Source organism: Nonomuraea candida, from assembly GCF_000725485.1.
Classification (GTDB): Bacteria; Actinomycetota; Actinomycetes; order Streptosporangiales; family Streptosporangiaceae; genus Nonomuraea; species Nonomuraea candida.
The window spans coordinates 1-56,480 of the sequence record NZ_JOAG01000031.1 but is presented as its reverse complement, the minus strand read 5'-3'; the positions used below and the strand labels follow the sequence as shown (position 1 = coordinate 56,480).

General features: G+C 72.4%; 51 protein-coding genes and 1 pseudogene (1 of these 52 running past the window's edge). 33 read left to right on the top strand and 19 right to left on the bottom strand.

The features are described 5' to 3' along the window. Together IO39_RS28775 and IO39_RS28770 are read left to right on the top strand one after the other, a co-directional pair. On the top strand, positions 1–912 hold the 3' portion of the coding sequence (locus tag IO39_RS28775) for an immune inhibitor A domain-containing protein (RefSeq protein ID WP_245642312.1). The gene continues 1,821 nt to the left of window position 1, outside the view; only the last 912 of its 2,733 coding nucleotides appear in the window; the start codon falls outside the window, past its left edge; it ends in the stop codon at positions 910–912. Positions 913–1,032: 120 nt separating this feature from the next. After that, on the top strand, positions 1,033–1,971 hold the full coding sequence (locus tag IO39_RS28770; RefSeq protein ID WP_052423507.1) for a diacylglycerol/lipid kinase family protein: 939 nt from the start codon (positions 1,033–1,035) through the stop codon (positions 1,969–1,971). Positions 1,972–2,098: 127 nt separating this feature from the next. Here IO39_RS28770 and IO39_RS28765 read toward each other — a convergent pair whose 3' ends face one another. Beyond that, entirely contained in the window at positions 2,099–2,863 is a 765-nt protein-coding gene (locus IO39_RS28765; protein WP_043629395.1) for an SWIM zinc finger family protein, read from the bottom strand. A gap of 4 nt (positions 2,864–2,867) precedes the next feature. After that, a complete protein-coding gene (locus IO39_RS28760) occupies positions 2,868–5,861 on the bottom strand; it encodes a DEAD/DEAH box helicase (protein ID WP_052423506.1) in 2,994 nt (997 codons plus the stop codon). Between the two features lie 331 nt (positions 5,862–6,192). On the opposite strand from IO39_RS28760, the gene IO39_RS28755 reads away from it, so the two are divergent. The 5 genes from IO39_RS28755 (at position 6,193) to IO39_RS28740 (ending at position 8,886) form a co-directional block, all read left to right on the top strand. Continuing rightward, entirely contained in the window at positions 6,193–6,969 is a 777-nt protein-coding gene (locus IO39_RS28755; protein ID WP_052423505.1) for a class I SAM-dependent methyltransferase, read from the top strand. A 10-nt stretch (positions 6,970–6,979) separates the two neighbouring features. Next, complete coding sequence (locus tag IO39_RS54930) at positions 6,980–7,147, top strand: hypothetical protein (RefSeq protein ID WP_157549013.1); 168 nt, start codon at positions 6,980–6,982, stop codon at positions 7,145–7,147. A 79-nt stretch (positions 7,148–7,226) separates the two neighbouring features. Further along, positions 7,227–7,607 carry a phage holin family protein gene (locus tag IO39_RS28750; RefSeq protein WP_043629393.1) on the top strand — a complete coding sequence of 127 codons (381 nt, stop codon included), beginning with the start codon at positions 7,227–7,229 and terminating at the stop codon, positions 7,605–7,607. Further along, the gene (locus tag IO39_RS51080) at positions 7,604–8,389 is read left to right on the top strand and encodes a DUF3618 domain-containing protein (protein WP_052423504.1); all 786 of its coding nucleotides are present in this window, start codon (positions 7,604–7,606) and stop codon (positions 8,387–8,389) included. Before IO39_RS28750 ends, IO39_RS51080 begins: the two co-directional genes overlap by 4 nt. 50 nt (positions 8,390–8,439) lie before the next feature. Next, a complete protein-coding gene (locus IO39_RS28740) occupies positions 8,440–8,886 on the top strand; it encodes a protease inhibitor I42 family protein (RefSeq protein ID WP_043629560.1) in 447 nt (148 codons plus the stop codon). 44 nt (positions 8,887–8,930) lie between these two features. On the opposite strand, the gene IO39_RS56160 is transcribed toward IO39_RS28740, so the two are convergent. Beyond that, positions 8,931–9,161, bottom strand: coding sequence for a hypothetical protein (locus tag IO39_RS56160; protein WP_169789136.1), 231 nt, complete (start codon positions 9,159–9,161; stop codon positions 8,931–8,933). A gap of 142 nt (positions 9,162–9,303) precedes the next feature. Continuing rightward, a complete protein-coding gene (locus tag IO39_RS28735) occupies positions 9,304–9,948 on the bottom strand; it encodes a Panacea domain-containing protein (protein WP_169789135.1) in 645 nt (214 codons plus the stop codon). A 245-nt stretch (positions 9,949–10,193) separates the two neighbouring features. Between IO39_RS28735 and IO39_RS28730 the strand changes: the two genes are divergently transcribed. The 6 genes from IO39_RS28730 (at position 10,194) to IO39_RS28705 (ending at position 15,487) form a co-directional block, all read left to right on the top strand. Next, complete coding sequence (locus IO39_RS28730; protein WP_052423503.1) at positions 10,194–10,934, top strand: DUF1838 family protein; 741 nt, start codon at positions 10,194–10,196, stop codon at positions 10,932–10,934. Between the two features lie 109 nt (positions 10,935–11,043). After that, complete coding sequence (locus tag IO39_RS28725; protein WP_043629389.1) at positions 11,044–11,448, top strand: HIT family protein; 405 nt, start codon at positions 11,044–11,046, stop codon at positions 11,446–11,448. 16 nt (positions 11,449–11,464) lie between these two features. After that, a complete protein-coding gene (locus IO39_RS28720) occupies positions 11,465–12,646 on the top strand; it encodes a histidine kinase (protein ID WP_043629386.1) in 1,182 nt (393 codons plus the stop codon). 33 nt (positions 12,647–12,679) lie between these two features. After that, complete coding sequence (locus IO39_RS28715) at positions 12,680–13,429, top strand: LytR/AlgR family response regulator transcription factor (RefSeq protein ID WP_043629384.1); 750 nt, start codon at positions 12,680–12,682, stop codon at positions 13,427–13,429. Next, positions 13,426–13,878: a hypothetical protein gene (locus IO39_RS28710; protein ID WP_245642311.1), complete on the top strand. Its 453-nt coding sequence runs from the start codon at positions 13,426–13,428 to the stop codon at positions 13,876–13,878. The genes IO39_RS28715 and IO39_RS28710 overlap by 4 nt, the downstream gene beginning before the upstream one ends. 88 nt (positions 13,879–13,966) lie before the next feature. Then, positions 13,967–15,487, top strand: a complete 1,521-nt coding sequence (locus tag IO39_RS28705) for a sodium/solute symporter (RefSeq protein ID WP_439331488.1) — start codon at positions 13,967–13,969, stop codon at positions 15,485–15,487. Positions 15,488–15,924: 437 nt separating this feature from the next. Here IO39_RS28705 and IO39_RS54925 read toward each other — a convergent pair whose 3' ends face one another. Both IO39_RS54925 and IO39_RS28695 read right to left on the bottom strand, forming a co-directional pair. Then, positions 15,925–17,241, bottom strand: a complete 1,317-nt coding sequence (locus IO39_RS54925; protein WP_157549009.1) for a TrbL/VirB6 family protein — start codon at positions 17,239–17,241, stop codon at positions 15,925–15,927. 156 nt (positions 17,242–17,397) lie between these two features. After that, a complete protein-coding gene (locus IO39_RS28695; RefSeq protein ID WP_063765362.1) occupies positions 17,398–18,462 on the bottom strand; it encodes a LacI family DNA-binding transcriptional regulator in 1,065 nt (354 codons plus the stop codon). Positions 18,463–18,473: 11 nt separating this feature from the next. On the opposite strand from IO39_RS28695, the gene IO39_RS28690 reads away from it, so the two are divergent. From IO39_RS28690 to IO39_RS28625, 15 genes are all read left to right on the top strand, one after another. Continuing rightward, complete coding sequence (locus IO39_RS28690) at positions 18,474–19,631, top strand: trans-sulfuration enzyme family protein (protein WP_052423502.1); 1,158 nt, start codon at positions 18,474–18,476, stop codon at positions 19,629–19,631. Positions 19,632–19,681: 50 nt separating this feature from the next. Next, complete coding sequence (locus IO39_RS59095) at positions 19,682–19,810, top strand: hypothetical protein (RefSeq protein WP_281200172.1); 129 nt, start codon at positions 19,682–19,684, stop codon at positions 19,808–19,810. 165 nt (positions 19,811–19,975) lie between these two features. Next, the gene (locus IO39_RS28685; protein ID WP_043629378.1) at positions 19,976–20,305 is read left to right on the top strand and encodes a DUF485 domain-containing protein; all 330 of its coding nucleotides are present in this window, start codon (positions 19,976–19,978) and stop codon (positions 20,303–20,305) included. After that, positions 20,302–21,921, top strand: coding sequence for a monocarboxylic acid transporter (locus tag IO39_RS28680; RefSeq protein ID WP_043629377.1), 1,620 nt, complete (start codon positions 20,302–20,304; stop codon positions 21,919–21,921). The genes IO39_RS28685 and IO39_RS28680 overlap by 4 nt, the downstream gene beginning before the upstream one ends. Before the next feature lie 257 nt (positions 21,922–22,178). Continuing rightward, entirely contained in the window at positions 22,179–23,570 is a 1,392-nt protein-coding gene (locus IO39_RS28675) for an ABC transporter substrate-binding protein (protein WP_043629375.1), read from the top strand. A 43-nt stretch (positions 23,571–23,613) separates the two neighbouring features. Next, on the top strand, positions 23,614–24,516 hold the full coding sequence (locus IO39_RS28670; RefSeq protein ID WP_043629371.1) for a carbohydrate ABC transporter permease: 903 nt from the start codon (positions 23,614–23,616) through the stop codon (positions 24,514–24,516). Beyond that, on the top strand, positions 24,513–25,337 hold the full coding sequence (locus IO39_RS28665; RefSeq protein WP_043629369.1) for a carbohydrate ABC transporter permease: 825 nt from the start codon (positions 24,513–24,515) through the stop codon (positions 25,335–25,337). Before IO39_RS28670 ends, IO39_RS28665 begins: the two co-directional genes overlap by 4 nt. Positions 25,338–25,375: 38 nt before the next feature. Then, positions 25,376–27,088, top strand: a complete 1,713-nt coding sequence (locus IO39_RS28660; protein WP_052423501.1) for an alpha-amylase family protein — start codon at positions 25,376–25,378, stop codon at positions 27,086–27,088. 182 nt (positions 27,089–27,270) lie between these two features. After that, the gene (locus IO39_RS28655) at positions 27,271–29,118 is read left to right on the top strand and encodes an MBL fold metallo-hydrolase (RefSeq protein ID WP_211267207.1); all 1,848 of its coding nucleotides are present in this window, start codon (positions 27,271–27,273) and stop codon (positions 29,116–29,118) included. Next, positions 29,115–30,155 (top strand): LacI family DNA-binding transcriptional regulator, encoded by a 1,041-nt coding sequence (locus IO39_RS28650; protein ID WP_043629363.1) that lies wholly within the window; start codon positions 29,115–29,117, stop codon positions 30,153–30,155. Before IO39_RS28655 ends, IO39_RS28650 begins: the two co-directional genes overlap by 4 nt. A 113-nt stretch (positions 30,156–30,268) precedes the next feature. Then, on the top strand, positions 30,269–31,228 hold the full coding sequence (locus IO39_RS28645; RefSeq protein ID WP_043629360.1) for an ROK family protein: 960 nt from the start codon (positions 30,269–30,271) through the stop codon (positions 31,226–31,228). Between the two features lie 86 nt (positions 31,229–31,314). After that, positions 31,315–31,926 carry a D-sedoheptulose-7-phosphate isomerase gene (locus IO39_RS28640; protein ID WP_211267206.1) on the top strand — a complete coding sequence of 204 codons (612 nt, stop codon included), beginning with the start codon at positions 31,315–31,317 and terminating at the stop codon, positions 31,924–31,926. Between the two features lie 206 nt (positions 31,927–32,132). Further along, complete coding sequence (locus IO39_RS28635; protein ID WP_211267205.1) at positions 32,133–34,679, top strand: alpha-mannosidase; 2,547 nt, start codon at positions 32,133–32,135, stop codon at positions 34,677–34,679. A 156-nt stretch (positions 34,680–34,835) separates the two neighbouring features. Then, on the top strand, positions 34,836–35,732 hold the full coding sequence (locus IO39_RS28630; RefSeq protein ID WP_052423500.1) for a HipA domain-containing protein: 897 nt from the start codon (positions 34,836–34,838) through the stop codon (positions 35,730–35,732). Then, positions 35,722–36,486, top strand: coding sequence for a hypothetical protein (locus IO39_RS28625; RefSeq protein ID WP_157549007.1), 765 nt, complete (start codon positions 35,722–35,724; stop codon positions 36,484–36,486). The genes IO39_RS28630 and IO39_RS28625 overlap by 11 nt, the downstream gene beginning before the upstream one ends. A gap of 13 nt (positions 36,487–36,499) precedes the next feature. Here the strand turns inward: IO39_RS28625 and IO39_RS28620 are convergent, their stop codons facing one another. Beyond that, positions 36,500–37,747, bottom strand: a complete 1,248-nt coding sequence (locus tag IO39_RS28620) for an erythromycin esterase family protein (protein ID WP_043629358.1) — start codon at positions 37,745–37,747, stop codon at positions 36,500–36,502. Positions 37,748–37,874: 127 nt separating this feature from the next. Between IO39_RS28620 and IO39_RS28615 the strand changes: the two genes are divergently transcribed. Then, positions 37,875–38,690, top strand: coding sequence for a TioE family transcriptional regulator (locus IO39_RS28615; RefSeq protein ID WP_043629355.1), 816 nt, complete (start codon positions 37,875–37,877; stop codon positions 38,688–38,690). Between the two features lie 73 nt (positions 38,691–38,763). Here IO39_RS28615 and IO39_RS28610 read toward each other — a convergent pair whose 3' ends face one another. The 4 genes from IO39_RS28610 to IO39_RS28595 are packed head-to-tail and all read right to left on the bottom strand — an operon-like array spanning position 38,764 to position 42,575. Further along, positions 38,764–39,351: a GTP-binding protein gene (locus tag IO39_RS28610; RefSeq protein ID WP_043629352.1), complete on the bottom strand. Its 588-nt coding sequence runs from the start codon at positions 39,349–39,351 to the stop codon at positions 38,764–38,766. Continuing rightward, on the bottom strand, positions 39,332–39,709 hold the full coding sequence (locus tag IO39_RS28605) for a DUF742 domain-containing protein (RefSeq protein WP_043629349.1): 378 nt from the start codon (positions 39,707–39,709) through the stop codon (positions 39,332–39,334). The genes IO39_RS28610 and IO39_RS28605 overlap by 20 nt, the downstream gene beginning before the upstream one ends. After that, entirely contained in the window at positions 39,706–40,125 is a 420-nt protein-coding gene (locus tag IO39_RS28600) for a roadblock/LC7 domain-containing protein (RefSeq protein WP_043629347.1), read from the bottom strand. The genes IO39_RS28605 and IO39_RS28600 overlap by 4 nt, the downstream gene beginning before the upstream one ends. Beyond that, positions 40,122–42,575 (bottom strand): nitrate- and nitrite sensing domain-containing protein, encoded by a 2,454-nt coding sequence (locus IO39_RS28595; protein ID WP_043629344.1) that lies wholly within the window; start codon positions 42,573–42,575, stop codon positions 40,122–40,124. Before IO39_RS28595 ends, IO39_RS28600 begins: the two co-directional genes overlap by 4 nt. A gap of 188 nt (positions 42,576–42,763) precedes the next feature. Here IO39_RS28595 and IO39_RS28590 point away from each other — a divergent pair, with 188 nt between their 5' ends. Continuing rightward, a complete protein-coding gene (locus tag IO39_RS28590; protein WP_043629342.1) occupies positions 42,764–43,873 on the top strand; it encodes a terpene synthase family protein in 1,110 nt (369 codons plus the stop codon). Positions 43,874–43,947: 74 nt separating this feature from the next. Here the strand turns inward: IO39_RS28590 and IO39_RS28585 are convergent, their stop codons facing one another. Both IO39_RS28585 and IO39_RS28580 read right to left on the bottom strand, forming a co-directional pair. Then, the gene (locus IO39_RS28585) at positions 43,948–45,495 is read right to left on the bottom strand and encodes a prenyltransferase/squalene oxidase repeat-containing protein (RefSeq protein ID WP_052423498.1); all 1,548 of its coding nucleotides are present in this window, start codon (positions 45,493–45,495) and stop codon (positions 43,948–43,950) included. After that, positions 45,492–46,763 (bottom strand): cytochrome P450, encoded by a 1,272-nt coding sequence (locus tag IO39_RS28580; RefSeq protein ID WP_052423497.1) that lies wholly within the window; start codon positions 46,761–46,763, stop codon positions 45,492–45,494. The genes IO39_RS28585 and IO39_RS28580 overlap by 4 nt, the downstream gene beginning before the upstream one ends. 500 nt (positions 46,764–47,263) lie before the next feature. Here IO39_RS28580 and IO39_RS28575 point away from each other — a divergent pair, with 500 nt between their 5' ends. Beyond that, a complete protein-coding gene (locus tag IO39_RS28575; protein WP_043629339.1) occupies positions 47,264–48,310 on the top strand; it encodes a polyprenyl synthetase family protein in 1,047 nt (348 codons plus the stop codon). A gap of 6 nt (positions 48,311–48,316) precedes the next feature. Here the strand turns inward: IO39_RS28575 and IO39_RS28570 are convergent, their stop codons facing one another. Further along, positions 48,317–49,291: an alpha/beta hydrolase gene (locus tag IO39_RS28570; RefSeq protein ID WP_043629336.1), complete on the bottom strand. Its 975-nt coding sequence runs from the start codon at positions 49,289–49,291 to the stop codon at positions 48,317–48,319. 36 nt (positions 49,292–49,327) lie between these two features. Between IO39_RS28570 and IO39_RS28565 the strand changes: the two genes are divergently transcribed. Beyond that, positions 49,328–50,257 carry an aldo/keto reductase gene (locus IO39_RS28565; protein WP_043629333.1) on the top strand — a complete coding sequence of 310 codons (930 nt, stop codon included), beginning with the start codon at positions 49,328–49,330 and terminating at the stop codon, positions 50,255–50,257. A 133-nt stretch (positions 50,258–50,390) separates the two neighbouring features. Here IO39_RS28565 and IO39_RS28560 read toward each other — a convergent pair. Then, a pseudogene (locus IO39_RS28560) lies at positions 50,391–50,723 on the bottom strand (STAS domain-containing protein); the annotation flags it as partial. 143 nt (positions 50,724–50,866) lie between these two features. Between IO39_RS28560 and IO39_RS28555 the strand changes: the two are divergent. Then, entirely contained in the window at positions 50,867–51,301 is a 435-nt protein-coding gene (locus IO39_RS28555) for a helix-turn-helix domain-containing protein (RefSeq protein WP_043629330.1), read from the top strand. 6 nt (positions 51,302–51,307) lie between these two features. Here IO39_RS28555 and IO39_RS28550 read toward each other — a convergent pair whose 3' ends face one another. The 4 genes from IO39_RS28550 to IO39_RS28535 all read right to left on the bottom strand — a co-directional run bounded on the left by IO39_RS28550 (position 51,308) and on the right by IO39_RS28535 (position 56,331). Beyond that, entirely contained in the window at positions 51,308–52,825 is a 1,518-nt protein-coding gene (locus tag IO39_RS28550; protein WP_043629325.1) for an MFS transporter, read from the bottom strand. Continuing rightward, on the bottom strand, positions 52,822–53,448 hold the full coding sequence (locus tag IO39_RS28545; protein WP_063765358.1) for a TetR/AcrR family transcriptional regulator: 627 nt from the start codon (positions 53,446–53,448) through the stop codon (positions 52,822–52,824). Before IO39_RS28545 ends, IO39_RS28550 begins: the two co-directional genes overlap by 4 nt. Positions 53,449–53,556: 108 nt before the next feature. After that, positions 53,557–55,029, bottom strand: a complete 1,473-nt coding sequence (locus IO39_RS28540; protein ID WP_043629322.1) for a WS/DGAT/MGAT family O-acyltransferase — start codon at positions 55,027–55,029, stop codon at positions 53,557–53,559. A gap of 255 nt (positions 55,030–55,284) precedes the next feature. After that, positions 55,285–56,331 (bottom strand): sulfite oxidase, encoded by a 1,047-nt coding sequence (locus IO39_RS28535; RefSeq protein ID WP_052423495.1) that lies wholly within the window; start codon positions 56,329–56,331, stop codon positions 55,285–55,287. Between the last annotated feature and the right edge of the window lie 149 nt (positions 56,332–56,480).

Sequence of the window (56,480 nt, the reverse complement as noted above, 5' to 3'; positions counted from 1 at the left end):
GACGCCGCCTACCAGATGCGCGGCTGGCACGTCGACGACTTCGAGCTCACCAACGGCGGCACGGCCGTGTGGAGCGACGACGTCGAGAGCGACACCGGCTGGCGGCCCGTCCACGGCACCTTCACCAACACCAGCGGCCAGGGCTGGACCCGCAACAACGGCGAGCGCGAGATCTCCCGCTTCTACCTGGCCGAGTGGCGCAACTTCGACGGCTTCGACAAGGGCCTGGCCTACACCTACGACACCGACTACATGCGCGATGGCGCGTGGAAGGTGCAGAAGCTGAAGTACAACGCCCCGGGCCTGCTCGTCTGGTACCGCGACTCGACCTTCATCAACAACAACATCGGCGACACCCTGCGGCAGGCGCCGAGCCTCGGCCCGAAGGGCAGCCTGCTGGTCGTGGACTCCCACTTCGAGCCGCTGCGCAGGACCGGCGTCGCGGCCGAGAAGGACACGACCCTGCAGAAGAACCTGCAAGGGCGCGTGCAGACCTCCAACGCCGCGTTCGGGTTCGGCAGGACCTACCCGTTCAAGGAGTGCCTGGAGGCGCCGGACGAGCCGTTCAGCGAGTACTGCACGGACTTCCCGGCCCAGAAGGGCGTGTCGGCCTTCACCGACGCGAAGACGTGGTACCCGGGTCTTGAGGTGATCGACGGCGGGCTCTACTTCCGCGACTCCGACGCCTCGGTGGTCGTGCCGGCCAAGGACGACCAGACCTACACCACCCGCGTGGTGAACCAGGACGGCACCCCGGCCACGGAGCTGTACGGCCAGGTGGCCGCCGGCTCGGTGCTCGGCACCGGCAACCCCGGCGACGAGGGCAAGGCGCTGGGCGTGCAGTTCAAGCTGGTCAGCCCGCTCCCGGGCAACCTCGGTGCCATCGTGCACGTGGTCCCGCCCAAGAAGTGAACCCCGGGGGACGCCGCGATGACCTCCCGGCGTCCCCTGCCCAACGCTTGGAACTCCTGAGATCGGTCGCGTCCGGCGATCGATCTCAGGCCGTGTCTTTTACGCCTACGATTGATGACCATGAGCGAACTGCGCACCAAGGACGAGCACACCGAGGCGATCCGGAGGGATCGCCGGGTGGCGGTGGTGGTGAACACTCGCTCGCGTCGCGGCCGCCGCCATTACTTCGAGGTGATCGAGCAGATCCACAACCTCGGGTTCGAGCCGCTCGCGGAGCTGTCGGTCTACAACCCCAAGAGGCTGCGCGACCTGCTCGACACGGCTCTGGCCACCGACCCCGACCTGCTCATCGTCGGCGGCGGCGACGGCACGCTGTCCTCGGCCGTGCGCCACGTGGCCCACCGCGACGTCGCGCTCGGCGTGCTGCCGCTCGGCACCACCAACAACTTCGCGCGCAGTCTGGGCCTGCCGCTCGACCTGGCGGGGGCGATCAGGGTGTTCGCCACCGGCAAGGTGGCCGACATCGACCTCGGCATGGCCGACGACCGGCCGTTCGCCAACCTGGCCAGCTTCGGGGTGTCCGTCGAGGTGGCGGGCAAGGTCAAGCCGTGGCTCAAGCGGGTCGTGGGCCGCCCGGCCTACCCGCTCACCGCGCTGACGATCCTGCCGAACCATCGGGCGTTCCGCGCGTACATCACGGTGGGGGGAGAGCGGCACGAGCTGCTCACCCACCAGCTCAACATCGCCAACGGCCGCTTCCACGGCGGCTGGCAGGTGGCCAGGGACATCAGCATCGACAACGGCATGCTCGTGGCCTACCAGCTCGGCTCGGGCAAGAAGCTGCGCCTGCTCGGGGAGACCCTGATCAGGGCGACGACCGGCCGCTGGCGCAGCCTGGCGGGCGGGCCGTTCGTGATGGGCCGGGAGATGCTGCTGGAGACCGACCCGCCGATGGCCGCCGACGTGGACGGCGAAGTACGGCTGCGCACCCCGATCAGGCTCCGCGTGGTCCCGAACGGGGTGCGCGTCATGGTGCCCGCGGCCTTCGAGGACCGCTGACGTCAGCGGCTCACGTCCAGGAGAATCCCATGGCCCCGCCTCTCCCTGTGTTACGGCTACTCCCTACTCAACGTAACCGAGCGAACGCGTATCGTCACGGGCAGGCGGAGTGCGGGAGGGGCGTGCGTCAGGCGTCCGCCAGTCCTCTGTAGGCCGGGGTGAGCGCCCGCCCCAGGTCGCAGGGCGGCGGGAAGACCCGCAGGAGCAGGTCGGGAGCGACCGCGGCGGGGCGGCGCTCCGGCCGGTGCGCCGTGGCGCCGGGGGCGTAGAAGTCGGCCAGCCGGTCGGCGAACGGCACGTCGGCCACCCGCAGCGGGTCCTCGGCGGGCTCGTCGGCCAGCGACCCCAGCAACTGCTCCCGGGTGCGCCCGCGCCAGGCCAGCACCAGGAACGGATCGTCGTCGAACGACTCGGCCAGCAGGTAGAGCACCGCCGACAGGTGCTTGCAGGGGAAGCCCCAGTCGGGGCACGAGCAGTCCATGTCCAGGTCGCGCGGGAACAGGTCGAGCCCCATCGCGGCGAACAGCTCCTCGATCTCCGTCGGCATCTCGCCCGCCAGCAGCCTGGCCCGGTAGACGGCCTGCGCCGCGATCGACTCCTCGACGGCCGTCCAGCGGGCCTCGTCGTACGCCTCGATCCTGATGACGACCTCGTACGGGTCGGGCCGCGACCCCTGCACGGCGGCCCTGACCTCGCCCGCGGCCAGGTCGATGGAGAGCACCTGGCCCTGGCGGGCGTAGGCCCGGCCGCGCGAGAGCCGGCCCTTGTCGCAGACGCGCTCCAGGAGGTCGATGAAGCGCCGCGACCACCAGGTGGAGCCGATGCTGCCGCGCCGCGTGCGGGCCTTGATGCCGCCCTGCGCCTTGATCGGGCCGTCGTACCAGCTCGGCATCGCCTCAGCCCACCCTCTCGGCGGTCAGCGCGAACACCTCGCGCAGCTCTTCGGTGGACAGGTCGGTCAGCCAGTCCTCGCCGGTGCCCACCACGCGCTCGGCCAGCGCCTTCTTGCGCTCGATCATCTCGTCCACGCGCTCTTCCAGCGTGCCGGCGCAGATGAGCTTGCGCACCTGGACGTTCTTGCGCTGCCCGATGCGGAACGCGCGGTCGGTGGCCTGGTCCTCGACGGCCGGGTTCCACCAGCGGTCCACGTGGATGACGTGGCTGGCCGCCGTCAGATTGAGCCCGACGCCCGCGGCCTTGAGCGAGAGCACGAACAGGGTCGGCTCGGGGTCGTGCTGGAACCGGTCCACCAGGCGGTCGCGGGTCTTCTTCGGCAGGCCGCCGTGCAGCCACAGCACCGGACGGTCGAGGCGCTGGGCGAGGTAGGGCTGGAGCATGGTGCCGAACTCGGCGTACTGGGTGAACAGCAGGGCCTTCTCGCCCTCGGCCAGGATCTCCTCCGCGAGCTGCTCCAGCCGGGCCAGCTTGCCGGACCTGCCCGCCAGCCGCGAGCCGTCCTTCAGCAGGTGGGCGGGGTGGTTGCAGACCTGCTTGAGCTTGGCCATGGCCGACAGCACCAGGCCGCGCCGCTCGATGCCCTCGCTGTCGTCGATCTTGTGCAGCATGTCGTCCACGACCGCCTGGTAGAGCGTGGCCTGCTCGGTGGTGAGCGGGCACCACTCCTTGACCTCCAGCTTCTCCGGCAGGTCGGAGATGATGGACTTGTCGGTCTTGAGGCGGCGCAGGATGAACGGGCCCGTCGCCCGCTTCAGCGCCCGCGTGGCCTGCTCGTCCTGCCGGGCCTCGATCGGCTCCTGGAAGCGGGTCCTGAACCGCGAACGCGGCCCCAGCAGGCCCGGGTTCGCGAACTCCATGATCGACCAGAGCTCGGCCAGGTGGTTCTCGACCGGGGTGCCGGTCAGCGCCAGCCTGGTGCCGGTCGGGATCGAGCGTACGGCCTTGGCCTGCAGCGTGCCGCTGTTCTTGATGGCCTGCGCCTCGTCGCAGACGACCCTGCGCCATTCGTGCTGCCTGAGGATCTCCAGGTCGCGCTGGGCGGTGCCGTACGTGGTGATCACCAGGTCGGCCCCCTCGATCCCGGCGGCGTCGCGGGCGCTGCCGTGGTGCACGTAGACGCGCAGCCCCGGCGCGAACCTGGCCGCCTCCCGCTGCCAGTTCCCGACCAGCGACATGGGGCACACCAGCAACGTGGGCGCCGGCGCCGGCGCCGGTGCTGCGGTCTGTGTCGCCGTCTGTGTCGCCGTCTGTGTCGCCGTCTGTGTCGCGGCGCGCTCGTGGACGAGCAGCGCCAGCGTGGTGATCGTCTTGCCCAGCCCCATGTCGTCGGCCAGCACGCCGCCCAGCCTCAGCTCCGACAGGAAGCTCAGCCACGCCAGCCCCCGCTCCTGGTACGGCCGGAGCGTGGCGTCCAGGCCCGGCGGGGTCGCCAGCGGGGCCAGCCGCCGCTCGGCCTGCCCGGACAGCAGGTCGCCCAGCACGCCGTCGGCGTCGATCTCCAGCAGCGGCAGCTCCTCGTCGTCGCTCTGCACGACCTGGCGCAGGAGGTCGGCGGCGCTGGCCTCGCCCGCGCGGACGCCCTCCACCGCCCTGAGCGCCGCCTTGAGCTGCCTGTCGTCCAGCTCCACCCACTGGCCGCGCACCCGCACCAGCGGCACCTTGAGCCGGGCCAGCTCGGCCAGCTCCGCCTCGCTGATCGTCTCGTCGCCCACCGCCAGGTCCACCCGGAAGTCGACCAGCTCCCGCAGGCCGAACCCCTGCCCCGCGGCGGCCGACTGCTTCTTGGTGCGCGTGGTCAGCTTCAGGCCCAGCCGGGTGCGGCCCGCCCAGCGCGGGAGCTGGACCCCGAACCCGGCCGCCTGCAACAGCGGCGCGGCCTGCCGCAGGAAACCGAACGCGCCCGCCGTGTCCAGCGGCAGCTCGGCCGGCTCCGGCACGCGCAGCGCCCGGTCCAGCTCGGGGTAGAGCCTGACCGCCCGGCCCAGGCCGGTCAGCAGCTCGCGCTCCGGCCTGCCGGGCAGCCCGGTCGCGCCGCTCCAGACCTGCGCGGCGGGGACGTACAGGCTCGGGTCGTCGGCGGCCTGCAACGCCAGCTCCACCCGCCAGTCGTCGGTGTCGCGCGGCTCCAGCAGCCGGAAGCACACCCGCGTCGCGCCGCCCTCGGACGCCGCCACCGCGTCGTGCCACCTCTCCAGCTCCTGGCGCAGCTCGGGGGCGTCGGGACAGGACGCGGCGTCGCCGGTGAGCGCGGCCAGCCAGCGTTCCTGGAGGGTTCTGGGCGGTTTCGACAGGAGGGGAGCGGTGACCGCGCGGCGGACCCCGGCGTCGGTGAACGCCTCCAGCGCGGCGCGCAGCACCTCGGCCGAGGGGCGTTCGGTGCGGGAGGTGCGGCAGGCGGGCGGCATGGCCAGGGCCAGGTCGCGGAAGTACGTGGCGTCGGCCCCGGTCAGGACCGGCCGCCACACGGCCCGCGCGCCGTCCGGCGGCACCGCCCACATGGCCACGGAGTCGCCGGCCGGTTCCGGTGCCGACGCCGGTTCCGGCTCGGGGGTGGAGGTGGGGACGGGGACGAGCTGCGGGATGACGCGGCCGCGGCGTACCAGGTCATGGGCGAAGGCGGCGACGGCGGCCCAGTGGCGCAGCGTCGCGGTGCCGGGATGCCCGGCGAGCACGCGCAGCGCGTCGGCGGGCGGTGGAACGACGGCGGGCACCTCCCACAGCCGCAGCCGCGGCCGGGCCACCTCCGCCAGCCGGCCGGTCTCCGGTGAGGGGAGCGGCTCCCCGGCCGACCCGGGCAGCAGCAGCTCCAGCAGCCGCCCCGCGGCCGGGTCGAGCCCGAGCGCGCCGGCGACGGCGGAGGCGGGCGCGGCGAACGGATGGGGCCGCGGCGCGCCGGCCGCCCGCGCTCGCCCGCCCGAACCGGGGCCCCGCACGGCACCGGAGCCCGGACCGCGACCGGACCCTGCCTCGGAATCGGAGCCCGGACCGCGACCGGACCCTGCCTCGGAATCGGAGCCCGGACCGCGACCGGACCCTGCGTCGGAACCGGAGCCCGGACCGCGACCGGAACCGGACCGTGCGTCGGAACCGGGCGCCGGGCCGGAGCCGGAGGTGGGGTCGGTGGTCGTGGTCTCCGCCCAGAAGGCGAGACCGCCCGCCGTCCAAACCCCGTGTACCAGCACCCCGGAAGGGTACCCCGACCTGCGGGAAGATCGGGCACGCCGGGTCCGGGCCCGGAGATCGCGCGGCCAATATGCTGCGCACATGGAGTTCACGGGGGCCGAGGGCAGGTGGCGGGAGGGGCTGGGGAGCCTGCGGGACGTCGTACGGCAGGAGCTGGTCGCCCGTCAGCTCGCCGAGCAGCTGCCCGCCACCGCGCGCAACGTCCTCGACGTGGGCTGCGGCCAGGGCACGCAGGCGCTCAAGCTGGCGGCCAGGGGCCACCACGTGACCGCGCTCGACGCCTCCCGCGAGCTGCTCGGCCTCCTTGAGGCCGGGATCCAGCCGGGCATGCACGTCAGGACCGTGCTGGGGCGGGCGGAGCGGCTGGGGGAGCTGTTCGAGCCGGGCGGCTTCGACGTCGTCCTGTGCCACGGCGTGCTCATGTACTTCGACGACCCCGGCCCGGTCCTGGCCGGTCTGGCCCGCGTGCTCGCCCCCGGCGGCCTGCTGTCGCTGCTCGTGCGCAACGGCGACGCGATGGCCATGCGGCCGGGGCTGCTGGGCGACTGGGCGGGGGCGCTGCGGGCCTTCGACGGCACCCGTTACGTCAACAGGCTCGGCGTCCCGGCCCGGGCCGACCGGCGGGCGGAGCTGACGGGGCGGCTGGCCGTACAGGGGCTGGAGGTGCGGCAGTGGTACGGCGTGCGGGTGTTCACCGACGCGCTGCCCGACGGCGCGCCCGTCCCCGGCGATCCGGGCGATCTCCGCGACCTGCTGGCGGCCGAGGAGCGGGCGGGCAGGACGGACCCCTACCGCGCGGTGAGCGCCCTGACGCACCTCCTTTGCCGGGCCCGTGATGCGCGGCGGCCGGCGACGTAGACTGAAAGGTATGAACTCTCCCGGATCGTGGTGTGAGCGGCCCAAGCCGCAGGCTCCCTCGTGCGAGCTGCCGTCGCCGTGGAGCAAGCCGAAGCAGCCCGACAACTGGTGCGAGGTCCAGAAGGACCCCGTGGTGTCCGTCCTGAGCTTCCTGCTGAAGGCCGCCAAGCGGCGATAAGCCCGCTATGCGGGCATATTGCGTGATAGAAGGCAGTTTGTTCGGGTAGTCGCCTTCCTCAGCGGAGGAGGCGAACGTCGTGAACGACACCCACAAGCTGGTCAACGATCTTTCCGAGCAGATCTCCAGGCTCGTGAAGGATGAGCTTCGCCTGGCCAGGATGGAGCTCACGGAGAAGGGCAAACGCGCCGGGTTCGGCGCGGGCCTGTTCGGCGCGGCGGGAATGGCCGCGTTCTTCGGCGGTGCGACACTGGTGGCCGCCGTCGTCATGCTCCTCGCTCTCGTACTGCCCGGGTGGGCGGCCGCCGCCATCGTCGCGGCAGTGCTGTTCATCGCCGCCGCGCTGCTCGGGTTCTTCGGCCGCAACGAGGTCAAACGCGCCACCCCACCGGTGCCGACGGAGGCCATCGCGAGCGTCAAGGCCGACATCGACATGGTCAAGGAGAGGGCACGGCGATGAGCGAGACCGACCCCGGATACAGCGAGCAGAGCGCCGGCAACGTCGGGGCGCACCGGGCCACCGTGGGCACCCCGACCGAGCACGAGTCCATCAACGTCCCCCCGACCAGGGCGGGCGCGGCGGACAACGCGCGCCGCGCCGAAGCGGCGCGCGAGGGGCACGAGACGTTCATCCCGGAGACCCCCATACCGGATGAACGCTCGGAGGCGACCGACCACCTGCGGACCGAAGAGGACTCCATGCAGGGGCCCGGCGGGCGCACCCGCGAGCACGCCACGGAGGAGACGCGCGGGCACACCGGCGCGCACTCCGCGGAGAAGACCCGCGGGCGGACCGGCGGGCGGACGGACAGAGGCTCGGCGGCGCGGTCGCGCGGGCTGGACGAAGACGAAGGAGACGAGGACGACGTGCGCAGAGACATCGCGGAGACGCGCAGACAGATGGGCGAGACCGTCAGCGCCCTGGCCCAGAAGGCCGACGTGAAGAGCCGGGCCGGGCACGCGGCGGAGACCGCCAAGGAGCGGGCGAGCCACGCCGCCGAGGCGGCCAGGGACCGGGCGAGCCACGCGGCCGAGACCGCCAAGGAGCGGGCCGCCGACGCGGCCGAGACCGTCAGGCACAAGGCGTCCGAGGTGGCCGGCAAGGTCCGCGAGGGCACGCCCGACCAGGTCAAGGGCGCCGCCACGAAGGCGAGGAAGCGTCCGGTCCTGCTCATCGCCACGGTCGGCGCGGTGATCGTCTTCGCCGTGCGCCGCATGCGCAGACGCCGCATGACCCGGTAACCGCCCAGGGTGGTCGGGGCGCCGGGCGGGCGGGCCGATAACCTGCCGGGATGATGCGTCGAACGGCCGGCCGGTCCGGCGTGGCCCTGCTCGCCCTGCTGGTGGCGGCGGGATGCGGCGCCGGGTCGGCGGTGAGCGACTACGGCAAGCTGGTCAAGGGCTCCAAGGGCACGACCGTGCAGGTCGATGTCCGCTCAGGCCAGCGGTTCTCGCTGACCGTGGCCGACAACCCGTCCGTGGGCGACTCCTGGGACCTGGTGGAGGTGCCGGACCCGAAGGTGGCCTCGTTCATCAGCGAGGAGCACGTGAGCGACGGCGACGCCCCCGGCTCGGGCGGCACCGCCTACTTCGTCTTCAACGGCAAGAAGCCGGGCAGGACGGAGGTCCGGCTGCGCAACTGCTGGCGCTGCGGCCAGGACAGGACCCCGGCCACGGAGGAGAGCAGGCGACACTCCGGCGAAGCCGTCTTCACCATCACCGTCACCCCGGCCGGCTGAGCGTCCCCTGCGCCGGCGACGAGGATGGCTTCGAGGGCCGTCGCTCAGCCGAGCAGGCCGAGATATTGCGCAACACGCCCCTGCACCTGAGTGAGCAGGTCCTCGTCCAACGCGCCGGTGCGGTCCTCCAGTGCTGTCTTCATCAGTGGCTGGACCACCGGGACGCGGATCCAGCACTTCTTGATGACGCCGCCCTGCCCCGGCCCAGCTGAACGTCGAAGCGGGTGCGCCGTGACGTGGAACCCGAGATCGGGCAGACGAGGACGAAGGGCCAATCGGCATCACCATTGGCGTCTCCACCTGTGACGACGACCACCGGACGGCGCTCGTCGTGAACGACGCGCTCTTCCTCTGGGATGAGGCGTAGCTCCTTGTCGCTGACGAGATAGACGCCGCCGGCCACGTAGGGACCCGGCACTATTCCTCCAGTAGGTGCCGGGTTGCCTCGGCTCGGTGTTCGGCGAGTCGACGGCTCTCCTCGACCAGATCGTCGACACCGCCGGGCTCGTCATCGGGCAAGGGATTGCGCTCGGCCCAGGCACGCAGCCGCGCCAGGCCGGAGCCGAGGTCGGGGAGCGGTGGCCCGCCGGCCAGGTCGAGCCGCACGCCGCGCTGTTTGCGTTTGATCGCCTCCTGCATGGGCGGCGTCTGGTAGGTGAACTCGCGGAGCTGACCTGCCGACCAACGCCCGTATTCGGCGAGCACGCCGTTCACGATCTCGGCGAACTCGGAGTCGATCACGACCTGCGGGGCGTTGATCAGGTGAACCGTGCATTCGCGATATCCGGCGAAAGGATCGGTCTTCTCTTCGACCTCGATGACGCCCGCCTCGGACAGATCGTGTTCGACCTCCGCGAGACGAAGGCTGTGCGGCCCGTAGTGACGCCAGCGCCATTCGACGCCGGACCCAGGGGGGAACCCGCGCTCGACGGCACGAAGGTCGGCGAGGTAGAGCAGTTTGGCGAGTTTCGTCCGGTTGATGCGCATGCCATTGGTGCGGGCCGTTGCCAGGAGATAGGCGACGACCGCCGCGGGGCCGCGAAGAGGCGCAGAAACCGGCACGATGTCCAGTGTAGGGAATGGACGAGCCATGACCAGCACCCCACCCTCCCGTTTCTCGAATTCTTGTTCTATTGTAACCCGAAAGGCGTTACAGCGCTACCCTCCGTGTCCGGAGGGGTGAAGCGCCATGTGCCCGCCCCGCATGGCGAGGGAGCCGATGCTGCTGCCGGTCCCCGGCCGGTTGCCCGGTGCCATGCCCCAAGTTGGCACCGGACTGCCGGGGGCGGCGGGTTAGGCTGCCGATCATGGACTTCATCCGGGTGCGCGCCTCGTCCGACGGGGCGGAGACCATCTCCTACTGGACCGGCGACGTCTACGGCTGGCAGGACGACGACGGGCCGCTTCACCTGTTCGGGTTCGAGGGGCTCAACGTGGCCAGGGCGGTCGAGTCGCCCGACGGCGGCTCGCTGCTGCTGGCCCGGGAGGCCGCGCTCTACCTCGACCCCGCGGGCAGGCAGGTGCTCGAGACCTGGCACAACCCGTTCACCGGGCGCGAGGTCGAGGTGCAGCATGTCTTCAACGACCCCGTCAACCAGCGGCTGGGCGGCTACCCGGTGCCCGTGACGCGGCTGGGCGGGCAGGTCGTCTACAACGTGGACGTGCGGCTGGCCTATCCGTCGCCGCTGAAGGTGGCCGACTATCCGGAGAACTCGGCGAGCGACACCTACCGGGCGCTGGAGCTGTTCCAGTTCTTCGCCTCGGCCGCCGACGTGGAGTCCGGGATGCCGGACGTGCCGTGCGTGTTCTCCTGGTGCCGGGTCTCGCCGTGGTTACCGTGGATGGCGATGGGGCAGCGCGGGGGCGGGCTGGTCTACCACTGCCGGGGCGCGAAGGTGCCCCTGGACGAGGTGCCCGGGCGGCTGCGTGAGCGGGTGGGCGAGCACTTCCTGCGCACCCCCGGCGAGTGGAGCGCGCCCAACATGACGAGCTGGACGGCCTTCGCGGCCAAGGCCGCCCGGACAGGGGGCGGCGGCGACCCGAGCTGAAGGGCGAGGGCGCGACGGGCCGATGGGTGGGGGGACTGAGAAGGCGGGGCCGAGGGTGCGACGGGTGGCGGGGCTGAGGAGGCCGGGGAGAGGCGGGTAGGGTCGGGCGGTGAGCACTGACCTGTTCTGCGAGATCGTGGCCGGTGAGCGGCCCGCCCACGTGGTGGCCTCCGACGAGGTGGCGGTCTCCTTTCTCGACACCCGGCCGGTCTTCAAGGGCCACGTGCTGGTCGTGCCGCGCCTGCACGCCGAGACGCTGTCCGACCTGGGCGACGTGGGGCCGTTCTTCGAGCGGGTGCAGGCCATGGCGCGGGCGGTGGAGCAGGGGCTGCAGGCCGGCGGCACGTTCGTCGCGATGAACAACCGCATCAGCCAGAGCGTGCCCCACCTGCACGTCCACGTGGTGCCGCGCAACAAGAAGGACGGGCTGCGCGGCTTCTTCTGGCCGCGCACGACGTACGCATCGGCCGAGGAGGCCCGGTCGTACGCCGATCTCATCGCCAAAGCCCTGTGAGCTAGGCTCTGGCCGCGTGGAGTACCTGGTCGGCGCGGCCGTCGTGGCGGTGGTCGTCGGCGTGCCCTCGCTCGTGCTCTGGCGCGTCATGCGGGGCCGCCGCGAGCTGGGCACCAGCCCCGCGGAGCGGGCCACGTTCGAGACCCTGCACACCGCCTCGCTGGCCGGGCCGCCGCTGCGGGCCGGCCTGACCGCCGACGGGGCCGAGCGGGCCTCGCGGCACCTGCGCGCCCTGCTCGGGTCGGCGGCGCTGGCCATCACCGACGGCGAGCGGCTGCTCGTCTACGACGGCGAAGGCGACGACCACCACGCCGACCAGGCGTTCGAGCACGCCGCGGCGACCCTGAAGGACGGCCGCACCCAGGTGCTCACCATCGACTGCGACCTGCTCGAATGCCCCATCAGGCACGCCGTGGTGGTGCCGCTGACGACCGACGACCGCGTGGTGGGCACGCTGGCCGCGTACGGGCAGAACGCCTCCGCCGGGCTGGTGCGGGCCGCGCAGGAGGTGGCCGGGTGGGTGGACTCGCAACTGGAGCTGGCCGAGCTGGACCGCTCGCGCACGCTGCTCATGGAGGCCGAGGTGCGGGCGCTGCGCGCGCAGATCTCGCCGCACTTCATCTACAACTCGCTGACCACCATCGCCTCCTTCGTGCGCACCGACCCCGAGCGGGCCAGGGAGCTGCTGCTGGAGTTCGCCGACTTCACCCGCTACTCCTTCCGGCGGCACGGCGAGTTCACCACCCTGGCCGAGGAACTGCGCTCGATCGACCGCTACCTGATCCTGGAGCGGGCCAGGTTCGGCGACCAGCTCCAGGTGACGCTGCGCATCGCGCCCGAGGTGCTGCCGGTCGCGGTGCCGTTCCTGTGCCTGCAGCCGCTGGTGGAGAACGCCGTGCGGCACGGACTGGAGAGCAAGAACGGCGTCGGCCGCATCACGATCATCGCCGAGGACGCGGGCGCCGAGTGCCGCATCAGCGTCGAGGACGACGGGCTCGGCATGGACCCCGAGCGGCTGCGCCGCATCCTCGCAGGTGAGATCACCCCCGCCGGCGGCGTCGGGCTGGCGAACGTGGACGAGCGGCTCCGCCAGGTGTACGGCGACGAGTACGGCCTCGTCGTCGAAACGGCCGGCGGCGCGGGTACCAAGGTCAACATCAGATTGCCGAAATATCACCCAGGCGTCTCCGCCCGTTGACCTCGATCTTTGTTGTCGGTTTCATCACTGTCTATGGCACAACTCCGGGTCCTCGCGGTCGACGACGAGCTGCCCGCCCTCGAAGACCTGTCGTACCTGCTGCGCGCCGATCCCCGCATCGGCGAGGTGGCCACGGCCAGGGACGGCGCGGCGGCGCTGCGGCTGCTCGACCGCGCCATCGCCGACGGCCGGCCCATCGACGCCGTCTTCCTCGACATCAGGATGCGCGGGCTCGACGGCGTCGTGCTCGGGCGGCTGCTGTCGCAGTTCGCCAACCCGCCCCGGGTGGTCTTCGTGACCGCGTACGAGGAGCACGCGGTGGACGCCTTCGAGATCAAGGCCGAGGACTACCTGCTCAAGCCCGTACGGCCCGAGCGGCTGGCCGAGGCCATCCGGCGGGTGGCGGTCTCCGCCGACGTGCCCGCGGAGGGCGGCGAGAGCGACACCATCCCGGTCGAGCTGGGCGGGGTGACCCGGTTCGTCTCCAGCGCCGACGTCATGTACGTCGAGGCGCACGGCGACTACGCCCGCCTGCACACCGCCGCGGGCAGCCACCTCGTGCGCATCCCGCTGGCCACGCTGGAGGAGCGGTGGTCGTCGGCCGGGTTCGTCCGGGTGCACCGCAGCCATCTGGTGGCCGTCAAACACATCGAGGAGCTGCACATCGACTCCGGCAAGTGCACCGTCCGCGTCGGCGACACCGAGATCCCGGTCAGCCGGCGGCACACCCGCGAGCTGCGCGACCTGCTGGTGCGGCGGGCCAGGAAGGCGAGGCCGGAATGAACCCCGAGCCGCCGCCCCGGCCCGGCCGCCGGTCGCCCGCGCCCCGCTCCGACACCTCCCGCCGGGCGCCCTCGCCCCGTTCGGACGCCTCCCGCCGGGTCGCGGTCACCAGCCCGCGCACCGCCGCCGCCCGGCGCCCGCGCTACCCCGCCACCAGGGAGATCGACGAGCAGACCCGGCTCGGCGAGGTCTACATGCACTCGCTCCTGCGCACCCAGTTCCGGCTGGCGTTGTTCGTGTGCACGGCACTGGCGTGCGTGATCGGCGGGCTGCCGCTGCTGTTCCTGCTCATCCCCGAGCTGCGCGAGGTGCACCTGCTCGGCGTGCCGCTCCCGTGGGCGGTGCTGGCCGGGCTCATCTACCCCGCCTTCGTCATCGGCGCCTGGCTCTACGTCCGCCAGGCCGAACGCAACGAGCGCCACTTCGCCGAACTGGTCGAACGCCGATGAGCGTCCGCATGTGCCGGGGGCCGGTCGGTCAGCCGGTCGGTCAGCCGGTCGGTCAGCCGGGCCGGTGGCGGGGGCGGCGGTGCCGCCGGTGGCGGGAGTCGTGGGGGGCGGGGACGGCGGGATGAGCCTGGCCGCCGTTCTCGTGGTCGTGGTCGCCGCCGTGCTCATCGGGGCGTTCGGGATCCGGTTCTCCCGCACCACCTCCGACTTCTACGTCGCCTCCCGCACGGTCAGCCCGCTCTGGAACGCCTCGGCCATCGGCGGCGAGTACCTGTCGGCGGCCTCGTTCCTGGGCATCGCCGGGCTGATCCTGTCCTACGGGGTGGACATGCTGTGGCTGCCCGTCGGCTGGACCGGCGGCTACCTGGTGCTGCTGGTGCTGGTGTCGGCGCCGCTGCGGCGCTCCGGGGCGTACACGCTGCCGGACTTCGCCGAGGCCAGGCTCGAGTCGATGACCGTGCGCCGCACCGCCAGCGTGCTCGTCGTGCTGATCGGCTGGCTCTACCTCATGCCGCAGTTCCAGAGCGCCGGGCTGGTGCTGCGCACGATCACCGGCGCGCCGGTGTGGGTCGGCGGGCTGCTGGTCGCGGTCGTCGTGGCGGTGAACGTGTTGTCGGGCGGGATGCGGTCGATCACGTTCGTGCAGGCGTTCCAGTACTGGCTGAAGCTGACCGCGCTGGCCGTGCCGCTGGTGTTCCTGCTGCTGGCCTGGCAGGAGGACGGCGCGCCCGGCGTGAGCGCCGCCGACGCCGCCATCTGGCAGGTGCCGCTGGCCGGGGCCAAGGAGTACGGGCTGTATTCGACGTACTCGCTGATCCTGGCCACGTTCCTGGGCACGATGGGGCTGCCGCACGTGCTCGTGCGCTTCTACACCAACCCGGACGGGCAGGCCGCGCGCCGCACGACGCTGGTGGTGCTGTCGCTGCTCGGCGCCTTCTACCTGCTGCCCGCCGTGTACGGCTGGCTGGGCCGCATGTACGCCCCCGACCTCGTCCGCACCGACACGGTCGTGCTCACCCTGCCCTCCCGGATGATCGACGGCACCCTCGGCGACCTGCTGACCGCCCTGGTCACGGCGGGGGCGTTCGCCGCGTTCCTGTCCACCTCCTCGGGCCTGACCGTGTCCGTGGCGGGGGTGATCGCCCAGGATCTCCTCAAGGGCGGCGTGCGCTCGTTCCGGATCGCCACGCTGATGGCGGTGGCGGTGCCGCTGGCCCTGGCGCTGTGGGCGCGGGCGCTGCCGGTGGCGGACGTGGTGGGCCTGGCCTTCGCGGTGGCCGCCTCGTCCTTCTGCCCGCTGCTGGTGCTCGGCATCTGGTGGCGCCGCCTGTCCACGACCGGGGCCCTGGCCGGGCTCTTCGTGGGGGGCGGGCTGGCCTGCACCGCCGTGCTCGTCACGATCGTGGGCGGGCCGCAGGACGGGCTGGCCGGAGCGCTGCTGGCCCAGCCGGCGGCGTGGACGGTGCCGATCGCGTTCACGGTGATGGTGGCCGTGTCCTTCCTGACCCCGCACCGGGTGCCGTCCGGGGTGGCCAGGACCATGGTCAGGCTGCACACCCCCGAGAACCTCGACCTCGACCGCGGCGACTGGCGCCCCCGCTCGTCCTGACCGGCCGCGACGGTCACGGCCGGTGACTCCGCGCTGCTCACGGGGGCACTGGCCTCCGTCCTGCGCCCGGCCTACCGCTGCGGACGCCCGGGATGGGCGGCCACGCCCCCGCCACGTGACGCTGCCGTCGCTAGGACCGTGGTGGTGGCGGAGGCGGAGGGGGCGGCGGCGCGGGCTGGGGTTGCGGGTCCGGCTGCGGCTCCGGCGGTGGCGAGGGCCGCGGCGGTGGCGGCGGCGGCTCGGCCGGGCCGGCGGGCTCGTCGAGTCCGGCGGAGTCCATGGGTTCTCCGGCGGAGTCCGTGGGTTCCGCGGCGGCTGCCGGTTCGGTGGGCTCCGCTCGTTCGGCGGGGGTCGTCGGCGCGGCGGAGTCCGTGAGTCCGGCGGCTACGCGGAAGTCGATGCGGATGTCCTGGTAGGTGACGTCTGGTGTCACCTGGTCAGGCAGGTTCGTCCGGTCGCTGCCCGAGGCGGACTCGCCAGCCGGCTCCGCCTCCGCCCGTACCGTCACCTCCGGCCGGTCGTGGAAGCGGAGCTCCTTGGCCTTCGCTGAGGCGCTGATCTCCACGTCGGGGTTGCGCGGGTCTTTCGGTCTGGGCATGGCGCTGCTCACTCGTCTCTGGATCGGGTTTCGGCTGCGGGGCCGGCCGCTGGGGCGACCTGCGCAACAACTTGCGGCCGGCGTGGAGCGACTTCCGGCCGGCGTGGAGGGACTTGCGGGCCAGGGCGGTGGCCAGCTCGGACGGCCGCAGCTCGTCCCCACGACGCTCCGGCCTCCGACGTTCGGGCTGCCCGGGTTCGGGCCGCTCTCGGCCGGGCTTCGTGGGCTCGGGGTTGGTGGGTTCGGGGTTGGTGGGTTCGGGCTTGGCGGGTTCGGGATGCTCGTCCGTGGGTTCGCCTTCGCCGGGGGAGGGGGAGCCGTAGGCGTCCGTTCCCGCTCGCTGCACCAGCGCTCCGGTGGCCGCGCCGACCTGCTCGGTGGCCTGCGGGGCCGCCTCTCGCACGGCACCCGTGACGCCCTGCGCGGCCTCGCCGGCACTCCCGCCCACCTCGCGCACCGTGTCACCGGCGCCCGCGCCGACGTCACGTACAGCGCCCCCGGTACCCGCGCCGACGTCGTGGACGGCCTCGCCGGCGCCCGCGCCCACGTCACGGACCGCGCCACCGGCGCCGGCCCCCACCTCGCGGACGGCGCCTCCCGCGCCCTCGCCGACGTCGCGCACCGCGCCGCCGGCGCCCGCGCCCACGTCGCGGACGGCGCCCCCTGCGCCGGCGCCCACGTCGCGGACCGCGCCTCCCGCTCCCGCCCCGACGTCGCGGACGGCGCCCCCTGCGCCCGCGCCCACGTCGCGGACGGCGTCGCGGGCGCCCGCGCCGACGTCGCGGACCGCGTGGCCCGCGCCCGTGCCGAGGTCCTGGACGGCGCCGCCGAGGCCGCGGGTGAGGTTCTCCAGGATCTGCGGGTTGGTGTCGATGGTCTGCAGCACCCGGTCGATGATGCGCGCCACGTTGTCCAGCCGCACCTTCAGCAGCGCCTGCGCCTCCACGCCCTTGATCGTGAGGTTGACGTGCCCGAGGAACACGTCGGCGCCGACGTTCAGCCTGAGCAGGTCCAGCACCTCGGCCTGCAGGGACACCTTGGCCCGCAGGTCCTGCACGTCCAGGCTGATCTCCTCGACCTTGACCACGGGCACGTCGAGGTAGACGTCCGGATCGGTGGCCTGCCTGGATGCCTCGGCGTCCCCGCTCTCGGACATGGTCGTTCTCCCTGAGCCGCCCCCGGTGGTACAGGCGTGGGGTTACCCGCCCGGGACCGGCTCACCCCGGCCATGCGCAGACGTGACCCCCTCTTGGGGCCGCGGGCACGGTCGGGCCGGAGGTCATGCCGTTTCCGGCGATGGGCATGAGATCGGTCAGGCCGGGCCGGGGGGAGGCAGCTCGCCGGAGCCGCGGGGCACCAGCTCCACCGGCACCTTCACCCGCCGCGCCCGCGGGGAGGGGTGCAGCAGGAGGTCCACGGCGGCGCGGGCCAGACGGGCGGTGTCGTAGCGGACCACCGTGACCCCGGGGTTGAACACGTCCGCCAGCGCGAAGTCGTCGAACCCCACGTACGCGGGCCGCTCGGGCCGCTCCCGCAACGCCTGGAGGATCCCGATCGCCGCCCGGTTGTTGGTCGCGAAGAACGCCGTCGGCGGCGCGGGCAGGTCGAGCAGCCGGGTGACCTCGCCCGCCACCCGCGACGGCTCGTACACCCCCCGCACGACCAGTCGCTCGTCGGGCGTCACCCCGGCCTCGGCCAGCGCCGCGCGGTAGCCGGTGGCCCGGTCGCGCACCGAGCTGACGCCGTCGTCGTCGGAGATGAGCGCGATGCGGCGGTGGCCGCGGGCCAGCAGGTGGGCGGTGGCGGCGCGCCCGCCGTACACGTCGTCCAGGAGCACCGCGTCGGCCGCCGCCAGCCCGGGCGGCACCCGGTCCACGAAGACGGTGGTGAGGCCGGGGTGCGCGGCCAGCCAGGCGTGGTCGGCCGCGGACGGGACGACGATGAGGGAGTCCACGCCGCGCGCGTACATGGACTCGATCAGCATGCGCTCCTTGTCGGCGCTCTCCTCGTACGAGCCGAACACCACCAGCGCCTCGTGCCCGGCGGCGGCGGACTCGACCGCGGCGGCCAGGCGGGAGTAGAACTCGTTGGAGATGTTCTCCATCACCAGCCCCAGCGTCAGCATGGTCGCGCCCCTGGCCAGGCGGGCGGCGGCCTCGTTGCGGCGGTAGCCGAGCGCGCTGATCGCCGCCTGCACCCGCTGCTGGAGCGAGTCCCGCACGTGGGGCTCCTGGTTGACGACCCGGGAGACGGTCTTCAGGCTGACGCCGGCGTGCCGGGCCACGTCCGCCATGGTCGGCCTGCGCCCGCCCACGTCCGCCATGGCCGGCCTGCGCCCGCCCACGGCCTCCCGGCTGCCTGTTTCCCGCGCTGTCATATGGTGCCCCCATGGATGACGAATGGATCTGTGGCCGGTTTGCCGAGGACGAGCCTTGGGCGCTGGGCGCGGTCAACCCGCCGGTGTTCGAGAACTCGGTGTTCACGTTCGAGACGGCGGAGGAGCTGGGCGAGGCCATCAGGAACGAGGACGAGCGCTACGTCTATTGGCGGGGGACCAACCCGACGGTCGATCTCGCCCAGCGTAAGCTCGCCGCGCTGGAGCGGGGAGAGCGGGCCAAGTGTTTCGGGTCGGGCATGGGCGCCATCTCGGCGACCATCTCCTCGCTCGTGTCGGCGGGTGACCACGTGCTGGTGCTGGGCGCGGTCTACGGGCCCACCACCCAGTTCCTGCGCTACCTGGAGAAGTTCGGGGTCACGCATACGCACGTCGAGGACCTCGCGGCGGCTGATAGCGCTATCACGGCGAGCACGCGCCTACTCTACTTCGAGTCCCCCTCCTACATGGCCTACGCCGTGGTGGACATCGCCGGGGTGGCCGCGTGGGCGCGGGAGCGGGGGCTGGTGACCGTGATGGACAACACCTGGTCCACGCCGCTGTTCCAGAAGCCGCTGACGATGGGGGTGGACCTGGTGGTGCACTCGTTGTCGAAGTACGTCGGCGGCCACAGCGACCTGGTGGGCGGGGTGGTCGTGGGGCCGAAGCGCCTGATCAGGCCGCTGGCGCTGACGGAGTACCAGCTCTACGGGGCCGCCATGTCGCCGCACGACGCCGCCAGGGTGATCAAGGGGCTGCGCACGCTGCCCGTGCGGATGGCGGCGCACCAGGAGCGCGGGCTGGCGGTGGCGGCCTTCCTCGACGACCATCCGGCGGTGCGGGCGGTGAACCATCCGGGGCTGCCCTCGCATCCGGGGCACGCGATCGCGCTGCGGCAGATGTCGGGCTTCTCCAGCCTGTTCAGCCTGGTGCTCGACACGGACTCGCGGCAGGAGGTCGCCGCCTTCCTCAACAAGCTGCGACATTTCAGGATCGGTGTGTCCTGGGGTGGGTTCGAGAGCCTGGTGAACGCGCCCGCGCTGTCCACCGAGGAGAGCGTCCGGGTCGCGATGGGCATCCCGGTCGGCCTCGTCCGCCTCTCCGTCGGCCTGGAGCCGGCCGACACCCTGATCAAGGATCTCGGTCTGGCGCTGGAGGAGCTGCGCGCATAACGTGACTGACAGCGCTGTCTCGACATCGCTGGAGGCTCGTCATGAGCGTCATGAGAAAGCCCCTCCCCGCCGTCGCCGCCGCGGCCACGCTGGTCTCCGTCGTGCCGACGCTGGTGTTGTTCGCGGTCGTCCGCCGGTGGATCGTCGAGGGGCTGACGGCGGGGGCCGTAAAGCGGTGAAAGGGAGAGCCGACCGCTCATCGCGCCGAACAGACCTTTCACCGCAGACCACTTCCAACTAAGCGCCGGACGGCAGCGGCTCGCCGAACAACCCTCCTCGGGATCTCCACGGCGGGTAGGTTGCGCTCTTACGTTGGGCGTGATCCGCATCACAGTGGAGGTCTCGTGACGACAAGAGAACATGACGCGTCGGTATATGAACAAGTACAGGAGAGCACCGAGTTCCAGACCCTGAAACGGCATTTCCGCCGCTGGACCTTCCCCATGACGGTGGCGTTCCTCGCGTGGTACCTGCTCTACGTGGTGCTGTCGGGCTGGGCCCGCGGATTCATGGGGATCAAGCTGCTCGGTGAGATCAACGTCGGCCTGGTCCTCGGGTTGCTGCAGTTCGTCTCGACCTTCCTCATCGCGTGGGCGTACAGCAGGCACGCCGAGAAGAAGCTCGACCCCATCGCCGACAAGCTGCGCCACGAGGTGGAGGAGAAGACGCAGTGAGCTCCACGACCCTGGGGATGATCCTCTTCCTCGCCTTCGTGGCCGCCACCCTGGCGATCACGTTCTGGGCGAGCCGCCAGACCAAGACCGCCGCCGACTACTACGCGGGCGGCCGCTCGTTCAGCGGCGTGCAGAACGGCCTGGCGATCGGCGGCGACTACATGTCGGCCGCCTCCTTCCTCGGCATCGCCGGCATCATCGCGCTGTCCGGCTACGACGGCTTCCTGTACTCCATCGGCTTCCTGGTGGCCTGGCTGGTGGCGCTGCTGCTGGTCGCCGAGCTGATGCGCAACTCCGGCAAGTTCACCATGGCCGACGTGCTGGCGTTCCGGATGAGCCCGCGCCCGGTCCGCACGGCGGCCGGCGTGTCCACGATCGTGGTCAGCATCTTCTACCTGCTGGCCCAGATGGTGGGCGCGGGCGCGCTGGTCGGCCTGCTGCTCGGCATCACCGGCGAGGCCGGCAAGGCGTGGACGATCGTCGGCGTGGGCGCGCTGATGATCGTGTACGTGGTGTTCGGCGGTATGAAGGGCACCACCTGGGTGCAGATCGTCAAGGCCGTGCTGCTGATGGGCGGCGCTGCGCTGGTGACGCTGCTGGTGCTGGGCAAGTACGGCTTCAACCTGTCGGCCCTGCTCGGCCAGGCCGCCGCGACCAGCGGCCCGCCCGGCAACCCCGGCAACTTCCTGATCCCCGGCCTGAAGTACGGCACCGAGGCGCAGGGCCTGGCGGGCAAGATCGACCTGATCAGCCTGGGCCTGGCGCTGGTGCTGGGCACGGCGGGCCTGCCGCACATCCTCATCCGCTTCTACACCGTCCCCACCGCAAAGGACGCCCGCAAGTCGGTCCTGTGGGGCATCGGCATCATCGGCGTGTTCTACCTGCTCACCCTGGTCCTCGGCTTCGGCGCGGCGGCCCTGGTCGGCAAGGCGAAGATCGCCGCCGGTGACGCGGCCGGCAACACCGCCGCGCCGATGCTCGCCCAGCAGATCGGCCAGGACATGTTCGGCCCGGTCGGCGGCACGATCCTGCTGGCGCTGATCGGCGCGGTGGCCTTCGCCACGATCCTCGCCGTGGTCGCGGGCCTGACCCTGGCCTCCTCCTCCAGCTTCTCCCACGACCTGTACGCGCACGTCTTCAAGCGCGGCCAGGCCAGCGAGCGCCAGGAGGTCGTGGTGGCCCGCGTCTCCGCCTTCGTGATCGGCGCCGTCGCGATCGGCCTGGGCATCCTGGCCCAGGGCCAGAACGTGGCGTTCCTGGTGGCGCTGGCGTTCGCGGTGGCGGCCTCGGGCAACCTGCCCGCGATCCTCTACAGCCTGTTCTGGAAGAGGTTCAACACGGCCGGCGCCGTGTCGGCCATCTACGGCGGCCTGGTCTCCGCCCTGCTGCTGGTGATCTTCTCGCCGGTGGTCTCGGGCGGGCCGACGGCGCTGTTCAAGACGGCCGACTTCGTGCTGTTCCCGCTGAGCAACCCCGGCATCGTCTCGATCCCGCTGGGCTTCCTGTGCGGCTGGCTCGGCACGATCCTCAGCAAGGAGTACAACGCGGCCAAGTACGCCGAGATCGAGGTCCGCTCCCTCACGGGCGTCGGCGCCGAGAAGGCCACCCCGCACTGACGCCTCACCTCCCCACAAGAGGCGCCCGTCCCCCTGCCCAGGGCGCCTTCCCCATATGAGGGCCCGGCCGGTTCCCCCGGCCGGGCCCTCTCATGTGTACGGGAGCGCCTGCCGGGCAGGAGCCGTGGTCATCCCAGCGGGGCGCCCCGTGGTTGACGGGCTTTCAGCGGTGTGGGTACGTTCTCATACAGGTGAACGTTGCCACACTCCCTCAGCCGCCTGATGCCCCGCTCGATCAGTGTGGAGGCGATACCCGCATGAACAACCCCCTCGTCCGCCGGTCCGTCCTCGCGGTGTCGCTGGCACTGGCGCTGACCTCGTGCGCCAAGGGCACCGGCGGCGGCGCGGCGCCCGCCCCCTCCGGCGAGCGGTTCGACCCCGGCGCCTCCTACCGGGGCGCCATCACGGTCATGGGCTTCGGCGCGACCGACGAGATCGGCGCGACCCGCGTCGGCCTGGCCGAGAAGTCGCTCAAGGGCGCGGAGGTGAAACTGGTCGAGGGCGACCTCGACATCCAGCAGTTCCTGTCGTCGGTGGCGGCTGGCGACCCGCCGGACGTCATCTACGCCAACCGCGACCAGGTCGGCACCTTCGCCTCGCGCGGCGCCATCATCCCCCTGACCTCGTGCGTGCGGGGCGAGGGCGTCGACACCTCGATGTACGACAAGAACGCGCTGGCCCAGGTCACCTTCGGCGGCGAGGTCTACGCCATCCCCGAGTTCAACCAGGTGCAGATCACCATGGCCAACGCCGGCCTGCTCAAGGCGGCCGGGCTGACGATCGGCGACGTCAACGGCTCCGACTGGGACAAGATCAGCGCGGCGGCCCGGAAACTCGTCAAGGCGCCCGGCGGCAAGCTCCGGGTGGTCGGCTTCGACAGCAAGCTGCCGGAGTTCCTGCCGCTGTGGGCCAAGTCCCTCGGCGCCGACCTGCTCTCGCCCGACGGCAGGACCGCGCGGCTCAACAGCCCCGAGGTGGTCGAGGCGCTGACCTTCGCCGTCTCCATCTACGACGCCCAGGGCGGCTTCGCCAAGGTCAAGGCCGCCCGCGACTCGGCCGACTTCTTCGGCAAGGGCAACCAGTACGCCAGGAACGAGCTGGGCGCGATGCCGATGGAGCAGTGGTACGTCAACGTGCTCAACGACGTCTCGCCCAAGGCCCCCATGGCCTTCGACACCTTCCGCACCCCCGAGGGCGAGCCGCTGGCCTTCGCCTCCGGCTCGGCGTGGGCCATCCCCAAAGGCGCCAAGAACGCCGGCGCCGCCTGCCGCTTCGCCAAGACGATGACGCTCGTGGAGTCGTGGAAGGCCGCCGCCCGGGCCCGCATCGACGAGCGCGCGGCCGAGGGCAAGCCGTTCACCGGCATCCTGACCGGCAACGTCAGGGCCGACGCGGAGATCAGGAAGATGATCACCCCGGGCGGCGAGCCCTGGGACTCCGGCGTCAAGGCCGTCTACGAGGCCAACGACCACGCCTTCAGCATGCCGGCCAACCCGGCGGACAAGGAGTTCGAGGAGGCCTGGCAGGGCGCGGTGAACCGGGTGCTCAACGGCCAGGAGCAGCCGCGGGCCGCCCTCGACCGGGCCCAGCGCGAGGCACAGGCGGCGCTGGACAAGGCGTGGGCCGCCTGGGCGAAGCGTACGAACTGAGATGTCCGGCACCCGAGCACCACGCGCCCGCCGCGTGCGTCCCATGCGCTCCACCCGTTTCATCGAGACCCGGGCCGCGCTGCTGTTCATCAGCCCCTGGCTCCTCGGGTTCCTGATCTTCACCGCGTGGCCGGTCATCAACAGCGCCTACCTGTCGCTGACCGACTACGACGTGATCAACGACCCGTCGTTCATCGGCTTCGACAACTACGTGACCCTCTTCGAGGACCCGAAGGCCGGGCTGGCGCTGCGCAACACGTTCGTCTACACCGTGATGTCCGTGCCGGCCCAGCTCGTCGTCTCCCTGGGGCTGGCGCTGCTGCTCAACAGCGCCACCAAGGCCACCGGCTTCTTCCGCACGGCCTTCTTCCTGCCCAAGATGACGCCGCCGGTCGCGGTCGGCATCCTGCTGCTGATGCTGTTCAACGGCCAGAACGGCCTGATCAACGGCTTCCTCGGGATCTTCGGCATCGACGGCCCCGCCTGGACCACCGACCCCGCCTGGGTCAAGCCCGGCCTGGTGCTGATGAGCCTGTGGACCGTCGGCTCCTCGGTGGTCATCATCCTGGCCGCGCTGCGCGGAGTCCCCCAGGAGCTGTACGACTCCGCCCTCGTGGACGGCGCCGGCTGGTGGCGGCGCACCCTGCGGATCACCGTGCCGATGATCAGCCCCACGCTGTTCTTCCTGTTCATCGTGGACAGCATCAACGCCCTGCAGTCCTTCACCGAGGCGTACACCGCCTTCTTCGGCGCGGGCAACACCACCTACGGCAACGACGCCGCGCTGTTCTACGCGATCTACCTGTTCCAGCAGGCGTTCGAGTTCCTGCACATGGGCTACGCCTCGGCGCTGGCCTGGCTGCTGTTCGTCGTGATCATGGCCATCACCGCGGTGCAGATTCTGGTGACCAGGCGGTTCGTGCACTACGAGGGAGGCAAGCCGTGAGACGGGCCGGAAAGGTCCTGACGTGGGCCGCGCTGAGCGCGTTCGCCCTGGCGTTCATCTATCCGTTCATCTGGCTGCTCAGCGCCTCCTTCAAGCCGCGGAGCGAGGTCTTCGACCACCGGATCCTGCCCGAGACGTTCACCTTCGACAACTACATCAAGGTGTGGCAGGAGGCGCCGCTGGCGCTGTGGCTGGTCAACACGCTGCTGGTGACGGTGCTGGCCGCGGTGACGGTGACGCTCACCAGCGCGATGGTGGCCTGGGGCTTCGCCTACTTCCGCTTCCCCGGCAGGAACGCGCTGTTCGGCGTGGTGCTGGCCACCATGATGCTGCCGGGCGCGGTCACCATGATCCCGGTGTTCCTCATCTGGAACTCCCTCGGCATGGTCGGCACGCTGACGCCGCTGTGGGCGCAGAACCTGTTCGGCAGCGCGTTCTACATCTTCCTGCTGCGGCAGTTCTTCCTCGGCCTGCCGCGCGAGCCGTTCGAGGCGGCGAAGATCGACGGCGCGAACAACTGGAAGATCTTCACCCGGATCGCGGTGCCGCTGTGCCGGCCCGCGATCGCGGTGACGCTGCTGTTCGAGTTCCAGACGGCCTGGACCGACCTCATGCGGCCGCTCATCTACCTGCGCGACTCCACCACGTTCACGGTGCCGCGCGGGCTCAAGGCGCTGCTCGACCAGTTCGGGTTCGGCGGCGAATGGCACTGGGAGATCGTCATGACGGCCAGCGTGATCACCACGATCCCGATGATCGTCCTGTTCTTCCTGGGCCAGAAGCACTTCGTCAGGGGCATCGCGACGACCGGGAGCAAGTGATGACCCTTCCGCACCGGATCGGGGCGTTCGGCTGACTCATGCGCATCACCACCACGGACACGGCCTATTACCTGGACAGCGGCCACTACCGGCTGACCGTCTCGCGCACCGACGCCAGCGCCGAGCTGGAGGGCTGGATGACGCTCAGCCTGCTCGCCTCCGTCGGCACCGGGGGCGGGCGCGACGAGACGTACGAGACGCTGCCGCCCGTGCTCGCCGAGCGCGACGGCGTGGCCGTCTTCGACTTCCCCCAGCGCACGACCGAGTGGGAGGCGAAGACCGTCCGGCTCACCTGCACCCCCGAGACGATCGCGCTGGAGGTGCGGGTCGAGGGTGACGGCGTGCTCGCCGGCGTGACGCTGATGGGCGGGCGGGCCGTGCTCAACACCCGCGCGGCCGGCACGTTCCGCTCCGCCGTACACGCGGCCGGCGTCTTCAGCCCCACGCCCGCGCATCCGGTGCGGGTGGTGCGGCCGGTCTCCGTGCCGGTCGCGCTGACCGTCGTCGGCGACGCCTCGCCCGGCCGGCTGCACGCCGTCTTCTCCCCGCCGCCGCTGCTCCTGGCCTTCTGCAAGCGGGAGCCGGACGGACCGACCGCCGTGCCGGACGGCCCCTGGCTGGCCGCCTCGGTACGCGCCGGGATCGCCGGCCTGACCTTCACCGAGCTGACGTACGAGCCCCTGGACGGTGGGGCGCTGCTGCGCTTCGACTACGAGTGCCACACCGAGGTGCGCGGCTCGTGGACCTCGCCCGCCGTCGTGTTCCGCGCCGCGGCCTCGCCCTGGGAGGCCCTCTCCTGGCACCGCGCCGACCTGGTCGGGCACGGCCTGGCCCCCGCCGGTCCCGCGCGGGAGCGGCACGCCTGGTGGAGCGGGCCGATCTTCTGCGGCTGGGGCGCGCAGTGCGCCAGGGCCGGCACGGGCCCGCCGGCGGAGCTGTCCCGCCGCGACCTCTACGACGAGTGGCTGGCCGGGCTGGAGCGGCACGGCATCGTGCCCGGCACGATCGTCATCGACGACCGGTGGCAGCGCACGTACGGCGGCATGGAGGTCGACGAGGCCAAGTGGCCCGCGCTGGGCGAGTGGATCGCCGAACGGCACGCGCGCGGCCAGCGGGTGCTGCTGTGGTGGCGCGCCTGGTCGGCCGACGGCCTGCCGCCGCAGGAGTGCGTGACCGACGCCGCCGGCCGCCCCGTGGCCGCCGACCCGTCGAACCCGGCCTACCGGCTCCGGGTGCGGGCCGTCATGGAACGGCTGCTGGGCGGCCTCGGCGCCGACGGCTTCAAGATCGACTTCACGCAGTGGACGCCGAGCGGGACCCACCTGAAGGCGTACGGCTCCGCCTGGGGCATCGCGCTGCTGCACGAGCTGCTCGCCACCATGTACGAGGCCGCCAAGAGCGTCAAACCCGACGCCCTCATGGTCACCCACACGCCGCATCCGGCCTTCGGCGCCGTCACCGACATGATCCGGCTCAACGACGTGCTCGAACGCGACGCCCGGGGCGCGCCCGTGCCCGCCGTGGACCAGCTCCGCCACCGGCACGCGGTGGTCGCGCACGCCATGCCGCACCACCTGATCGACACCGACCAGTGGCCGATGCCGAGCCGGGCCGGCTGGCTCGCCTACGCGCGGGCCCAGCCCTCGCTCGGCGTGCCCGCCCTGTACTACGCCGAGGCCATCGACACCACGCTGGAGCCGGTCACCGGCGACGACCTGCGCCGGGTGGCGGCCTGGTGGCGGGGCGGGTGAGAGGCCCTGCCCGGCGTCCTCCCGTTGACGAGCGCTTCCCATCGGTATCCGCGACCCGCTCCGGCCGCTCTGTAAGGGCGGCGAGGAAGGCGTGCGCCGTGGCCCCTTCGCCGACGTCGGGCCAGGACTCATTTCGCTGGGGGCCTCCGGTGTGGGAACGATTCCGGCTAGACTCGCGCGCCGTGGGGAACGAAGTGAGCCAAGTGGCGCCCGGGGTCCTCCGCGTGGCCGACACCTGCCACGTCTACGTCGTCAAGGCCCCGGCGCGGCCCGGCGGCGAGCGCACCGGGATCGCCGTTGACTTCGGCTCGGGGCGCGTGCTCGACCTCCTCGGCGAGCTGGGGCTCGATCGCATCACCGACGTCCTGATGACCCACCACCACCGCGACCAGGCCCAGGGGCTGCACCGGGCGGCCGCCGCGGGCGTCGCCATCCACGTGCCGCCGGTCGAGCGCGACCTGTTCGGCGACGTCGGCGAGATGTGGCGGCGACGCCGGCTGCTCAACGACTACGACCTGCGCGACGACCGCTTCTCGCTGCTGGAGCCCGTGCCGGTCACCGGCGTGGTGCCCGAGTACCGCACGGCCCGCTACGGCGGCGTGGACGTCCGGGTCCTGCCCACCCCGGGACACACCCCCGGCTCCGTCACCTACGTCGTGGGCCGGGTCGCCTTCACCGGCGACCTGATCTACGCCCCCGGCAAGGTGTGGTCCCTGTCCGCCACCCAGTGGTCCTACTGCGAGAACGAGGGCCCCGCCATGGTCGTCATCAGCTCCGAGCTGCTGCGGCGGGAGGAGCTCGACGTGCTGCTGCCCTCGCACGGCGAGCCGATGACCGACCCGCCCGACGCGCTGGCCCGCCTGTCCGCCGCCATGCAGCGCTACATCGACTTCCGCCGCCCGCACCCCTGGGACGTGCGCGGCCTGCTGGCCAACCCGTTCGTCCAGGTCACGCCGCACCTGCTGATGAACAGGAGCAGCCAGTCCTACAGCTACGTGCTGCTGTCGGAGTCGGGCGCGGCCATGGTCTTCGACTTCGGCTACGACATGTGCACCGGCCTGGTCAAGAGCACCGCCCGCGAGGCCCGCCGCCCCTGGCTGGCCTCCCTGCCCGCGCTGCGCGAGCACCACGGCGTCACCGGGATCGAGGTGGCCGTGCCCACCCACTACCACGACGACCACGTGGCCGGCATGCCGCTGCTGCGCGAGGTCGAGGGCACCCGGATCTGGGCGCCCGCCCACATCGCGCCCGTCCTGGCCGCGCCGCTCCACCACGACCTGCCCTGCCAGTGGTTCGACCCGATCCCCGCCGACCGGGTGCTCGCGTTAGGGGAGACGGTGCGCTGGCGCGAGTACGCCATCACGGTGCACGACCTGCCGGGGCACACCGCGTTCGCCGCGGCGTACGAGTTCGAGGTGGACGGCCACCGCGTGCTGGTCACCGGCGACCAGCAGGACGGCATGGGCATCCCCGGCGAACGCCAGGAGATCCTGAACTTCCAGTACAAGAACCGGTTCCGCGTCGAGGACTACCGCAAGAGCGCCGCCCTCTACCGGCGGCTGCGGCCCGACGTCATGGTCAGCGGCCACTGGCGGCCCCGCTGGGTGGACGACGACTACCTGCGCATGCTGACCGAACGCGGCGAGGAACTGGTCGCCCTGCACCACGACCTGCTGCCGCTGGACCGGCTCGATCTGGGGGCCGACGGGGTGTTGTGCCGGTTGACGCCGTACCATACGAGCGTCCCCGCGGGCGGCGAGATCGTGCTGACGGCCACCGTGCGCAACCCGTGGCCCGACAAGGCCGTGGCCACCATCGAGCCGGTGGTCCCGCCCGGCTGGCGACGCGAAGGGGCGTCCCTGACGCTCAGGCTGCCCGGAGGGGGTGTGGAGCAGGTGCATCTGCGTCTCGGCGCCGACGTCGTGCCGCGGCGCCGCGTCCGCCTCGCAGTCGACCTGACCATCGGCGACCTGCGCCTCGGGCAGCACGCCGAAGCGCTCATCGACGTCGTCCCGGAAGGGGATCGATGACCACAGAAGGGCGCGCCCCCCTCGGCCGTTCCCGCCGCCCCACGATCAAGGACGTGGCGGAGGCCGCCGGAGTCTCGCGCTCCACCGTCTCGCGGGCGCTGACCGGCCGCGGCTACGCGGCCGGCGAGGTGCGCGAGCGGGTGCTGCGCGCCGCCGCCGAGCTGGGCTACGTGCCCGACGCCATGGCCCGCACGCTCAAGCAGCAGGTCAGCCGCTCGGTCGGGGTCCTGGTCAGCGACCTGCGCAACCCGTTCTACGCCGAGCTGGCCGCCGGGGCGAGCAGGGAGGCGCGCGAGCGCGGCTACACCATGGTGCTCGCCGACACCAGCCTGTCGGCCGAGGCCGAGAGCGAGGCCGCCGAGGCGCTGGTCGCGCTCAGGGTCGCCGGGGTGATCGTGACGCCCAACTCCTCGGCCGTGTCCACCTACCTGTCCTCCCACGGCATCCCCGTCGTCGAGGTGGACCGGCAGTTCGCGGCCGGCTCGACCGACGGCGTGGTGGTCGGCAACCGGGTCGGCGCCCGCCTGGCCACGTCCCACCTCGTCGGGCTCGGGCACCGCAGGATCGCGCTGTTCATCGACGAGACCGACTGGACCACCGGCTACGAGCGGCACCAGGGCTACCTGGAGGCGCTGGCCGCCGGCGGCCTCACGGCCGACCCCGGCCTGGTCGTCTCCTCGGGCTGGGACGTCGCCGACTCCCGCCGCCGCGCCCTCGACATGCTGCGCGGCCCCGACCGGCCCACGGCCGTGTTCGCGGCCAACAACGTGCTCGCGGAGGGCGTGTGGCGGGCGATCGGGGAGCTGGGGCTGGGCGTGCCCGGCGACATCAGCCTCGTCGCCTTCGACGACGCGCCGTGGATGAGCATGGTCTCGCCCGGGGTCAGCGCCGTCGCCCAGGACACCTTCAACCTGGGGGCGACCGCGGTGCGGCGGCTGCACGAGCGCATCGCGCTGCCCGAGGCCGACTCCGTCACGACCGTCCTCAACGTACGCCTGGTCGAACGCGAATCCACCGCCCACCCACCCGCCCTCTGACCCGCGCCCTCCACGGTCTGTCCGGCGGGTTCGTTGACCCTTGGTGACGGCTCGGCCTAGGATCCGATGTGGGAACGATGTCATATCCGACAGCCGTCCGCACCGGAGGCCCCATGGAGCGCGATCTTCCCCCAGTCCTGGCGCTGGACATCGGCGGCACCAAGCTCGCCGCGGGCGTGGTCACGGGCGACGGCCGGATCCACGGCTGGCAGGTCAGCCCCACCCGGCGCGAGGCGGGGCCGCGACCCGTCCTGGCCAGGCTGTTCGACCTGGGCCGGAAGGCGATCGCGGAGGCGGGCCGGCCCGACGTGGCGGCCGTCGGCATCTCCTGCGGCGGCCCGCTCGACACCAGGACCGGCGTCCTGGAGTGCCCGCCGCACCTGCCGGGCTGGATCGACGTCCCGATCGGCGCGATGGCCGCCCGGGCGTTCGGCGTGCCGTCCGTGCTGGAGAACGACGCCACGGCCGCCGCGCTGGGCGAACACCGCTACGGCGCGGGCCGGGGCACCAGCACGATGCTCTACCTGACGATCTCCACGGGCGTCGGCGGCGGCTCCGTCATCGGCGGACGCCTGCACCGGGGCGCGGCGGGCAACGGCGGCGAGCTGGGACACCTCATGGTCCGGCCGGGCGGCCGGAGGTGCTCGTGCGGTCGGCTGGGCTGCCTGGAGGCGTACGCGTCCGGCACCGCCATCGCCGAACGCGCCCGGGAGGCCCTGGCCGAGGGACGCCCGTCGGCGTTGTCGGCCCTCGGGCACCTCACGGCCGAGGACGTCTCCCGCGCCGCCGAGGCCGGCGACCCGCTGGCCCGGTCCGTGTGGGACGAGACCACCTGGGCCCTGGGCGCCGCGATCACCGACCTGGTGAACGCGTTCGAGCCCGAACTCGTCGTCCTCGGCGGCGGCGTCACCCGCGCCGGCGCCCGGCTCCTCGACCCCGTCGCCGCGGCCGTGGCCAGGGACGCCATGCCGCCCGCCGCCCGTACGGCCCGGATCGAGCTGTCCGGGCTGGGCACGGGCGTGGGCGTCATCGGCGCCGCCGCCGTCGCCCACGACCTGATCACCACGACCTGATCACCACCAGAGAAACCCGACACCACCGGACCCGGCCGTCCACCACCGCCCCGAACCCGTTGCCTGACCCGTCTCAGGAAAGACCCATGGCTGACCTTCCCCCGAGGCCCCCGACCCCCTTGACGCCGCCGATCCCTGATGTGCTCGTGGAGCACGTCGAGGGGCACCTCGCCGCCGCGCGTGGCATGGTGGCGCTGCTGCCCGCCGTCGAGGCCGCCGCGGACCTGCTCATCGAGACCTTCACCCGCGGCGGCACCCTCTACACGCTGGGCAACGGCGGCAGCGCCGCCGACGCGCAGCACCTGACCGGCGAGCTGATCGGCCACTACAAGCGCGAACGCCGCCCGCTGCCCACGGTGACGCTGACGACCGATGCGACCGTCATGACGTGCATCGCCAACGACTACGCCTATGACGACGTCTTCGCCCGGCAGGTCCGGGCGCTGGCCCGTCCCGGCGACGTCGTGGCGGCCTTCACCACCAGCGGCAACTCGCCGAACGTCGTCGGCGCGCTGCGGGCCGCGCAGGCCAACGGCGCGATGACCGTGCTGTTCGGCGGCGGTGACGGCGGGGCCGCCGCCCGGTTCGCCGACCGCCTCCTCCTCGCCCCCAGCACCGAGACCGCGCGCATCCAGGAGATCCACACACTGATGCTGCACCTGATCAGCGAGAAGGTCGACGCATGGGCGGCCGCATGACCGGCCCCGGCCTCCCTGACCGCCCCGCCCTCCAGCCCGAACCCGGCGGACCCGAACCCGGCGGACCCGAACCCGGCGGACCCGAACCCGGCGGACCCGGAGCCGGCACCGCGTCCGGCACCGCGTCCGGCACCGCGTCCGGCACCGCGTCCGGCACCGCGTCCGGCACCGCGTCCGGCACCGCGGCTGGGAGGCGGGTGGCGCCGATGGCGAACGCGCCCTCCGGTGGTCAGCCGCCCGGCCTGCCGCCGGCGCGCCGCCCGGCCGCCACCCCCGGCCGCACCCTGCACATGGTCGGCAACGCCCACCTCGACCCGGTGTGGCTGTGGCCGTGGCAGGAGGGCTACCAGGAGGCGCGGGCCACGTTCTGGTCGGCGATCCACCGCATGGACGAGTACCCCGACTTCATCTTCACCTGCGACCAGGTCGTGCTGCTGTCGTGGGTGGAGGAGTCCGACCCCGAGCTGTTCGCCAGGATCAGGGAGAAGGTGGCCGAGGGCCGCTGGGTGATGGCGGGCGGCTGGTGGGTGGAGCCCGACTGCAACATGCCGTCGGGGGAGTCGTTCGTCCGCCAGGGCCTGTACGGCCAGCGCTACCTCAAGGCGAAGTTCGGCGTCACGGCCTCGGTCGGGATGAACGTGGACCCGTTCGGCCACAACGCCATGCTGCCCGCCATCCTGCGCGGCCAGGGCATGGACTCCTACTGCTTCCTGCGCCCGGGACCGCACGAGAGCGAGCTGCCCGGCACGCTGTTCTGGTGGGAGGCGCCGGACGGGAGCCGGGTGCTGGCGTACCGGATCCCGTACGAATACTGCAGCCCGCCCGGAGAGGTCGCCGGCCAGACCGAGAAGGCGCTGGGCCAGCTCGACCGCTCGCTCGGCGACCTGATGGTCTTCTACGGGGTGGGCAACCACGGCGGCGGCCCGACCCGGGCCAACATCGAGTCCATCCACCGCTACGACCGGATGGGCACGTTCGGCGAGCTGACGATGTCCTCGCCGCGCCGCTACTTCGACGAGATGACCAAGCGCCTGGGCGAGCAGGGGCTGGCGGAGCTGGCCGTGTGGCGCGACGACCTGCAGCACCACGCGGCCGGCTGCTACTCCGCGCACTCCGGGATCAAGGCGTGGCAGCGCAGGGCGCAGGCGGCGGTGCTGTCGGCCGAGCGGTGGGCCGCGATCGCCGGCCACGACGCCCGCGCCGACCTGGAACGCGCCTGGAAGCAGGTGCTGTTCAACCAGTTCCACGACGTGCTGCCCGGTTCGGCCATCGAGCCCGCCTACGACGACGCCCGCGACCAGCTCGGCGAGGCCGTGGCCGGCGCCAAGCGGATCATCACCAGGGCCCACAACGTGATCGCCCGCGACATCGCCGTACCGGAAGAGGCCGGCACCCAGCCGGTCGTCGTCTTCAACCCGCACCCGTGGCCGGTCACCACCCGCGTCGAGCTGCAGTACGGCCTGGCCCCGGGCGGCGTGCACGTCGTGGACGCCGGCGGCGCCGGCGTGCCCTGCCAGCGCATCCAGCCCGTGGCCACCACCGACGACAAAGGGCGGGGCGCCACGGTGTTCCTGGCCGCGCTGCCCGCGCTGGGCTACCGCCTCTACCGGCTGCGGCCGGGCCCCGGCGGGCATCCGGGCGGCGCCCTGTCGGCCTCGGAGCGCCACCTCGAGAACGACGTGCTCCGCCTGGACCTCGACCCCGTCACCGGCCGGCTGTCCGGCCTGCTCGACAAGCGCACCGGCGTGGACCTGCTGGCCGGGGCGGCGGGCCCGCACACGCAGATCTGCGCGGACCCGACCGACACCTGGGGCCACCGCGTCGTCTCCTACGACTGGCCCGGCGAGGAGATGGCGACGATCGGCGTCGTGCTGCGCGAGCACGGGCCGCTGCGCGCCCGCCTGCGGGTGGAGCGCGCGTGGGGCCGTTCCACGCTGGTGGAGGAGCTCATCCTGGGCGCGGGCGACGACGACGCCGTGGAGGTGCGGGTCACGCTCGACTGGCGGGAGCGGGCGCACCTGCTGAAGCTGCGCTTCCCGGTGGGGCTGGAGGGGCCGGCGGCCACGTACGAGATCCCGTTCGCCCACCTGACCAGGCCCGTCGACGGGGCGGAGGAGCCGGCCCAGTCGTGGGTGGACCTGTCGGGCTCGGTGAACGGCACGCGGGCCGGGCTGGCCGTGGTGAACAACGCCAAACACGGCTACGACGTCTCACCGCCCGGCCCGGGACGCGGCCCCAGCATCGGCGTCACCGTCGTGCGCAGCCCGGTCTACGCCTGGCACGACCCCCGGCTGCTGGACCCCGACGGCCACTACTCCTACCAGGACCAGGGGACGCAGCGGTTCTCGTACCTGCTGGTGCCGCACGCCGGCGACTGGCGCGCGGCCGGGCTCACCCGCCGGGCCGCGCTGCTCGGCTCGCCGGTGCGGGCGATGCTGGAGAGCTGCCATGACGGCCCGCTGCCGGCCGCCCGCGGCTACCTGGACGACGGGGGCGGGCAGGTCATGGTCACGGCGGTGAAGCTGCACGAGGACACGCCGCGCGACCTGGTGGTCCGCGCCGTCGAGACGACCGGCCGCGCAGGGGTCGCGACCCTGCGCATCCCGATGGCCGGGATCAGGCTCACGGCCGACTTCGGCCCCAGCCAGATCCGCACGTTCCGCATCCCCCTCGACGACCCGTTGGCGGCGGTGGAGACGGACCTGCTGGAACTGGCCGTCCGCAGAGGCGCGTTCACCGTCGAAACCTGGTGACCACCACCCCTACGCGAGCCGCCCGCCCCCGGACCCTGCGCCGCATCCCGCCCCCGGACCGGTGGGCGGCCGCCGTGCCGACAACCGCGTGCCGGCAGCCCGCTTCCTCCCCGATCGCCGCGCCGTGCGCGGACCGTTACTGTACGGTTCCTCATCGTGGCCGAGTCCTTTCCCATCGTCGACGTGACCGATTGGTCGGTCGATCTTTACGAGGCTGACGGCTCGGAGGAGAAGCTCTGGCTCAGCAGCGGAGAGCAGCCCTGCCGCCGCGCTCTGTTCAAGCCCAACACCCGTAATGACACGGCCGAGAAAGCCGATCACTGGCCTGAGAAGCTCGCCTCGGAGGTGGCGGCGCTGTTCGGCGTTCCCAGAGCCGACATCGATCTGGCGATCCGGTCCGGTCGCCGAGGGTGTGTGTCCTACGACGTCAGACCTGAGGGCTGGCAGTTGCAGCCCGGGTTCCTGCTGCTCAGCACGTATCTGGGAGAGATCCATGACCCTATGGACAAGCGGCACGCCGGGCACACCCTGGACAACGTCCGTGGAGCGTTGCACGGCTTCGGCCGGCCACCGGGTTTCGGCGGACCGGCCGCATTCGATGCGTTCGACGTGTTCGCGGGTTACACCGTGCTGGACGCCTTGATCGCCAACCGGGATCGGCATCCGGCGAACTGGGCGGTGCTGATCGGGCCGGAGAGGGATCACTCCCTCCTGTGCCCTTCGTACGATCACGCGACCAGCCTTGGCTTCAGCCTCACAGACGCGGATCGGCGGCGCATCCTCGGCGGCAGCAGGGATTGGGAGGCGTTCCTGCGTAAGGGGACCGCCTGGAGATTCGAGGGATGCCGTAAGGTGCCGCTGACGGACTTCGCCAGGCACGCGTTGGGGCTTGTCAGCGCCTCCGTCCGGGAATACTGGCTTGACCGTGTGGCCGCCTGCGAGAAGGCTCATTTCGCAGCTCTCGCCGCGCGGGTCCCGGAAATGTCCGAGGCGGCGCGTACGTTCGCGGTGGAGCTCATGGACGCGAACAGGAGGAGGCTCCTTGATGGTTGATCCGCGCAGGTCCTCGTCGTCGTGTCTCCGGGAGCCGACGGGGACCGCCCGCCTCGTGGTCGCGCTGCAGGACCGGGCCAGCCGGCGCATCGCGCCCATCGGGCTCCTCGAGCAGAGCGATGCGGGATACGCCTTCGCCTACCTCCGGCGGGTGATGGACATCCCGGGGTTCAGGCCCTTGCTCGGGTTCGAGGACCTCGAACGCCGCTACGAGTCTCCGGTTCTCTTCCCGCTGTTCAGCCAGCGGCTGATGAGCCCCCGTCGCTCCGACTACGTCCGATACCTGACGGTGCTCGGCCTGCCCGACGGCTCGCCTCCGCTGACGGTGCTCGGCAGGTCCGGTGGGCGGCGGGCCGGAGACTCGATCTTCCTGGTCCCCGAGCCGCAGGTCGATCCCGACGGCCGCACGTCGACGTTCTTCTTCGTCCACGGCCTTCGCCACCGGGAGGGCGCGGAGTCACGGGTGGCGCGGCTTCGCGAGGGTGACATGCTCACCTTGCGTGACGACCCGGACAACCCGGTGAACGGCCACGCGCTACTGGTCACGCGCGAGGGCGACGCGCTCGGCTGGGTGCCGGACCTCCTGCTCGAATACGTGCGCCGGGTGCGCGACTCGGGTGCCATGAACCTCCGGGTGGCCCAGGTCAACGATGCCGACGCCCCGGCGAACCTGCGCCTCCGAGTGCGGCTCGACGGCTCGGTGCCGCGCGGCTACCTGCCGTTCCACGGCGAGGAGTGGGCCACCCTGGCCTGAGCCCTGCCCGGTGTCAGACCGTTTGCGGGGGTGGTTCGGGGAGGGTCTTGAGGAAGAGGATGCCGTCGGTCTCGGTCAGGTGGGCGGGGTCGAGGGGAAAGTAGCCGTAGTTGCGGGCGATGTCGGTGCGGGGCACGGGCCTGAGGTCCTGGTCGTGGAGGGCGGCGGCCAGGGTGCGGGAGTCGATGAGGAGCCGGTCGCCCGGGAGCGTGGCCAGCAGGCCCTCGACGGTCTCGGGGTGGGGGCGGGGCAGGCCCTGGTGGGGTACGCCGCCGAGGGCCCCGGCCAGGAAGGCGTAGCCGTCGCCGAGCCGGGCGGAGGCGATGGCGCCCGCGCACCACCAGTCCAGCGCCATGCCGGCCAGCTGCCAGGTGCTCTTCTCCCGCTGGAGGTGGCGGTTGTGGGCGGAGACGAGCACCGGGCCGTGCTCGGCGGCGGCCAGGAGGTTGTCGGCCATCATCGCGTCGCGCAGGCTCATCAGCCGCCACACCCGGTCGGGGGCGGTGCTCGCCATGGTGGCGTGATAGCGGAGCAGGCCCACGGCCGTGCGCGCGTACAGGCCGGCCCGCCGCCACTCCTCCGGCGAGGACGCGGCGAGCAGGTCCGGCGCGTACGCGGTCAGCAGCGGCACCAGGTCGTCGGCCAGCAGGCGCAGCTCGGCCACGTCAGGGGAGTTGCCCACCGACCGTGACGGGTCCATGGCGGCGGCCTCGTCGGTCCACCGCTCGTCGGGCCCGAGCAGGCGATCCAGGGTGTCCAGGGTGCAGGGGAGGGGCACGCCGTGGGCGGTCAGGTAGCCGTGCAGCGCGGTGAGGGGGCGGCGCGGGCCGGCGGCCCACATCATCTCGATCGGGGCGTCGAACCCGAAGAAGCGCAGCCGGTCGGCGGCGGGGCGGTCGCGGTTGTGCTCGCGCATCCAGCGGACGAGCTCGCGGGTGGCCGGCGAGTCGCCGAAGCCGTGGCTGAAGCCCGTACGCATCACGTCGTCCAGCGAGCCCTCGCCGGTGCGGACGTACGCGTCCACGGCCAGGCCCGCCAGGCAGTCGCTCTCCAGGGCGATCGCGCGGAACCCCGCGTGCCCGGCGAGCTCGCGGAAGATCTCGTTGCGCAGTTCGGTGCACGGCTCCTCGCCGTGCATGGCCTCACCCAGGCCGAGCAGCCGGGGGCGGGCCGGCAGCGAGCGGAGGAACCGGGTGACGGCGGCGGCGCCCTCGACGTCGAGATCGCGGGCGGCTTCGCGGAGCGAAGGGCGGGCGGGCATGGCGACTCCTGTTCTGCCGGCCGGAGCCGACTCCTTACCCTCTACGGTATCGTTGAACTCTCTGTTGAGACTTTCACCGGGAGACTCCGGCGTACTGGCCCGTCAGGCCTCAACGAGGGAGGTCGCCATGGCCGGTGATCGGCTCCGTCCGGTGGACCTGGCGCGCGAGCACGGGCTGTCCACGCAGGCCGTCCGCAACTACGAGCAGGCCGGCATCCTGCCGCCCGCGGGCCGCACCGCGCACGGCTACCGCACCTATACCGCCCGCCACGCCCGGGCGCTGCGCGCGTTCCTCGCCCTGATCCCCGGCCACGGGCACCAGACGGCGACGTCGATCATGCAGGCGGTCAACCGGGGCGCGACCGAGGAGGCGCTGCGGCTCATCGACGAGAGCCACGCCCAGCTCCTCGACGACCGCCGCACCCTGCGCGCCGTCGAGCAGGCGCTACGCGCCCTGGGGCCGCCGGGTTCGCCGCCGGACATGCCCGGCTCGCCGGACACGCCGCGCTCGCCGCGCCGGCCGGCCTCGCCGGACGTGCCGGGCCCGGTGGGTCCGCCGGGGCCGGGGGAGCCGCTCGCGCCCGGCGGCGCCACGTTCATCGGGCCGCTGGCCCGGCGGCTCGGCATCCGGCCCGCGACGCTGCGCAAGTGGGAGCGGGCCGGGCTGGTCGAGCCGCGACGCGATCCGCAGACCGGCTACCGCGTCTACACGGCGGCCGACGTGCGGGACGCCCAGCTCGTCCACCAGCTCAGAAGGGGCGGCTACCTGCTGGAGCAGATCGCGCCGCTGATCCGGCAGGTTCGCGCGGCCGGCGGGCTGGAGCCCCTGGAGGGCGCCCTGCGCGACTGGCAGGCGCGACTGTCGGCCCGCGGGCGCGCGATGGTGCGGGGCGCGGCGGCCCTGGACGCGTATCTGGACCCGCATCTGGACGGTACGGAGTGAACGGCGGGGCCGGCGGGCGCCGCCAGGCCCACCCGGCCCCGAATGTCCGGGGGCCGGGTGGGCCGGGCCGGGATCAGCTGCCGACCGGTTCCGCTCGGAGCCGGGCCGAGTGCTTGACCAGGGTGATCAGGACCTCGCGGCTGGAGTCGCGCTTCCTGGCGTCGCACATGATGATCGGGATCGACGGGTTGAGCTGCAGCGCCAGGCGTACCTCGTCCAGCTCGAACGTCGGCGCGCCCTCGAAGCAGTTGACCGCCACCACGAACGGCGTGCCCCGCCGCTCGAAGTAGTCGACCGACGGGAAGCAGTCGGCCAGGCGGCGCGTGTCGGCGAGGATGACCGCGCCCAGCGACCCCTCCGCCAGCTCGTCCCACACGAACCAGAACCGTTCCTGCCCGGGCGTGCCGAACAGGTACAGGACGTAGTCGTTGCCGAGCGTGATCCGGCCGAAGTCCATCGCCACGGTGGTGGTGCGCTTGGCCTCCACCGAGGTGAGGTCGTCGACGCCGATGCCGCGGTCGGTCAGGACCTCCTCGGTGCGCAGCGGCCTGGTCTCGGAGACCGCGCCCACCATCGTCGTCTTGCCCGCGCCGAACCCGCCCGCGATCAGGATCTTGATCGCCGTCGGCAGGCGCGGACGCTCAGAGCGAGCGAAGACCATCGAGCACCGCCCTGTACATCTTCATGTCGTGCATGTCCACCTCGGATCGTGGTTCCTGGGCAGAGACGAGTTCGCGGTCGAACAGGTCGCCGAGCAGCACCCGGATCGTGCCGGCCGGCAGGTCCAGGTATGCGGCTATCTCGGCGACGGACTTGGGCTCGCGGCAGAGCTGCAGGATGCGCAGGTGCTCGGGGTCCAGCCCGGCGTCGGGCCCGGGCGGCGGACCGACCGCCAGGGCCATGGAGATCAGGTCGAACCTGCCGTGGGCAGGCTGGGTACGGCCGCGCGTGACGACATAGGGCCGGATGATCTCCGGATCCACCCAATGCTCGTCCGTGGGCTCGTCCGTGCCTCTCACCGGTCGCTCCCGGCGGCGGCCTGGGCGTTGCGGGCGCCAGAGGTGAGGTACTGGCCCACCCGCGCGACCATCATCGCCATCTCGTACGCCACCAGCCCGATGTCGGCGTTCTGGGCGCAGAGCACGGCCAGGCAGGCCCGCTCGCCGGCCGCCGTGACGATGAGGAACTGGTGCTTCCACTCCACGACCGTCTGGCGGACCGGGCCGGCGGAGATGTGGTCGGAGACCCCCTTGGCCAGGCTCTGCAGCCCGGAGGCCACGGCGGACAGATGCTCGCCGTCGGTCCGCTGCAGCCCGGCGGACGAGGCCATGAGCAGCCCGTCGGACGACAGCACGATCGCGTGCTCGGTCTCCTTGATCCGGTTGACCAGGTCGTCCATCAGCCAGTTCAGGTCGGTGCCCGCGGTGGGGGTCATGCGTCACCTCCTTGCTCTTCCTCCAGCATCTTGGCCGCCTGGGAGCGGCCGAGACGGGTGCCAGACTGCAGAGATCCCATCATCGCGCGGATCTCCTCCGGCGAGCGCTCGTCATCGTCCTCCTCGAAGTCGGGCTGCGTGGGCGTGTCGTCACGCAGCGCTGGCGCCAGGTTTGCCTGGGGCACCCGGAGCGGGAGCCCCCCTGGGGTGAACTCGGTCACAGGTCGCTGCTCCGGTTCGGCTGGCGTTTCGGCTTGTGGTTCCGGGGCGGGCGCGGGTCGGGGCACGGATTCGGGCCGGTCGTGGGGCTGTGCGTCGGGCTGTGTGCCGGGCCGGGTGCCGGGACGGGTGTCGGGACGGGTGTCGGGACGGGGTCCTGGCATGGTCTCCGGGCGGGGCCGGGGGGCGGGCGGGGAAGCGGGGGCGGGACGGGAGGGGAGCGTGCGCACGTTCTCCGCCAGGGCGGCGGGCCGCGCGGCCGTGGTGGTGGCCGTGCCGGTGGCCGTGGCCGTGGCCGTCTGCCGGCGCGGCAGCCGCTCCCTGCCGTCGCCGTCCTGCGGCTCGGGCGTGGGGTCGAGCTGGACGAGCTCCTGCGGCAGCAGCACCACGACCGTCGTGCCGCCGTACGGGGACGCCTTGAGCACCACCTGGATGTCGTGGCGCTTGGCGAGCTGGCTGACCACGTACAGGCCCAGGCGGGCGGTGCCCGTGATGCGGAACTCGGGCGGGTCGGCGATGCGCCGGTTGGCCGCGTCGAGGTCCTCGGGCTTCATGCCCAGGCCGCGGTCCTCGATCTCGATCACATATCCGTTGGCCACGAGCTGGCCGCTGACCTGCACGTTCGTGTACGGCGGCGAGAACGACACGGCGTTCTCGATCAGCTCGGCGAGCAGGTGGATGACGTCGCCGACGGCCCGGCCGACGAGCACCACCTCGCCCATGGGCATGAGTGAGACGCGGGTGTAGTCCTCGACCTCGGCCAGCGCGCCGCGGACCACGTCGACCATGGGCACCGAGCGCCGCCACGTACGGGCGGGGGAGGAGCCGGACAGGACGATGAGGTTCTCCGCGTTGCGCCGCATGCGGATGGCGAGGTGGTCGAGCCGGAAGAGCTCCTTCAGCTCCTCGGGGTCGGTCTCGCGCCGCTCCATCACGTCGAGGACGGTGAGCTGGCGGTGCACCAGGCCCTGCGTCCTGCGCGCGAGGCTGAGCAGGATGTCGCGGATGCTGCGGCGCAGCTCGGCCTGCTCGGCGGCGACGGCGATCGCGGTGCGCTGCACGGTGTTGAACGCCTGGCCCACCTGGCCGATCTCGTCGTCGCCGAAGTCGAGCGCGGGGGCCTCCTTGGCGACGTCCACCTCCTCGCCGCGGCCGATGCGCTCGACCACGCCGGGCAGGCGCTCGTCCGACAGCTCGTGGGCCGCGTCGCGCAGCTTCTGGAGCTGGGCGAACAGGGCACGCGCGGTGGTGATGGACAGGACGATCGAGGCGATGACCGCGATGAGGCCGAGACCGCCGGCCAGGACCAGCCGGACGATGACGTTGACGGCGACCGGCACCGACCGCTCGACCAGGCGGTCACCGGCGGTGAGCACCATGGTGTTGAGGTCGGCCAGCGCGCGGTCGGTCGCCGTGCGCCACGCCTCGGAGCTGAAGGGCAGGCTCCCCATCTGCGGGCCCTGCTCGGAGATCAGGGTCTCCAGGTCCCGCAGCCGGGTGAACGACTGGCCCTGCATGACTTTCTTGTACGCGGCCTGGTCGACGTCGGACAGCTCGCTGCCCGCCTGGTCGGCCATGATCCGCCAGGCGCCCACGGCCTGGGTGAACTGGGCGTGATCGGAGGGCGCGAGCCGCCCGCCGACGAGCGCGCCGGACAGCAGGGCGTCTTCCTTGGTGATGATGTCGCGCGCCCGGCTCAGGGCGAGCAGGTTGCGGATGTCGCCGGCGAGCTCCTTGTCGTCGAGCGTGGCGAGCGAGCCGTAGAGGCTGTAGATGGAGTCGATGACCTCGCTGTAGGCGTCGGTGGCCGACACGCGGTTGAGCCGGCCGGCGTCGACGGCCTGCCGGGTCTGCTTGACCGTGTCGAGCCGCCGGAACACCTCGGCCAGCCGCTCCTGGCCCTCTTCGTCGGTGGCCCAGCTCACCAGCGTGGCGCCGGCCGCCTCCTTGAAGGTGGTGAGCTGGAGGTCGGTATTCTTACGCTGGTCCTGAAGATCCTTACGAGAGCGGATCGCCTTGTCGCTCAGGTGGACGGCCGAGACCCGGCGCTCCTTCTGCAGCTCGACGAGCAGTGGTTCGCTGGGCTCGACGATGCTGTCGTTGACCTGTGTGACCCACAGGAGGTTGACGCCCTCACGCAGGGTGACCCATGCGGCGAAGGCCCATAGCGCTGCGAGGGAGAGTAGCAGAGCTGTTACTTTGGTCCGCAGTGACGTATTGCGGAAGCCCATTTTACCCACCCTGAGAATGTCATATCGTGTGCTGGCCGCCGGTTCGGTGGCGGCGATGTTCGCTGTCGATCACGGAACTGTAGCGCAGGCGCAAAGTGCCCCTCAAGCAACAGAAGGCCATTTGCGCGCAAATATCCGATTTTTGACTGACTTAGTCAAAAATGGCATAAAATGGATATCCTGCGCGCGTGAGTGACCCCACCTCCGCGTACTTCGGCATCCGCAACGACCTCGCCGATCGCCTGCTCAAAGCCTCCCACCAGCTCGCCGGCGTGCCCGAGGGCGACCGTGGCGCCGTGCTCGCCGCTGCGCTCGACGCGGTGCCCGAGGCGGACGTGCTCCTGCGGCCCCACACCTCGCTGTTCGCCGACGGCGGCAGCGCCTCCAGCCGGCTCGCCTTCAGCTGCCTGTCCGCCGCCGCCACCTTCCCCGCCGCCCGCCGCGACCAGATCGCCGACCTCGGCGCGCTGACCGCGGTCCTGTTCGGGATGGACGACATCGCCGACAGCATCGCCGGGGACTGGTCCGACGGCGACGTGGCCGCCTTCTTCGGCCGCATCCGCGCCGTCCTCGCGGCCACCGGCGCCGAGGCCACCCCTGAGGCAGCCTCCGAGGCAGCCAGTGACGCCCGGGCCGCCAGTGACGCCGGCGCCCAGGCCGAGGCCGCCCCCGACGCCGCCATGGAGGCGGCGCTCGGCGCGTGGCGGGCGTGGTGCGAGCGGTTCCGCGCCCACCCCGGCGCCGCCGCGCACACGCCGTCCCTGCTGGAGCAGCTCAGGCTCGCCGGTACGGCCATGGCCCTGGAACGCAGGTGGGCGATCGGCGGCGAGCCCTGGCCCGGCTACGACCGGTACGTGGCCAACGGCGGCCTGACCATCCTCTACCGGACGTGGTGGGCGGCGGCCCTCGGCGTCTGCGGCCCCGAGCCGGCCGACCCCGGCCACTGGGCCGCGATCGAGCGCGCCACGGCCCTCGGCGCGGAGTGCATGCGGCTGGCCAACGACCTTCGGACGTTCGAGCGCGAGCGGCGGGAGGGCAAGCCGAACTCGGTGCTCATCCTGGAACGCGCGGGAACGGGCATCGAGGCGGCCGTCGAACGTGTCTCCGCGCACATCGCCGAGCTCAACGCCGCCTTCGCCGCCGCGCTCGCCGAGCTGCCCCCCGAGCTGGCGGGGGTGGCGGAGGGGCAGCGCAGGAGCGTGGCGTTCAACGGCGCCTGGTACATGGCCAGGGACACGCACGCCTACACCGTGCGGGACCTGGCCGTGGACGTGGAGACGCACAACGGCGGCAGGTGAACGGTCCCGGCCGTGGAGACGCGCGGCGGCGGTGAGGAGACGGTCCCGGCGGGGGACGTGGAGCGGCATGGCGGCTAGGAGAGGGCCCTGGCCAGGTACGACGACGCGATCACGGCGGCGTGGTTGACGGCGACCGGCGCGTACAGGTCCTTGTCGTGCCAGAGCGGCGGGTGCTCGTCCCCCGTGCCGCGCGTCAGGTGCTCCAGGCCCCGCTTGGCGGCCTCCGCCCGCCGCGGATCGGCCCGCCCCTCGGTCAGGAACAGGATCTGCATCGCGTACGCCGTCTCCTCCGCGGTGCCCTCCCAGCGGCCCCACGACCCGTCGGCCCGCTGGGAGGCCAGCACCCACTCGGCCGCCGCGCGCACGGCCGGGGCCGCGGCCGGCCCGCCGAAGGCGTCCAGCGCCAGCGCGCAGCTCACCGTGGCGTAGTAGGGGGAGGCGTGCCACCTGTCGGTCCAGCTCCCGTCCGGCTGCTGGCGGCCGGCGATCCAGGCGGACAGGTCGGCGATCGTCTCCGCGTAGCGGGGCGCGGCGGCGGGCCGACGGGCCACGTACTGGCCGAAGGCATCCAGCACGTGCGCGTTCACGCTGACCGACGTGCCCTGCTCGCCGGGCCAGGTGGAGAAGTGGGTGCCGGTGCGGAAGTCCCACAGGCAGTCCGGCTCGTACGGCGTCCCGGCCAGTGCCAGCGTGTAGAGCGACACGGAGGTGGTGTCGGCGTCGGGCGGCAGGCCGTACCCGGCGGGCGTGCCCCCGGAGGCGACGGCGGCCCTGATGTCGGCCAGCATCTCCGGCGGCACCTCGACCGGCACGCCGGCGCGTACCAGCCAGCTCAGCACCCAGCTCCGCTCGAACACGGTGATCGGCAGGCCGACGGGGACGGGCCCGCCGTGCAGCCGGACGACCGCCTCCAGGTGCGCGCGGACCGGCTCGCCGGCCTCGCTCACGTCCCCGTGTCCGAGCCAGGCGGCGGTGGCGGCGGGGGAGGCGCCGATGGTGCCGATGGGCGTCGGCCGGATGCCGGGGGCGCCCGCGGCCACGTCCCCGGCGATCTCCAAGGCGTGCAACAGCTTCTCCGGGACCTCGGCCCCCGAGCTGATCCACGAGCGGACGAGCTGGAGGGTGTCGTAGCTCATCCCCTCGGGCAGCGGCAGCGGCGGGTGGTCCATGCCGAGCGCCGTGACGTGCCGGTTGATGAGCGCCACCAGGCAGGGCACGATGTGCTCGATCGCCGGCATGTCGGGCAGCTCCAGCCGCCCGCCCAGCCAGGAGGCCAACACGCGCAGGCCGCGCCGCGCCGGCTCCAGCAGGGCGGTCCGGTCCAGGCCGGGGTCGTCGCGGGTCAGGGCGGCCAGGATGCCCTCGGTGGCGCTGAGCGTCGGCACCAGGCCGTACCCGTCGGGGGCGCCCCAGGAGCCATCGGGGCGCTGGGCGCCGACGAGATAGTCGACGCGCTCGCGGTGGCCGGTCAGCCAGGGGGCGAGCGAGACCACGCGGCCGGTCTCGTACACCGACGGCGACACCTGGCCCCACGGGCGCAGCATGAGGCTCCGGACGAGGTCGTCCGCGAGCGCGGTGAGGTCGGCCGCCGCGGCGAAGGCGGCGGTGCGCACGGCGTTCACGCGGCCCGCTTCCCGTCGGCGGGGTGCAGGCGCAGCCAGAGCTTCTCCTTCGGCCGCACGGACGCGCCCGGCACCGGGGTCAGCCGCTGCGGGTTGGTCAGCTCCGGCCGGTACCTGCTCAGCACGTTGGCGATCACGAGCGGCGCCCCGACGTAGAACAGGTGCTGGCCGAGGCAGACGTGCGGGCCCGCGCCGAACGGGAAGAACGAGTAGCGGTGCTTCACCACGGCCTTCTCGTCCGCCCAGCGGTCGGGGTCGAACTCGTGCGGCCGGTCCCAGAACTCCGCCAGCCGGTGCGTGGTGTACGGGCTGACCAGCACCTGCGAGCCCGCCTTGATCGGCACACCGCCGATCTCGGTGTCCTCCACGGCCTGCCGGGGGATGATCCACCCCGGAGGGTGGACGCGCAGCAGCTCCTGCAGCACCATGCGCAGGTACGGCAGCCGGGTGACGTGCTCGGGCCGCACGGGCTCGCCGCCCACCACCCGGTCGATCTCCTCGCGCAGCCGGGCGTTCACGTCGGGGTGGTCGTGCAGCACCGACCACAGCCAGGTCAGCGACATCGCGGTGGTCTCCGAGGCCGCGCCGTAGATGCTCACCAGGTCGTCGCGCACCTGCCGCAGGTCCGCCTTGCCATCGTGCTCCAGCCGGGCGGACAGCAGCGCGGAGACGACCTCCTTGTTGCGGCTGTTCTCGCGCTGCGCCTGCTCGATCAGCGGGTACACGATCTCGTCGATCTTCTTCGCCGACCTGAGGAAGGCACGGTCGCCGGGCACCTTGATGGAGTACGGGGCGAACGGGAACAGCAGCCGGAACCCGATCGACGTCGCGCAGGTGGCGAACTCCGGCGCCAGCCGCTCGGCCGTGTCCCGCGAGATCCGCCCGCCGAACAGCACCTTGATGACCGCCTGGTTGACGATCGTGGTCATCTGGTGCGCGCCGTCCACCGGCCGGCCCGTGGCGGCGAAGCCCTCCAGCCCGACGGTGCACTCGTCGATGATGTCGGCCATGTCCTGGGCCAGGGAGTCGATGTAGCGCGGGGTGAACAGCGGTGCGAGGATCTTCCTGGTGGAGGCCCAGCCGTCGCCGTCGCCGAGGATGCTCTGGCCGGTCACGCGGTGCAGCGGGCGCCAGAACATCCCTTCGCGGGCGAACTTCGTCCATTCCGTCTTGAGCACCTGCTCGACGTGCTCCGGGTGCGAGACCAGGTACGGGCGGAAGGGACCGAGGTTGACCCGGACGATCTGGCCGGCGGCCTCGGTGCCCATGCCGGCCAGCTCGGTTACCGGGTCCTTTACCAAGCGGGGCAATGCCCGGTAAAAGGGGATGACGTGAGGGGTGGACACGGAGGTATCCGTGGCGTGCGGCATGGCTGCGGTCCCCGATCGGGTGCGTTATGTAGCTAGAAGTCGGCTATGTGAGGATTTATCACTCTTTGAGTGATTATCATATGAAAGTTCGTGTATGATCAAGCTTGGGCAAATGGAGGGATGTTGCCCTCTTGCTCGTTCACGGAGGAATGATGGCCGCGCGTTTCATGCGTGATTCCGGTCGCGACTCCACATTCGGCCCTTCTGACCACGTGTTTCTTCCGGGGCGTGGACACCGCGGGAACGCCCGGCCGGCCGCCGGTCCGCCCGGGGATGCGTGTCTGGTGCGTGGGCATCTGTCTCACATAACGAACATGTAATGACTGATGTCAACCGATGATGGAGTATCACATGCTTCTGCATGTAACTTCAAGATCGATCTGAAGCGGGAGCACCTGATGAACGTCAGTCGTCCAGGCCCCGTCCCGCCGGGCCGTCCGGAGGTCCTCCCGCCGGGCGGCGAGGCGATGGCCCGCTGCCGCCGCCTGCTCGAACCCGCTCTCCGCGAGGCGGTCTCGGTGCTCCACCCCTGGGGGGCCAGGATGGCCGCGTTCACGCTGGGCTGGTCGGAGGTGGACGGCCGGCCCCAGGAGGGCGGGGTGGGCAAGGCGCTCAGGCCGGCCATCGCGCTGCTCAGCGCCGAGGCCGTGGGCGGCACCGCCGAGTCCGCGCTGCCCGGGGCCGTCGCGGTGGAGCTGGTGCACGCCTTCTCCCTGGCGCACGACGACATCATCGACCGCGACGAGCTGCGCAGGCACCGCCCGGCCCTGTGGAAGGCGTACGGCGTCGGGCCCGCCCTGCTGACCGGGGACGCGCTGCTGGCCCTGGCCGTCGGCCGGCTCGCCGACCGGCCGGAGGCGATGCCGTACCTGTCGGCCGCGCTGATCGAGCTCGTCCAGGGCCAGACCGCCGACATGGCCTTCGAGAACCGCCCCTGGCAGGGCCCCGGCGAGGTCACCCTCGACGAGTACGCCGAGATGGCCGCGGGCAAGACCGGCGGCCTGCTGGGCGCCGCCGCGGCGACGGGCGTGGCGCTGGGCGGCGCGCCGGAGCTGGCCGACCGCATGTGGGCGATGGGCCGTGACCTCGGGGTGGCCTTCCAGATCGTGGACGACATGCTCGGCATCTGGGGCGACCCGCTGGTCACGGGCAAGCCCGTGTACAGCGACCTGCGGCGCGAGAAGAAGACCGTGCCCGTGCTGGCCGCCCTCGCCGCCGGCGGCCCGGCGGCCCGCGAGCTGTCGGCCGTCCTCCGGTCGGGGGCCCCCGACGAGGAGTCCGTACGCCACGCCGCCCACCTCGTCGAGGAGGCCGGCGGGCGCGACCGGGCGCGGGCCCTGGCCGACCACTACGTGTCGTCGGCGCTCGGCGTGCTCGACGAGGTCCTGCCCGGCGCGGCGGACCTGCGCGACGTGTGCCACGCCCTGGTCGACCGCGTCAACTGACCGCCCTCACCCCGCCGGGCGGGCGCCGATCGCGGACATGAGCAGGGGGTAGGCCCGGTGCAGGTCGCGCTGCCAGGACGTGTGGTTGTGGCCGCCCCGGTGGAAGTGGGTGCGCACCGGGATGCCCAGCTCCTTCAGCCGCCCGGTGAACGACCTGGCCGCCCTGTTCGCCAGGTCCTCCACCAGGTCGCCCTGCCCGGCGGCGACGTACAGCTCGACGTCCTTGAGGTGTTCGGCCTGGTGATAGGGGTTGTGCGCGCGCCAGATCCGGCGCTGCCGCTCCGGGTCGCCCCAGACGCGCCTCCCGTCGGTGCCCAGGCAGCCGATCGCGGTCCCGGCCAGCACGGCCTGCGGCACGCCGGGGGCGAGGATGTCCAGCGCGCCGCTGAACGAGGCCGCCGCCGCGAAGTGCCCCTTGGCCGCGTACAGCATGGCGCCCTGGCCGCCCATCGAGTAGCCCGCCACCGCGCGCCGGGGGCCCGCCCGGTAGCGCTCTTCGAGCAGCGGCAGCAGCTCGCGCAGGTGGTAGGTCTCCCAGCGCGGCGGGCCGCCCGCGCCGCCGTTCCACCAGTCGGAGTAGCTGCCGCACTCGCCGCCGTCCGGCATCACGACCAGCACACCGGTGTCGCGGGTGAGCGCGGCCACGTCGGTCTTGGCGGTCCACGAGGTCTCGTCGTCGAGCCCGCCGTGCAGCAGCCACAGCACCGGCCAGTCCGTACGCGACTCCCAGCCGCGCGGCAGCAGCAGGCGCACCTTCGTGGTGGCGGCCAGCGCGTCCGACCGGATCGTCAGCTCCATCCTGCGCTCGTCGAGCCGCCGCTCCTCGACGACCCGGCTCCCGCGACTCGCCGAGGCCCTGGGTTCCGGTCCGACCGAAATGTCGGCCCCCGGCCGCATCACGAGCACCACCGCCACGCCCGCCAGGAACAAACCGCCGGCCACCACCGCTCCGACCAGGCATCCTTTTAACCGGGGCCGCATCGCAGTCTCCTTTTCGGCTGCGCGGATAATAGCGAGATGAGATCCATAGGCACCACGGACTTGTCCGTTTTCCCGATATCGCTCGGCACGAACGTCTTCGGCTGGACGGCCGACAAGGAGACCTCGTTCGCGGTCCTCGACGCGTACATCGAGGGCGGCGGCAACTTCATCGACACGGCGGACGTCTACCCGTACTGGGCGACCGGAGAGTCGACGTCGGAGACGATCATCGGCGAGTGGCTGGCCGACCGCCGCAACCGCGACTCCGTCGTGCTGGCCACCAAGGTCGGCATGCTGGAGGGGCTGAAGGGGCTGGCGCCGGCCACGATCAGGACGGCGGTCGAGGACTCCCTGCGGCGGCTGCGCACCGACTACATCGACCTCTACTGGGCGCACGTGGACGATCACGACACGCCGATGGTGGAGACGCTGGCCACGTTCGACGCGCTCGTCAAGGAGGGCAAGGTCCGCTACGTCGGGGCCTCCAACCACGGCGCGGCGCGGCTCGCAGAGGCGCTCAAGACCGCCGACGAGGAGGGGCTGACCAGGTACGTGGCGCTGCAGCAGCCCTACAACCTGGTCGAGCGCGCCTACGAGGGCGAGCTGCGGGAGGTCGTGGCCAGGGAGGGGCTGTCCAGCACGCCGTACTTCGGGCTGGCGCGCGGCTTCCTGACCGGCAAGTACGCGCCCGGTGCCACCGTGGACAGCCCGCGGGCGGGCCTGGCGGGCGCCTATCTGGAGACCGAGCACGGGCGCAGGACGCTGGAGGCGCTGCACCGGGTGGCGGGGGAGCGGCAGTCGGCGCCCGCCTCGGTGGCCCTGGCCTGGCTGGCCGCCCAGCCCACGGTGACGGCGCCGATCGCCAGCGCCAGGAGCGTCGAGCAGCTGAAGCCGCTGCTGGAGGCCGCGGCGCTGACCCTGGGCCCCGAGGAGCTGGCCATCCTGGACGAGGCCTCCCGCCCGTGACCCCGCACCCGCCCCGGCCGGGCAGGTGATGGGCCCGGGGTGGATGTCAGGCGGGGAAGTCGTGGCGGCGGCACCAGTCGGCGACGCCGCCGGCCTCGGCCTCGACGGCCTGCGTCCAGTGCGGGTCGGCCGCGATCGCGTCGTGCACGGACTCGTGGGAGGCGAACACGGCGGTGAGCCCGGTGATCCGGAAGATGCGCGCGATCCGGTCGGTGGTCATGACCAGCGCCAGCGAGCCGTCCTGCGTGCGCAGCCGCTTGAGGCCGCCGACGAGGACGCCCAGGCCGGTCGAGTCGAGGAACTCCACCGCGCTCAGGTCGGCGACGATGTGCACCACGCCCTTGGCCGCGAGGTCCACCACCTGCTCGCGCAGCTTGGGAGCGGTGAACACGTCGACCTCGCCGGAGATCTTGAGCACGGCGCAGTCGCCGACCGGTCCGGCCACCTCAATGACGATGTCCTGCATGTTCGTGCCTCACCATCGGTCGTGTCATCGACTAGATTGACGGGGAACTCTGGGCATTTACAGTACGGCCGGGACGCGCGCCTGTCAATGACTGACTGTCGCCGTCATTGTGCGGAATGACAACGAAGGGGAGGGGTGCGGGGATGCGGGTGGAAGAGGCCATCGGGCGGCAGATCGCGCGGTTGCGCGCCGAGCGCCGGATGTCGCTGACCGAGCTGGGCGAGGCCCTCGGGCGCTACCTGGACAGGCCGTGGAGCCGCCAGGCCGTCCACCAGGCCGAGCGCGGCCAGCGCGCCTTCACCGCGGCCGAGCTGACCGCCCTGGCCCTGGCCCTCGACACGTCCGTGCCGGTGTTGTTCCGGGCCGAGAACGAACGCGTCGAGCTGCCCGGCGGGACGGTCTCGCCCGAGGACTACCGGGGGATCCTGCTGAACAGGGAGCCCGACATGCCGCTCGACGGCGTCGAGGAGCTCATCGTGGCCCTGCACGACATCGGCGAAGTGCTCGCCCGCCCCGCCCTGGCCCGCCTGGCCCGCATCGGCCGCGTGGCCGAACAGGTCGCGGGCCCGGACCGCTAGGCACTGTCAGTGGTGCTGGTCGGCCGACGACACGTCCAGGTGGCGCGGGGTGAGGAACCACACCACCAGCGTGCCCGCCAGCATCAGCAGCGCCCCGGCCCCGCTGGTCAGGATCAGCGAGTCGGTGAACGCCGTCCGCGCCTGCTCGGCGAGCCGCCCGCCGGCCGCCCCCAGCTCCCTGGCCACGTCGAGCGCGCCGCCCAGCGACTCGCGGACGACCCCGGCGCCCGGCCCCGCGTACGACAGCTCGCCCCGGTAGACGGCGGCCGCGATGCTGCCCAGGACGGCCACGCCCAGCGCCCCGCCCAGCTCGTAGCTGGTCTCCTCGACGGCCGCCGCGCTGCCCGACTTCGCCGCGGGGGAGCCCGACATGATCGCGGCCGAGGCGATCGCCAGCGAGCCGTTCCCGACGCCGATCAGCACCAGGGCGGCCGCGACGGGCCAGTAACCCAGGGGGCTCGGGGCCGCGTACAGCAGCAGGAAGGCCACCCCGGTCAGGGCCAGGCCGCCGGCCAGCACCGTACGGGCGCCGATCAGCCTGGCCAGCGCCGGGGCCAGCGGGGAGGCGACGATGGCGGCCAGCGCGGCGGGCAGCAGGCGCACGCCGGTCTCCAGCGGGCCGTATCCCTGCACGAGCTGCATCCACTGCGCCAGCAGCAGCATCACCGCGGCCATCGCGATCGAGGTGGTCAGCGCCGTCACCACCCCGGCCGAGAAGGGCGCGCTGCGGAACAGCCTGATCTCCAGCAGCGGGTCCGCCCGGTGCAGGCACCGCCGCACGAACCAGGTCAGCGTCACCACCGCCACCACGGTCGCCACCAGGGCGCCGGTGGAGGTGATGCCGTACTTGCCGAAGTTCTTGACCGCGTAGACCAGGGCCACCATGCCCGCCATCGACAGCACCGTGCCGAGCGCGTCCCAGCGGCCGGGGGAGGGGTTCCTGGTCTCGGGCAGCAGGAGCAGGCCGGCGACGATCGCGACCGCCATCACGGGCACGTTCACCAGGAACGCCGAGTGCCAGCTGAAACGTTCCAGCAGCAGCCCGGCCACGATCGGCCCGAGCGCGGCGCCGACCGCGGCCATCGCCGCCCACACGCCGAGCGCGCGGGCGCGCTCGGCGGGGTCGGTGAACAGGTTCCGGATCATGGACAACGTGGACGGCATGATCATCGCGCCGCCGACGCCGAGCAGCGCCCGTACGGCGATCACCGCCACCGCGCTGTCGGCCACCAGCACCGCCAGCGAGGCCACCCCGAACACCGCGAACCCCGTCATCAGCATGCGCTTGCGGCCCCAGCGGTCGCCCAGGGCGCTCACGGTGACCAGCAGGCCGGACAGCACCAGCGCGTACGCGTCGACCATCCACAACAGCTGGAGCGAGTCCGGCCGCAGGTCCTCCGAGATGGCGGGCAGGGCCACGTTCAGGATGGTCATGTCCATGACCACGAGCAGCACGCTGGCCGACAACACGGCCAGGCCCGCCCACCGTCTCCTCGTCGAGACGGGTGACGTGGCGATCGTCATGAGTTCCTCTCCGGTCGCGGTTCGGGTCGCGGTTCGGGTCGCGGTTCGGGTCGCGGCTCCGGCCGGGGCGCGGTGCCGTGCATGAACGTGGTGAGCAGCAGCCGGGGCACCTCGCGGCGGGCGACGTCGCCCTGGTAGAGGCTCTCCCGCACGGCGACGAGCAGCCCGTACACGGTGTTGCTCACCCACCGCGCCGGCACGTCGGCCCGGAGCACGCCGGCGCGCTGGGCGGCGGCGTAGAAGGCGACCTCGCGCTCCTCCAGCTCCTCGTACTGGCGCTGGACGTCGGGGTGGGCGGCGAGGGCGTAGTCGGTGAGGCCGAAGCCGTACTCGTCGGCCACGTCGATCACCTGGGTGAGCAGCTCCCGCAACGCCGTCGCGATCACCTCGGGGTCGCCCGAGGCGGTCGCCGCGGCGATCCCGCAGCTCTCCTGCACCCGGCCCCACTGGTCGTGGGCGCGCTGGGCGAGGGCCACCAGCAGCTCCTCCCGGCTGCTGAAGTGGCGGTGGAGCGTGGCCCTGCTGATCCCGATGGCCGCGGCGAGCTGCGCCATCGAGAGGGTGGGGCTCTCGTTGAGGTGGTGGATCGCCGCCTTCATGAGCTGATCACGCGATAACGCCATGACGCACCCCTGTAGCAAATGAGACATTTACGTCTCACATGCTACATGTCAGTCTCGCGTGGCTTTGTCCGGGGTGGCGCCGCGGGACGGAGCCTCCTCCGCCCGGGCTCAGGCCCCGTCGCGGAACTCGTCGCCCGCCCGCCCGTCCAGCAACTCGTCCAGCAGCTCGTCCAGCGCCGTACGCAGGTGGCCCAGCAGGCTCCACACGTCGTCCACCCGCTCCGGGCAGGCCACGAGGCCGAAGTCGAGCATGCCGTCGTAGGAGAAGCAGGTGATGGTCAGGCCGCCGCTCAGGTCGGTCAGCACGGACAGCGGGTAGTAGGACAGGATCCGGCCGCCGCACATGTACAGCGGGAACTGCGGGCCGGGGACGTTGCTGACGATGAGGTTGACCGGCGGGAACGCCAGCCCGGCCAGCCGGAAGAGCGCCGGCGTGGCCAGGCTCGTGAGCGGCGCGGGCAGCATCGTGCACAACTCGCTCAGCCACGTCGCCGGCGCCAGCGCGAAGCGCCGCTTGGCCCGGCCCATGGCGGCGCCCACGGCACGCAGCCGGTCCCGGGCGTCGGGCAGGTTCGTCGGGAGAGGGGCGACCATGGCCGAGATCTGGTTGCCGGCCCGCTCCTTCGCCTCGGCGCGGCGTACCGCCACCGGCACGCCCACGATCAGCGGCGCCTCCGGCAGCGCGTTCCGCTCGCCCAGCCACGAGCGCAGGGCCGAGGCGCACAACGCCATGACGACGTCGTTGACGCTCACGCCGTGGGCGGCGGCGACGTTCTTGACGTCCTTGAGCGGCAGGGAGCCGAAGGAGAGGCGCCGGCGGGCGCTGACCGGCCCGTTGAGCGGCGTGCGGGGCGGGGTGAGGACGGGCAGCTCGGGGCGGTGGTGCCGGTCCCCGGCCGCCAGGCGGGCGGCCCTGGCGATGAGCTTCGCGCCGGGCACGCCGGCCACGACCGGGATGGCGTCCAGGTCCTCCGCCGTCCTGAGGGCGGAGCGGACGGCGCGCACGGGGTGCGTGGCGGCGCGTACGGCGGCCCTGGCCAGCATCCCGGCCGGGCCGGGCGCGCTCGTCACGGGGACGAGGGCTCCCCGCCGGCGGGTGAGGTGGCCGTCCGGGGTCAGGTCGAGCAGGGTGGCGAGGGTCTCCGCGCCAGAGACGCCGTCGATCGCCGCGTGATGCACCTTCGTGTAGACCGCCACCCGCCCGTCCGGCAGTCCCTTGATCAGATGCATCTCCCACAGCGGATGCGCCCGGTCGAGCCGCCGGGCGTGCAGGCGCGCGACCACCTCCGCGAGCCGCCGCTCGTCCCCCGGCGCGGGCAGCGTCATCTCGAAGAGGTGGTTGTCGATGTCGAAGCCGGGGTCGGCGGTCCAGTACGGGTGGTCGAGCCCCAGCGGCACCTCGGCCAGGCGCAGGCTGAGCGCCGGCGAGAGGGGGACGCGGTCCAGCAGCAGCTCCGCCAGCGCCTCCCTGCTGACCGAGCCGTCCGCCGAGTCGAGGATCGCCAGGCCGGCCACGTGCGCGGCGGTCGTCGTCGTCTCGACGTTGAGGAACTGGGCGTCGAGTGCGGTCAGCCGGCGCATCGGTCCTCCCTCTCCCATGGTGGGGGCAGCGTCACATGGGGGGATTTCCAGGAGGTTTCCGCGCGGGTCCGCCAGATGAATTCAAGGCTGCCGTACGGGGGGTCAAGGAAAGGGCCGGTCCGGCCCTGGCCGGTGAAAATCTCCCCGGCGCCGTACGGGACGGCGAGGCGGCCACCGGCCGGACCCCGGCGGGCGAGGCAGCCGCCGGACCGACGGCGGCGGCGAGGTGGTCGCCGGCCGGCCCCCGGTGATCTCCTAGCCATTGACGACGTGCACCGGATGGCGCACCACGGCGTCGAAGTGGTAGCCGAACGGGTGGCGGGGAATGGTGAGGGGTTGCGTGGCGCCGGTCTCGTCGGTGGCGCGGGCCATGAGCAGGCGGGTCCCCGTACGCCGCGGGGCCCACTCCACGTGCCAGGGCAACCAGGCGCCGACCAGATGCTGCCCGTGGTGCTCCGCCTCGCGCCAGGTCAGCCCGCCGTCGAGGCTGACCTCGACCCGGACGATCCTGCCCCGCCCCGACCAGGACCGCCCGCGCAGGACGTGCGGCCCCGAGACGGGCAGCCGCGCGTTCCAGGCCAGCTCGAACGCGCTCTTGACCGGCTGCGTCGTGACGTCGGGGTAGAAGATCGTGTTCCACGGCGTGAAGAGCGGCACGGTGGACACCTCTATGTCGCCGAGCCACTTGATGGACGCTATTCCCACCCATCCCGGCACCACCAGCCGCGCCGGAAATCCATGGTCCGCCGGCAGCGGAACCCCGTTCATCTCGTACGCGACGAGGACGTCGTCCAGCGCCTTGCCGACGGGGAGCGGGCGGCGTACGTGCCCGTGCTCCTCGAACGGCGCGTCGAGCCCGGCGGGCAGCACGTCCACCGCCTCCGGCCGCAGCCCGGCCTCCTTGAGCAGGTACGCGAGCGGCACGCCGCGCCAGCGCGCCACCCCGATCGCCCCGAGCCCCCACTGCGTGCCGGGCGCGCCGTCGTGCTGCTGGGTGCGGTAGAACCGCCGCCCGTTGCCCGCGCACTCGATCGCCACGTCGTACGTGCGCGCCGGCATGGCCCGCAGGTCCTCGTAGCCGAACTCGAGCGCCCGCCGCACGCCCGCGCCGTGCACCCGCAGGCTCCAGGTGGTGACGTCGATGTCCGGGGTGAAGGTGTGGTTCCGGACGAAGAACCGGTCGTTGGGGGTGTGGTAGCCGAGACCGGACATGGACTCCCAGCGCATCTCGGCGCTGTTGCCGTGGACCTTGAAGAGCCGGTCGGGCAGCGGCTTGACGATCGCCGCGGTGGCTTGCCTCATGGAGCATCACCTCGTAGCACCTATTTCCTACCTGGAAACCATTTAATCTCCTCGCGCTGTCCTCCAGGGCCTTCCCTTGCCGAAATCTGCCCGGCTCCCGGCAGGAACGTTCCATATCCCACCCCACCACCCCCTACCCGCGCCTACCC

Bases quoted from the DNA above. Each gene is read 5' to 3' on its own strand.
- IO39_RS28770 (WP_052423507.1), top strand. From the start codon at position 1,033: ATGAGCGAACTGCGCACCAAGGACGAGCACACCGAGGCGATCCGGAGG.
- IO39_RS28765 (WP_043629395.1), bottom strand. From the start codon at position 2,863: ATGCCGAGCTGGTACGACGGCCCGATCAAGGCGCAGGGCGGCATCAAG.
- IO39_RS28755 (WP_052423505.1), top strand. From the start codon at position 6,193: ATGGAGTTCACGGGGGCCGAGGGCAGGTGGCGGGAGGGGCTGGGGAGC.
- IO39_RS54930 (WP_157549013.1), top strand. From the start codon at position 6,980: ATGAACTCTCCCGGATCGTGGTGTGAGCGGCCCAAGCCGCAGGCTCCC.
- IO39_RS51080 (WP_052423504.1), top strand. From the start codon at position 7,604: ATGAGCGAGACCGACCCCGGATACAGCGAGCAGAGCGCCGGCAACGTC.
- IO39_RS28740 (WP_043629560.1), top strand. From the start codon at position 8,440: ATGATGCGTCGAACGGCCGGCCGGTCCGGCGTGGCCCTGCTCGCCCTG.
- IO39_RS28730 (WP_052423503.1), top strand. From the start codon at position 10,194: ATGGACTTCATCCGGGTGCGCGCCTCGTCCGACGGGGCGGAGACCATC.
- IO39_RS28715 (WP_043629384.1), top strand. From the start codon at position 12,680: ATGGCACAACTCCGGGTCCTCGCGGTCGACGACGAGCTGCCCGCCCTC.
- IO39_RS28710 (WP_245642311.1), top strand. From the start codon at position 13,426: ATGAACCCCGAGCCGCCGCCCCGGCCCGGCCGCCGGTCGCCCGCGCCC.
- IO39_RS54925 (WP_157549009.1), bottom strand. From the start codon at position 17,241: ATGTCCGAGAGCGGGGACGCCGAGGCATCCAGGCAGGCCACCGATCCG.
- IO39_RS28695 (WP_063765362.1), bottom strand. From the start codon at position 18,462: ATGACAGCGCGGGAAACAGGCAGCCGGGAGGCCGTGGGCGGGCGCAGG.
- IO39_RS28690 (WP_052423502.1), top strand. From the start codon at position 18,474: ATGGATGACGAATGGATCTGTGGCCGGTTTGCCGAGGACGAGCCTTGG.
- IO39_RS59095 (WP_281200172.1), top strand. From the start codon at position 19,682: ATGAGAAAGCCCCTCCCCGCCGTCGCCGCCGCGGCCACGCTGGTCTCC.
- IO39_RS28675 (WP_043629375.1), top strand. From the start codon at position 22,179: ATGAACAACCCCCTCGTCCGCCGGTCCGTCCTCGCGGTGTCGCTGGCA.
- IO39_RS28670 (WP_043629371.1), top strand. From the start codon at position 23,614: ATGCGCTCCACCCGTTTCATCGAGACCCGGGCCGCGCTGCTGTTCATC.
- IO39_RS28660 (WP_052423501.1), top strand. From the start codon at position 25,376: ATGCGCATCACCACCACGGACACGGCCTATTACCTGGACAGCGGCCAC.
- IO39_RS28650 (WP_043629363.1), top strand. From the start codon at position 29,115: ATGACCACAGAAGGGCGCGCCCCCCTCGGCCGTTCCCGCCGCCCCACG.
- IO39_RS28645 (WP_043629360.1), top strand. From the start codon at position 30,269: ATGGAGCGCGATCTTCCCCCAGTCCTGGCGCTGGACATCGGCGGCACC.
- IO39_RS28640 (WP_211267206.1), top strand. From the start codon at position 31,315: ATGGCTGACCTTCCCCCGAGGCCCCCGACCCCCTTGACGCCGCCGATC.
- IO39_RS28635 (WP_211267205.1), top strand. From the start codon at position 32,133: ATGGCGAACGCGCCCTCCGGTGGTCAGCCGCCCGGCCTGCCGCCGGCG.
- IO39_RS28620 (WP_043629358.1), bottom strand. From the start codon at position 37,747: ATGCCCGCCCGCCCTTCGCTCCGCGAAGCCGCCCGCGATCTCGACGTC.
- IO39_RS28615 (WP_043629355.1), top strand. From the start codon at position 37,875: ATGGCCGGTGATCGGCTCCGTCCGGTGGACCTGGCGCGCGAGCACGGG.
- IO39_RS28610 (WP_043629352.1), bottom strand. From the start codon at position 39,351: ATGGTCTTCGCTCGCTCTGAGCGTCCGCGCCTGCCGACGGCGATCAAG.
- IO39_RS28600 (WP_043629347.1), bottom strand. From the start codon at position 40,125: ATGACCCCCACCGCGGGCACCGACCTGAACTGGCTGATGGACGACCTG.
- IO39_RS28595 (WP_043629344.1), bottom strand. From the start codon at position 42,575: ATGGGCTTCCGCAATACGTCACTGCGGACCAAAGTAACAGCTCTGCTA.
- IO39_RS28580 (WP_052423497.1), bottom strand. From the start codon at position 46,763: ATGGGCACCGAGGCCGCCGGCCAGATCGTCCGGGTCAACCTCGGTCCC.
- IO39_RS28575 (WP_043629339.1), top strand. From the start codon at position 47,264: ATGAACGTCAGTCGTCCAGGCCCCGTCCCGCCGGGCCGTCCGGAGGTC.
- IO39_RS28570 (WP_043629336.1), bottom strand. From the start codon at position 49,291: ATGCGGCCCCGGTTAAAAGGATGCCTGGTCGGAGCGGTGGTGGCCGGC.
- IO39_RS28565 (WP_043629333.1), top strand. From the start codon at position 49,328: ATGAGATCCATAGGCACCACGGACTTGTCCGTTTTCCCGATATCGCTC.
- IO39_RS28555 (WP_043629330.1), top strand. From the start codon at position 50,867: ATGCGGGTGGAAGAGGCCATCGGGCGGCAGATCGCGCGGTTGCGCGCC.
- IO39_RS28550 (WP_043629325.1), bottom strand. From the start codon at position 52,825: ATGACGATCGCCACGTCACCCGTCTCGACGAGGAGACGGTGGGCGGGC.
- IO39_RS28545 (WP_063765358.1), bottom strand. From the start codon at position 53,448: ATGGCGTTATCGCGTGATCAGCTCATGAAGGCGGCGATCCACCACCTC.
- IO39_RS28540 (WP_043629322.1), bottom strand. From the start codon at position 55,029: ATGCGCCGGCTGACCGCACTCGACGCCCAGTTCCTCAACGTCGAGACG.
- IO39_RS28535 (WP_052423495.1), bottom strand. From the start codon at position 56,331: ATGAGGCAAGCCACCGCGGCGATCGTCAAGCCGCTGCCCGACCGGCTC.